Source organism: Lutibacter sp., assembly GCF_021647475.1.
In the GTDB taxonomy this organism is placed as follows: Bacteria; Bacteroidota; Bacteroidia; order Flavobacteriales; family Flavobacteriaceae; genus Lutibacter.
In genome coordinates, this window is record NZ_JAKIUR010000010.1 from 1 (window position 1) to 57,671 (window position 57,671).

Genomic DNA, 57,671 nt, shown 5'->3' on the forward strand with positions numbered 1-57,671 from the left:
ATCTTAGAAAGGAGAATAAACTCTTATTTGGAATTCAAGAAAAATCGATAGAATTTCTGACAAAACAGATCAAGAATATTGAGTTGGAAATGAAACAAATCATTAAGGAAAATCAAAAGTTAAATCAGCAATATAAATTAGTTGTTAGTGTAAAAGGTATTGGTGATCAGACTGCACTTTTTATGATTGTTACTACAAATGGTTTTACAAAATTTAAAACGTGGAGAAAATATGCTTCTTATTGTGGAATTGCTCCATTTCCAAATACTTCTGGAACCAGCATAAGGGGAAAAACTAAAGTAAGTAATTTAGCTAATAAAAAACTTAAATCTCTTTTTGATTTATGTGCCAAATCTGCGATCCAAAATAACCCAGAAATGAAAATCTATTATCACAAAAGAGTAGAACAAGGAAAAAATAAAATGAGTACTATTAACATTATTAGATGTAAATTAATGGCAAGAGCTTTTGCTACAGTTAATAGACAAACACCTTATGTTAACACTTTAAAATTTGTTGCTTAAATAAATGAAATTTTATTTGGTAGTGTCATAGAATACAGGCAGGCTCGACCTGACGTAACAGCAAGTTTAAAAAGTTAAAATGCACAACGAGTTTTTATAAGTACTTCTTTATCTCTAATAACGAGTTAATATTCTTTATGGTATTTGATACAGGTTCCTTTTTTACATTAAAATAAATGGCATCTATTCCATTATTTATAGCTCCCATAACGTCTGCTTCATAATTATCGCCTATCATTATAGATTCTTTTGAAGTTGCCGCTGCTTTTTTTAAAGCATAATTAAAAATAACGGGATTTGGTTTTTTTACGCCAGCATCTTCTGAAGTTATTATTTGTTCAAAATAAGGGCTTAATCCTGAATTTTTTAATTTTTTGTATTGTACTTCATTAAATCCGTTAGTGATTACATGTAACTTATATTTTGGTTTTAGATAGTTTAAAATTTCTATTGCACCTTCAAAAAGCTCGTTATAATTAGGTAACACCTCAATATAGTCAACCGATAAATCATCAATTAATTTATCTGACACGGTAATATTAATTTTTGTGAAAGTATCTTTTAATCTACCAATACGAAGTGCAGATTTTGTGATTTTTTCTTCTCGATATAGTTTCCAATACTCCTGGTTGATATTTCGATAATAATTCAGAAATTTATCTAAATCAACAGGAACTTTATGTTTTTTAAATATGGTTTTAAAAGCAAAATCAGAGTTTGTTTCAAAATCCCAAAGTGTGTGATCTAAATCAAAAAAGATGTGTTTTATATTCATGCTCTAAAATTATAAATTTAATCAACATATAAAATAGTTTTATCTGTTTATATTTGTTTTTCAAAGAATGAATAAAAAATTACATATACTTTTTATAAGCAGTTGGTATCCTTCAAGGGTTTTTCCTACTAATGGCGATTTTGTGCAACGACATGCAGAAGCTGTTGCTACAAAACACAAAGTAACTGTAATTCATGTGGTAACGGATACTGACATTAAATCACCTGAAAATTTCGATACAATCACAAAAAATGTAGAAACAAAATTAGTTTACTTACCTAAATCAAAAAATCAGTTAATCAAATTATTTCATTTTTTTAAAGCCTATTTATCCAATATTAAAAAAATTGAACCTATTGATGTAGTTCATGTCAATATTACTTTTCCAATTGGATTGATAGCGTTGTATTTAAAATGGTTTTTGCACAAACCCTACATAATTTCTGAGCATTGGAGTGATTATCAATTCCCTTTAAATAATTCTATTGGTTTTTTGAGAAAAATGACAACTAAGTTAATTCTTAAAAATGCCACGTTTGTATGTCCTGTTACAAATCATTTACAAAAAGCTATGATAGATTTTGGCTTAAAAGGAAATTATTTATCTGTACCTAATGTTGTAAATACTTCCATTTTTAATATAGGAAAAATAAATTCAAATAAATTTGTTGTTTCACATATTTCAGATATGGATAATAGCATAAAAAACATCTCAGGAATTCTAAATATAATCTCAAAGTTAGAACAACAAATTCCAAATTTAGAATTTAATTTAATTGGGGGGAATTCTAAAAAATATTTACAATTGATTCATAAATTAAATATTAAAAACTTCAATGTTATTGATAATATACCTCATAATGAAGTTGCTAATTATTTAAAAAAATCAAATGTTTTTGTTTTATTTAGTAATTATGAAAACTTACCTTGCGTAATTCTTGAAGCATTTTCTTGTGGAATTCCTGTAATTTCAACAGATGTTGGAGGTATTAGTGAATATTTTCCACAAAATTTCGGTTATTTAATATCGCCTAAAGATGAAGCTACTTTGGAAAAATCAATTTTAAAAATATATGATAAAAAAATTAAACCTAATAAAAAAGTAATTCATAATTATGCTGAAAATAAATTCGGAATTAATACTATTAGTAGCACATTTTCTAAAATATATAAGCAAACTTTAAATATAAATTAACAATGTGTGGTATTGCTGGTATAATAAATAAAAATCAACCTCTTCAACAATCATCTTCGCTTAAATTAATGACAAAAAGTATGATTAATAGAGGCCCTGATGATGAAGGTTATATGCTATTTATGAAAAATTGCATTCCATTTTATGGAGATGATACTATTGCCAAAGAATATAAACATATTGATACTGCTGCTACAAAACCCTTTAAGTTAGGTTTTGGGTTTAGACAATTAAAAATTATTGACTTATCCAATAAAAGTCATCAACCTATGAGTGATTTGAGTCAAAATTATTGGATTATACTTAACGGAGAAATTTATAATTATAAAGAAATTAGAAGTGAACTAATCAATTTAGGGTATACTTTTTTCTCTAACTCAGACACTGAAGTCGTTTTAAATGCTTATAAAGAATGGAATACGAAAGCATTACATAAATTTAACGGAATGTTTGCATTATCTATTTTTGATAAAGTAAAAAACGAAGTGTTTCTTGCTAGAGATAGACTTGGCATAAAACCTCTATATTTTCATGAAAATAATAAACAATTTATTTTCGCAAGCACTATTAAAGCCATTATAGATTCCAAATTATACAAACCTGAAATAAATTGGGAAGGATTATCTCAAAATTTCAGATTTTCAATTGCTCAAAGACCAAACACCAGTTTCAAAAACATTAAAGCTCTTGAGCCTGCTCACTATTTAATAATTAACTTAGATACTAATAAAATACAAAAAAAACAATTTTGGGAAATACCTATTAACAATCAAGATTTTAGTTTAACTGAAAAACAATCCATCAATTTACTTGATGAAAGTTTATACAACGCTATAAAGTATCGATTAAATGCTGATGTTGAAGTTGGCTCTTTTATGAGTGGCGGTATTGATTCAACAACACTCTCAGTAATAGCTTCAAAAATAAACCCTAATATTAAAGTATTAACTTTAGGGTTTAAAGAATTTGAAGCGTATAACGAAATTAAAGAAGCAAAAGATACAGCTGAATTAAATCATTTAAATCACATTATAGCCTATACTAATCCAAATGAAATAGTCAAAAATCTAGAAAATATTATAACGGCTTATGAAGAGCCTTATCATCACCTATCAGCTAATTTTATATTAGCAAATATGGCTTCAGAAAATAATTTAAAAGTTGTACTTAACGGTTTAGGTGGTGATGAGTTATTTGGTGGTTACGATGTTTTTTATAAATTACAATTTTGGAACAGTTTAAAAAGAAACAAAAATATTATAAATTTAATTCCAAATCTACATCCGAAAATTTCAAAAGCCAAAACTATTTCAAAATATACAAATTTGGGTGAATTCTATTCTCATTATTTTACCAATTATAGTGATATTGAAATTAAAAAATTATTTAAGAATAAAAATAGTAGTACCAAAAACACCATTTCAAATTTATACAATAAAAGTAATTTAAATTTTACAGATGATTTTGAAGGTGTCAGTTTTTATAATTTAAAATCATACATCAGTAATCATCAAACTAGAGCTGTAGATCACAGTACTATGCAATTTTCAATTGAAGGTAGATTTCCACTACTTGATCATAATTTTATAGAGACTGCTTTTAAAATTCCTACTAAATATAAATTGAAAAACAATACTCAAAAATACATTTTAAAACAGTTGGCAAAAAAATATATTGCTCCAAGTTGCTTTGCTATGCAAAAAAAAGGATTAGGATTACCTTTAGAACACTGGATTAAGAATGAGTTTAAAAGTTTAATAAATGATACTATTTCAACTTTAAAAAATAGAAATATATTTAATAATAATGAAATTGATCTTATTTTAAAATCTAATAATGAACGCAAAATATGGCAATTAGTTTCTACGGAATTATGGATTAATAAATTTATAAAATGAAAAATTTTATCCAATTTATTAATGACTTTTTAAACCGATCTGGCAGTTATGTATTTACAACAACTATTGCTTCTCGCCTACTTTCATTTTTTGCATCTTGGATTGCACTTCAATTAATACCAAATAAAGAATTAGGGATTGTAATATATGCATTTCAAGCAATTCTTTTTATAATTCCAATGGGGAGTTTAGGATTAAATCAAGGATTACTACGATATGGTTCTCAATTAAAATCCAATAAGGAAAAAGATACTCTTTTTAATTATATCTTAAAAAAAGGAATACTAATTAGCCTGATTATAACAGTAATAATCATAATTACTGTCTATTTATTAAATTTTGAATTAAATGAAACTCATTTTTATTTAATCCTTTTATCTTTAATGATAACATCAAGCTTTATATTTGAAATTATAAAAATTCAATTTAGACTTCAAAAAAACAATAAACTTTTTTCTATAGCTGAGCTTTTTTATAATATTTTATTGGTGTTTTTTGTCTTTACTTTAAGTTATAATTTTAAAGAATTGGGCTATGCCATTGCCTTAATTATAACTCCTTTTATTTCCTCATTAATATTTATCCCAAAACTTAATATTTCTTGGGGGAAACCTAAAAAATTAACATTTATAAATTATAAATTCTTTAGATATGGTTTTTTTGCAAGTTTATCTAATGTAACTACTCAATTACTAATTTCCATTGACATTATTTTATTAGGATTTATCTTAAAAGATATGGAGCTAGTTACTGCTTTTAAATATGTTTCTTTGGTACCTTACAGTTTGCTTTTTTTATCTAATGTGGTTATTACCACAGATTTTGTAAATTTTACTGAAAAAATTGAAGATTCAATTTATATTAAAAGTTATATAATAAACTATATAAAATTATTTAGCTCAATTAGTTTTGCCTGCATTATTGTAATTTATTTTTTTGGTGAATTTATCCTGTCATTTTTTGAAAAAAGTTATATTTCTTATTTTTCTTCCTTAATGGTTTTAACCATTGGTGTGTCAGGAATTTTAATATTACGAGGACTTTTTGGTAATTTATTATCTTCAATAGGAAAAGCACATATCAATTTTTCAATCACTACATTGGCTTTAGCTTTAAATATTGTTTTAAATTATTATTTTATTCCTAAATATGGCATTTTAGGTGCTGCAACTACTTCAGCAATAATCATGTGGTTTACAGGTTTTTTATCTTTTTTATTATTCTTTTATTTTTATAAGAAATTATACTTCAAAAAATTATAATAAACCTCTTTTTTAGCACTAAAACTTTTATAGAAATCAGCTACTCCTTTTATCATAGAACCTTCTAAATCTAAAATCATTTCGCTATTTGAAAACTCATTTATCAGTTCTGAAATTAATAATGTAGGTAACCCTTTTTGTTTTGCTTCTAAAGTTGCAATTGGTAATAAATACGTAATTCTATTCGCACTTTTAAGCCAAACAAATCCTGTAACTAATTGATTATCAATTTTAACTCCCCAAACATGAATGCTTTTATGATTGCTTTTTAAAAGATTATTTAAAGTTTCAATCTGATTTAAAGTTAATTCATAATCTTTATCTTCGCCTAAATAAAAATTTAAAAAAGTAGTTAAATTAATGTTCTTTTCAATTTGAAAGGAAGTAGCTTTAGCTCTCTTTAAAGCTCTTTTCCGATTTTTATTAAAGCCTTTAATAAGCTCACTTTTAGGAGTATTTAAAGGTAAAATAAAATTAGTTTTTTCTTCTAATTCTAATAAACTACAACTATTTTCTGAATTCAATTGTACAGTAATTTTTATAAATTTTTTAGGAATAGAATCCAAAAAGTCTAAAACTAATTTCTCTGAAATATTTTCTTTAGAAAAAATACCCAGTTGCTGCGTCCAAGCAGGTGGATATAAATATTTTAATCTAATTTTTCTTCTCCAAGGCAAAGGCATTACCGCTTCGTAATTATTTAAAACCAGTACATCCCAATTATCTGCAACGCAATCTAAGTACCAGCTAAAAGCGTAAACTCTGCTATTCATTGATTTTTGAATACAAGCATCATATAGCTCAATATCAATTTTATTTCTTTTTAAATATTGAATCATAAAAAGAAATATTAAATAACGGTAAGTTTATAAATAGTGCTCCAACCTTTCCAGTAATTATTTTCACTTAAAGTGTCATTATGAAAAAGAGAAATAAAAGTTCCATTTACATTTTTAACTTCATTTTTTAATAGCATTATCTTTTGAATACTTTCTTCATTAGTTAATTTCATATGATCTTTTAAAGTGCCATCCATAAAGGCAAATGAGTAAATTTTTAACGGAGTTTGAATTTCAAAATCTAAATCGTAAAAATAAAATGGAGTACATGTACTTGCTCTAAAACCTGCAATTTTTGCATATCCCATAGTAAAATCGGCTTTAATTTCTAAATCAATTAAATTTTGATAAGTTTCAGGAATACTTAAACGTAAAAAATGTTGACGAGAAAAGGTAACAGGTGTATTTATTATATTTTCTAGTCGTAATTTTTCTTTTTTCAACTTTTCAAAACTTTTATATGAAAAATACGATGGATGCATTCCTATTTTTGCATAATCGGCAACCGATTTTATTAATGATTGAAATTTTAAATTGGATGCCGAAATGTTTTTATCGTAAGTGGTATAATCTCCTACCAAAAAGAAAAATAGGGTTTTCACATTGTATTCTTTTTTAATTTTTAAAATTTCTTTAAAAGTATAAAATGGATCTTTTCTAAAATTAAAAACGGTTAAAAACCGATGCCAAAAATTAAGGATTCGCAAGTGAAAAATATCATTTAAAAAACCGCCTAGTGTTCTAACAAAACCTTTATGTTTGTAGGCAAAAGCAGCATCTACATCAATGGTAGAAATTATTTCAAATTTTTTAGTTTTATAGGTGTAATTTGGAAATTTTAGTTTTAAAAGTTCTAAAAATTTATAAGCCCAAATATCAATTACAGGTTTTTCAATAAAGTTATTTTTAACTGCTAAACTTTCTTCAGCAGGAAATCTATCATGTTCATCTTGTACATGTGGTAAATATTCTTCATACCTACTAATTAAATAAAACCCGGCTGCAAAAATATCAAAAGGAATACTAGATTTTTCTCCTGTTGGAAAAAAACAAGGTGTTTCATCCCAATTAAGTATAGTAATATCAATATCATTTATACCTTGTTCAAAAAGCAAGTCATGGCTTCTTATAAAAAATTCAGAACCTAATGGTGATTTAGAATAGGTGATTTTTGGTCCGTTATGAGCTACAAATTCATCTACTTTGGTTGTAAAAGTAATTGGTATTTGTAAAATTCGAACAAAAAAATGCTTAAAAATATAATTAAGCCTTGGGGTAATTTTATGTGTATAAACCAATAACATAGGGTTATAAATATATTATAATTAACCCGTTGTGCATTTTAACTTTTTAAACCTACTGTTACGTCTGTTCGAGCCTGCCTGACGACAAGGCAGGTAATTTTTGATAAAAAATTGTATCGAGAACGATGGTCTCTAACTAAAAAACCTATTCTCGATACTAATTTTAAGCCTAAAAAGGCTAAAATTCACTCGAATTGACGAAATTTTATCATAATGCACAATGGGTTATAATTAATAATTATGACTTTTTTTACAATAAATTTTCATCAGCAAAGCTAAAGTAATCATTTTCGGTGATTATTAAATGGTCTAGCACTTTTATATCCATGGTTTCTCCTGCTGTTTTTAATTTATTGGTAAGTAATTTATCTGCATTACTTGGTTTTAATTTTCCTGAAGGATGATTATGACATAAAATAATTGCTGTTACATTAAGCTCTAATGCTTTTTTTAACACTAACCTAACATCTACTAAAGTACCCGTTAAACCACCTTTACTTTGTTGATTTTTTTCTATTATTTTATTTGAATTGTTTAAATATAGTATCCAAAACTCTTCGTGTTGCAACTCTCCTATTAAAGGTTGCATTTGCTCAAATACTGCTTTACTGCTTGTAATTTTTGGAAGTTTTAAGGCTTCTTCTAATCTTCTTCGCCTTCCTAATTCTAATGCTGTAATTATTGTAATTGCCTTTGCTTCTCCAATTCCTTTAAATTTTGTTAAATCGGTAATAGATAATTTTCCTAATTTATTTAAATTGTTATTTATAGATGCTAAAATACGTTTTGCCAAACCAACGGCACTCTCATCTATATTTCCTGAACCAATTAATATAGCAACTAATTCTGCATCAGATAAAGATTCTTTTCCTTTTAAAATAAGTTTTTCACGTGGTCTATCATCTTTTGCCCAAGATTTGATAGTTAAATTTGAAGTTTTTTTCATCAGCAGTTTTTACCAAATATAAGTGTAAAAAATAAATGGTTACTATTAATGCTATAAAAAATTAAGATATCTATTTATAAATCTATCAAATATGCCACAGAAAAATTAAAATAACTGGTGTTTTTCAAATTAGTTTCATCACCTATTTCTGAAGGGAAATTAATATTATAACCTAATTCAAAATCAAATGAATTTACATTTAATTGTAATGGCAAATTAACTTGTGTATTATACAAATTAAACACATCACTTGAATAACTTTGTGAGGTTGGCATTCCATTTTCAACAACAAATCTTGATAGTTCTATGGTTTGCTTTCCTGTAATAATATTTAGTTGCGGTGTAAAATTCAGGGTGGCTTTTTTTGTCTTTACCAAATTTAATTTGATATAGCTTCTTGATAATATTTGGTATGATTGATCATTTCCAAATAAATAATCTCCAGATATTACTGTGCCAATAGTTCTATTTTTATTATGTACGCCAAAACTGAAATTTATAGCATTTGAAAATATATTATCTTCACTATTTGCGTAAAAATATCTAGAATAGGATGTACTATATCTAAATAATTTCTTTTTTCCAATACTTTTTCCAAATCCTAAAGATGCTACTGTTACATCCCACTTTGGTTGAAACTCACTATAATATGTACCTGATAAACTTGCAAATAAGCCATTTGAATTTACATAGGTGATTTGAGGTCTAATATTATATTGATTGATACCTATATCACGTCCTGAGAAATAGGTGTCACTTGTATAATTGGCTGATATATATAGTAATTGATAGTTAGAAAGTGAAGCTACTAGCTCATCAAGTGTTGTATCTTCATCAAACAATTCGTCAATAATTTCGTCAATGTCACTTTTTTTAGTTGTTATTTCTTGAGAAAATCCGTAAAATAATCCAGAAAACCATAAAATTAAAGGGAGGTATTTTTTCATTCTATAAATTTAAAAAAATATAAGCGGCTAAAAAAGTTAACCACTTATATAAAATGTATTAATTAAATAATTTTCATTCTAATTATGTTGTCTATGCCTTCTATCTCTAACTTTACCCATAAGTTCTTTTCCGTCTTGAATATTTTTATACCCACGTAGCCTCATACGTATTTGTTGAAGTTGGTCATCTGTTAATGTGCTTTTAAATTGTTGCCTAACCATTTGCATATTCATTTTTTGTTGTTGTAGCAATTGTTGTTGTGCTTTTGTAAATGAAGCTATTAATGCTGTACGCCTTTGTTGTTTTGTGAGTGCTGCATTTTCTAAAATGGCTAACTGCTCTGCTGATAAACTTGCTTTAAAAGTTTCTCTATTATGTTTAATTAACTCACGTTGTTGCTGTAACATTAATTTTTGAGCTTCTGTTAAGTTTTCCATTGCGACCTTATTTGCTTGACTTCTATTTTGAATCTGTTGGGCTTCAACATTTGAAAGACCAACTAATAACCCAAATATAACTAACGTAATTATTTTTATTGTTTTCATTTTTATTATTTTTAACTCGTTGTGCATTTTAACTTTTTAAACCTACTGTTACGTCAGTTCGAGTAATTTTTGATAAAAAATTGTATCGAGAACAATTGTCTCTAACTAAAAACCCTATTCTCGATACTAATTTTAAGCCTAAAAAGGCTAAAATTCACTCGAATTGACGAAATTTTATCATAATGCACAATGGGTTGTTTTTATTATTTTTTTAATTTTATTGAACGTTCTATTAAATAGACCTACTCTTTTTAAAAAAGTTTACTTCACTATTTAAAAATTAATTTGATACTGATGCATCTTTTATTACATCTTCTAAAACGTAGTCATTTACAAAATCATCAATTTTATCATCATCTACAAAAAGAGCTGCTATTGAAACATCTTCAACTTCAAAATAAGTATTATTATTTACTAATCCTTTAGTATTAATCTGGTTTAATGTATCTGAAACTATTAATGGTACATTGTTTAATGGTAAAGCGTTTGGTTTAAAAACTACAAGTGCCAAAATTAATGCAACGGCGGCTGCCATTGGAATTAAAAAAATTCTTCTGCTAAATAATGGTCGCACTTTGGTATCAGATATTTTATCTAATATAACTTGTTTTGAGTTTGAGAAATAATCTTTTGGGATTTCTAAACCTAAATCTTTTTGATGTGTTAATCTCAAACTTTTATCAAATTTTAATTGATTTTCACTATTGTTATTTGTTCTTGGCTTTTTCATAATTGTTTAGACCTCATTTTTTATTAATAGTTCAATATTTTCAATATTTTTTTCGATATATCTTACCGTATTGTAATATGAAGATTTTAAAGTACCTACTTTTATCTCTAAAATTTCGGACATTTCTGTAAACTTTAAATCATCATAATATTTCATTTGAAAAATATACCGTTGCTTTTCAGGAAGTTTGCTTAAAATGGATTGTAATTTACGCTGAATTTTATCTCCATCAAAATAGACATCTTGTTCTAAAGTATTTAAATATGAGTTGTTTAAATCATCTAAAGAATAATTTTGATTCTTTTTATTTTTATCCAAAAAACGTATAGATTCGTTATAAGCAATTCGGTACATCCAAGTGTGCAATGTACTTTTTTGTTGAAATTTTGATAAATTTTTATAAACTCTTAAAAAAGTATTTTGTAAAACATCGTTTGTATTTTCATGTGTTATCACTAATTTTCTAATATGCCAATACAAACGTTCTTGATAAAGATTAAGCAATTCAACAAATGCTTTTTCTCTATGCTTATTGTTTTTTAATCTTTCTAAAAATTCAGATTCGTTCGTCAAATTTTAATAGTTTTGATAACTTGTTTCTTTGAGCTTTTTTGATATAATTTATTTAGACCTTTTAAATTTAAAAAAGTTTAATAAACTATCAAAAAAATTAAAGTCCTAATATTCTTTTTCCTTCTTCACTTACCATAGATGTGTTCCATTGTGGATGAAAAACTACATCAATAGTTACCGTAAAATCAGGATATTTTTGTTTGATAGTTTCTTTGATATTAGTTTTAATTGTTTCACCTAATGGACAAGATGGTGTTGAAAAAGTCATTACAATATTAATTTTTTTATCGCCATCATAATACAACTCGTATATTAACCCTAAATCAACCACATTAATTTCAATTTCAGGATCCATTACATTTTTAAGTAATTCTAAAGCATTTATCTCAAATTGAGCTATTTCTTGTTTATCCATTTTCAATATTTTTAACTTTATGAAAAATTATTTTTAATACATTAATGTTGTAAAGAATTGATACTGCCAAAAGCGAAAAACTTCCTACTTTAATTATGCTATTATTCTTCAGCAAAAAACCTATTGGTACTACTACCAAAAATAATAGATATAAATAAAATTGAATGGTGGCTATTTGTTTTGAATACAATTCTCTAGGCAAAGGAGTTTTAACTTTTCCTACCAAACTTTTATATTTTTTTAACCAAATAATAAAAGGTAAGGTTTTATAAGTTTGTCCTAAAATTAAGGTTGTTATAAATCCAAAAACAATTGAAAATCCGTACAATATAACAACTCTTGATAATAATTCGAATTTAAAATTAAAACCAATTAATAATACTAAACTAATTAGTATTGGCAACAAAATATTTAAAATTGCTAACATAGAATATTGCATACCTATGTCTAATTTTTTACGAATTCTCTTTTTATACGATTCATAAATAAATGAAACAAAAAATAATATTCCTGCAACAATTATAGTCCAAAATACAATAGTAAATAGTGAGTTTTTAAAAAATAACCAGTTTATAACTAAACCTAAAAGACCAGCATTTATCATATAAAATGAATAGTCTAGTTTTTTGTATTTTAAATTATGAGAAATTAAAAACATAGGTAACAATGTAGAACCAACTCCAATAATTAACATTAAAAACCAACCTATAAGTCCTAATGTTGCATGAATTTTTAAATAGTGTAAATGAATTACTGTTAGAAAATTAAATTTAAAGTTTAAAGCAATTATTGTTCCCACTAATTCTGTGGTTGCAAGCCATAAAATAGCTACAATTATAAATTTAGAAGAAGTATTTTTTAGTTCCGATTTTTTATAGGAAAGCACTACATTTATAACAAATAAAAGCAACGAAAAGAACATCAACAACGCTGCATAAACCAATAAAGTTGAAAATGCACCAACCCAAAAAGAATATGTTAAAAAAAGTACGCTAATTGCAGATATCCAAAAAGTAAACTTGGCAAGTTTTTCACTATATAATGAAGTTTCAAAAACTACAGGAATTAATTGATATAAGGATCCAAAAACAATCATAGTTGCCCAGCCCAAAACAGCCATGTGAGTTATTGCAATTAATTTATTGTTAAAATAGGCTTCAAATAAATTGGTATTAGCCAGTATAATCATAATAGCTAGCACAAAAAAGTTTATTGCTCCAAATACAAAATGAGGAATTACAACACTACTATCTGGGGCATTATTTGTTTGCAATCCATTCAAAATCTAATTTTTATAAATTATCAATTGTAAATGGTTTTCTGAAAGTTTTTTGTACAATATTTCAAAGTTTCTAGCTTTTAATTCGGGTAACAAAAAATGTGGCACTTTTTTATGCTCTACAAACAATGCATTGCCTTTTGGAAGTAATTCTAATTCTTGTAAAATAGTGGTCATTGGCTCAGGCATTTCTAATTGCCTAACATCAATAATTTTTAATTTCCCTTCAAAAAATTGTAATTTTTCATCAAAATCTTCACTTAAAGTTACCTCTTCAAAATCTTCACTTTTTTTATCTACTACTTCATTTTCTTTTTTGAAAAAGGTATGTACAACTCCTATTTCTGGTCTTTCTGTCCAAATTGTAAAACCTTGTTTCTTTAATTTATTTATCAAAGGAATTGGTTCAAAGGAATTTATAATTTTAAGAGTTTCATTTGAGTTTAATTTTTTAATTGCTACCATTATTTCTTTAAATGGATCATTCCCTCCTTCTATTGTTGAACGAACATCTAAACTTATTACGTTTAAACCAATATTTGAATCTTTTGTCATTTTTGTAGAATTAGATTGCAAATTTAACTATAAATAATTTATTTAAACCTATATAAAAAATTAAATTAAGATAATTTTATCCTTTATTATTTTGTGTTATTACTTGTTCTAATTTATTAAAATTTAATCCTCCATAATCACCTGAACTCATTAAAAGTAACGCTGTATTTCTAAAATTTTGAGAGAACAAAAAATCTCTAAATTCAGTTGGATTGGTATAAACTATTAAATCATCTCTTTCAAACGCTTTTTTTATTTGTGCTGATGAAATTTTTTCTAGTTTTTTAATTTCAAGTGCATGAGGTGAATAAAATACAACTGCTGTATCTGCATTATCTAAAGCTCCTTTATATTCTGATAAAAATTCAGTATTTAAACTACTATAGGTATGCAATTCTAAACAAGCTAATAGGTTCCTGTTTTTATATTGATTTTTAACGGCATTGGTTGTCGCTTTTACTTTGCTAGGTGAATGGGCAAAATCTTTAAAAACAACTGTAAATTCATTTTTAATGATTTTTTCAAGTCGTTTGCTAGCTCCTTTAAAAGTACTAATTGCTTCATAAAATTTATCTTCATCAACTCCCATATGCTGGCAAATCCATTTAGCTCCCGCCATATTCTGCAAGTTGTGTTTGCCGAAAATTTCTAACGGCATTTCACCTAAAGCAGTTTCTAAATAAGTTATTCCATTTTTTATAGTATAATTTGGCGTATTATATGGGTATTTTTTAATTGAATTTTCAGCTTGTGCTACAATTTTTTTAACTTCAGCATCTTCTTCGTTATATACTAAAATTCCACCATTAGTAATTGTTTTAATGAATTCAGAAAATTGCTCAACATAATTTTCAAAAGTTGGAAAAACATTAATATGATCCCAGGCAATTCCACTTATTAAAGCGATATTAGGTTTGTATAAATGAAATTTTGGTCTTAAATCTATTGGACTAGTCAAATATTCATCTCCTTCCAACACTATAAATTCATTTTCTTTTGTTAAATGAACCATAGTGTTAAAACCCTCTAACTGAGCTCCTACCATATAATCAACTTGAATATTATGATAATTTAGTACATGTAAAATCATAGCTGTAATGGTTGTTTTTCCGTGAGAACCACCTATAACAACACGTGTTTTATTTTTTGATTGCTCATAAAGAAACTCTGGATAAGAATAAATTTTAATGCCTAATTCTTTTGCTTTTAGTAATTCTAGGTTATCAGCTTTTGCATGCATCCCCAAAATAATTACGTCTAAATCTTTAGTTATTTTATTCGGATACCAACCTAATTCTTTTGGAAGTAATCCTTTTGCGTTTAATCTAGATTTTGAAGGCTCAAAAATGGCATCATCACTTCCTGTAATATGATATCCCTTTTCCACTAAGGCAAGTGCTAAATTATGCATGGCACTTCCTCCAATTGCAATAAAATGTATGTTCATTAATCAAATTTATTAAGATTATCAAATGTAATTAAACCTTTTAAAATGAATAAAAAATAGCTGTTATTTTTTTAATAACTTTGTTTATAACTTTACCTAAATACTTAAATTTAAACTTTAAAAATCACTTCTAACTTCTTAAATTTAAGAATATTATTAAATTCATCTATAAAATTTAACACAAATTTTCTTTTTATGAAAAAAGATTACTTTTCAATTACAATAAAAATATTTTTATTATTTGTAATTCCCTTATTTTCAAATATTCAATTAGGATATTCACAATGCACAAATGCTACACCAACTGGAGCTTCACCACAAACTTTTTGTAAAACAGACAATAGTACGGTAAATGATCTATCGGCTTCTGGTGGAATAATTGTTTGGTATGATGCACTCACAGGAGGAACTCAATACAATCCTTCTACTCCACTTTTTGATGGAACAACCTATTACGCTGATGATATAAGCAGTAGTGGTTGCAGCGTAAATAGATTAGCTGTTTTGGTATCTATTGTTGGTACTGTACCAACTAATGTTGATGTTTTTGTAGGTAAATGTGCCAGCGAAAATCCAACTATTGCTAGTTTAAATGCAACAGGATCCAATATTAAATGGTACGATGCACAAACAGGAGGAAATTTTCTTCCATCAACAACTCTTTTGGTTGATGGACAAACCTATTGGGTTCAACAAACCGAAAGTGGTTGTACAAGTAATCGTTTACCAACAACAGTTAGTTTAATAAATCCAGTAACACCAACTGTAAATCCTATTCAGTCATTTTGTTATCCTCCAAATCCAACGGTGGCAGATTTACAAGTAACAAGCGGAACAAATATTGTTTGGTATGATACTGAAACTTCCACAACTCCATTAAATGTTTCAGAACCTTTAATTGATGGAGAAGATTATTGGGTAGTTGAAAATTCTTTTCCATGTGAAAGTACAACACGAGTGCAAACTACCGTCCAATTAGATGCAGCACCGAATGCAGGAACAAATGGTTCATTAACAATTTGCGAAATTGATTTAACTACAACCAATTTATTTAGCTTATTAGGCGGAACACCTGATAATACAGGTACTTGGACTGGACCAAGTGCATTAACAAATGGCTATTTAGGAACTTTTGAACCAGGTGTTAATGTAGAAGGAACTTACACTTATACGGTTTCAAGCCTTAATGGGATTTGCCCAGATGATGCTACAACAATTTCTGTAGTTATTAATAAAACACCTCCGCCATCTACTTCAACAAGTTCTCAAGTTTTTTGTGATATTGACAACCCAACAGTTGGTGATTTAGCAATTACAGGTAATGGAATACTTTGGTATGATACAGATACTTCTACAACTCCTTTAAATAATACAGATGCTTTAATTGACGGAGAAGATTATTGGGCTACCCAAACAGATGCTACTTCTGGCTGTGAAAGTGCTACCAGAATTCAAGTTATTGTTACTGTAAACACAACTCCACCACCAACTACAACGCAAACCAATCAAAGTTTTTGTGAAGTTGATAACGCTACTGTTGCAGATTTAGCAGTTTCAGGAAACAATGTTCAGTGGTATGATACTGAAACTTCTACAACACCATTAAATTCAACGGATGCTTTAGTAGATGGAGAAGATTATTGGGCTTCGGATACTGATACTACAACAGGTTGTGAAAGTGCTAATAGAATTGTGGTAAATGTTACTATAAACATAACTCCACCTCCAACAACTATTCAAACAAACCAGACTTTCTGTGAAATCGATAATGCAACTATCAATAATTTAACAATAACTGGAACTAATATTCAATGGTATGATACTGAAACTTCTACAACTCCTTTAAATAGTACAGATGCTTTAGTAAATGGAGAAGATTATTGGGCTTCACAAACTAACACTACTTCTGGCTGTGAAAGTGCTACCAGAATTGTAGTGAATGTTATTATTAATACAACTCCACCACCTACAACTACTGAAACAAATCAATCTTTTTGTTTAAAAGATTTTAATCCAAATTTACCAACTGTTGCAGATTTAAATGTTTCTGGAAATTCAATAATATGGTACGCTTCTGAAACAGATACTACTCCGTTAAATAGTACTGATAATTTAATAGATGGAGAAGATTATTGGGCTACACAAACCGATGCTACTTCTAGCTGTGAAAGTGCTACTAGATTAGTGGTAACCATTACATTTATTAATCCTGCTACTCCAACTACTTCTGAAACAAATCAAACATTTTGTATAGTTGACAATCCAACAATTGCAGATTTACAAGCCAACGGAACTAATATTAATTGGTATGACAATGAAACGGATACAACACCATTAAACTCAACAGATGCTTTAATTGATGGAGAAGATTATTGGGCTGCAGAAAGCGATGCAACTTCTGGATGTGAAAGTATTTCAAGACTTAAAGTCACCATTGCCATAACTGATAATACACCTGTAACAATAAATAATTCTACACAAACTTTTTGTGCAACCGATGTGCCAACTGTTGAAAATTTACAAGCTAGTGGAAATTCTATTAACTGGTATGAGTCAGAAACCTCGACTACGCCATTAGATATAAATGAATTATTAGTAAATGGAGAAGATTATTGGGCTACCCAAACTAATACAACTGGATGCGAAAGCTCAACGAGAATGGTGGTTAATGTAATTTTAACAGATCCTGGAACACCAACAATTGTAGCTACTGGAAGTGAATTTTGCGTTATTGATAATCCTACAATTTCAGATTTAAATAGCAGAGTTACAAGTACAAATTCTAATCCGATTACTTGGTATGATACATATCCAAATGGTTCATCTTTAAGTTTATCTGAACCATTGGTTGAAGGTAAAACCTATTATGCCATTGAAACCGATACCGATGCTTGTTCAAGTATAAATCCGTTACAAGTAACCGTAACTTTAGATGCTTGTGATATGTACGATATAGAACTATTTGATGGTTTTTCTCCAAATGGTGATAATATCAACGATACCTTTAAAGTTGGAAATTTAAAAACTTTATATCCTAATTTTAGGATAGAATTTTACAATAGATGGGGTAAATTAATTTATTCACAAGATGCTACTAAACCCAATTGGAATGGGAGATTAAATGGTAATGGTAAGTTGGTTCCTTCTGGAGTTTATTTCTATATCATCAATTTTAATAAAAATAATAGAAAACCAATTCAAAAAAGATTATACCTAAGTCGTTAATCATTAATTAACGAAAAATTAAACAATATGAAAAAAATTATTCTATCCATACTATCACTTTTTATTACACTTGTAATTTGGTCTCAACAAGATGCTCAATACACGCAATATATGTATAATATGAGTGTAATAAACCCTGCATATACAACAAATACCATAGGAATTGTAAATATAGGTGCTTTACACCGAACACAATGGGTTGGTGTTGATGGAGCTCCAAAATCATCAAATTTATTTATGCATACACCTATTAATAATAAAATTGAAGTCGGTTTTACTTTAGTAAATGATAATATTGGTAATGTTGTAAAACAAAATAATTTGTATGCCGATGTTGCTTATAAATTAGATTTAGAAGAATATGGAAATTTATCTTTTGGATTAAAAGCAGGAGTTTCTTTTTTTGATGTAGATTTTAATGGATTTACACTTGAATCTGGCGATGTTTTTACAGATCCAAATTTTGCTAATAATATTCATAAATCTTATTTCAATATAGGTGCTGGAGTTTATTATAATACCGATAATTATTATGTTGGCTTATCCGTACCTACACTACTAAATAATAAATATTTAGATAGAGATAATGGAAGATATCAAGGCACTAAACAAGCTCATGTATTTTTAACAGGAGGCTACGTTTATAAATTAAATGACCTAATAAAATTAAAACCTGCCTTTATGGCTAAAGTTGTTAAAGGAGCTGATGCAGTTTTTGATTTCACCCTTAATGCTTTGTATAAAAACAGACTAGAAGTTGGAATTGGCTATCGAATTGATGATGCAATAAGTGGCTTAATTAATTTCAAAGCAACTCCTGAATTAAAAATTGGTTATGCTTACGACTATACCACGTCAAACTTAGGACCTTTTAGTTCTGGATCGCACGAAATATTTGTGCTTTATAATTTAGATATTTTCAACTTACATAAAGGATTTGATAAATCGCCAAGATTCTTCTAATAAAATGATTTTCACCATGAAAAAAATAATTTACACAATTTTTATTTTATCAATTTCAACCCAGCTTGTAAATTCACAAAATTTGACTAGAGCAAATCATCTATTCGAAAATAGAGCTTATATGGATGCAGCTGAACTTTATAATAACGAAAATCCGAAAACACAAGAAATTCAACAAAAATTAGGAGATTGTTATTATTTTAATAATAATATGAAAGTAGCTTCAAAATGGTATAAATTTTTGCTTTCTGAATATAAAAATACCGTTTCCCCACAGTATTATTTTAAATATGCACAAACGTTAAAAGGAATTAAAAAATATAATGAAGCTGATAAATGGTTTCAAAAATATCAAGAACAATTACATCAAAATGTTAATGATATTAAAACAATTCCTACTTTAGAAAAAGAAAAAGAACACTTAAAAAACAGTTATACTATTCATCCAATTAATGGAAACACTTCTTTATCCGATTTTGGCACTTCATTTTATGTTTCTAAAATTGTATTTGCTTCACCAAGTAAAAAAGGAAATTTATATGCTTGGAACAACGAACCTTATTTAGATTTGTATGTGGCAAATACAGATAATTCGGGAAACTTAATTAATATTGAACCTTTTTCAAAAAATATAAATACTAAAATGCATGAAGCCAATGCTGTTTTTACAAAAGATGGTAAAACCATGTATTTTACTCGTAATAATTATTTAAATGGAAAAAAAGGAAAAGATGCTAACAAAGTAACTCATTTAAAAATTTATAAAGCAGAATTGATAGATAATCAATGGACAAACGTTACTGAATTACCTTTTAATAATGTAAATTATTCAGTAGAACATCCAGCATTAAATAGTAATGAAAACAAACTCTATTTTGCTTCCGATATGCCGGGAAGTATTGGTTCTTTTGATTTATTTGAAGTTGATATTAATAAAGATGGCTCCTTTGGATCTCCTAAAAATTTAGGACCCAAAATTAATACTATTTACAAAGAACAATTTCCATTTATTAGTCAAAATAATGTATTGTACTTTTCGTCCGATAGACCAATTGGATATGGCGGTTTAGATATTTTTGAAAGCAGTTTAGTTAATCATCAATTTTCAACTCCAATTAATTTGGGAACTCCTATAAATAGTAATTTCGATGATTTTTCATTTATTATAAATGATGAAAATAAAGGATATTTTTCGTCTAATAGAGATGATGGTGTTGGAGATGATGATATTTATGCATTTACTCAAAATCAAAAGTATTTTGTTAATGGAGTGGTACAAGATAAAACTTCTAAACATTTATTACCTGAAGCAGAAGTAAGCTTATTAAACACTAACAATAAAGTAATTAAGAAAGTAGTAGTTGATAACCAAGGTTCTTATAATTTTGAAGTTGAAAAAGGTAAAAAATATATCCTTAAAGCAACTAAAAATTTATACATTCCATTTCAAACAGAATTCCAAGTGAATGAAAATAACACCAACATCAAACTACCTATTTTAATGGAATCTTTTGAACAGGCTGAAAAAAATATTATTACTGAAAACAATAAAATACAAATTAAAATTAAACCCATTTATTTTGATTTTGACAAATGGAATATTAAAAAAGATGCTGCTTTAGAATTAGAAAATGTAATTAGCATATTAAATAAATATCCTACTATGAAAATCGAAATAGGTGCACATACAGATTTTAGGGGAAGTGACAAATACAATTTAATGTTATCTGAAAAAAGAGCTAAATCTGTAAAAAAATATTTTATCAGCCAAGGAATAAACTCAGATAGAATTACAGCAGTTGGTTATGGTGAAACACAACCTGTAAATAATTGCAATAAACCAGGTGCATGTGATGAAGAAGGTTATGATAAAAATAGGCGATGTGAATTTGTAATTTTAAGATAATATTTGGGCTTTAGTGTTAAAATCATCGTGTTAATCCTATAAAAAAAGATGTACATTTGCACTAAAATCATCACTCAATGAATTTAAATCTAATTCCAAACATAAAACATACTAACAGTAATAATTTTTTTTTGTTAGCTGGTCCTTGTGCCATTGAAGGTGAAGAAATGGCATTAAAAATTGCAGAACATATTTTAAAAGTTACCGATAAACTAAAAATTCCTTTTATTTTTAAAGGAAGTTTTAAAAAAGCAAATCGATCAAGAATTGATAGTTTTACTGGAATTGGTGATGAAAAAGCCTTAAAAATTCTAAAAAAAGTAGGAGAAACTTTTAATATTCCTACGGTTACCGATATTCATGAAGTTAATGATGCTACTAAAGCAGCAGCATATGTAGATGTATTACAAATTCCTGCATTTTTAGTTCGTCAAACTGATTTGGTGGTGGCTGCTGCTAAAACTGGAAAAGTGGTGAATTTAAAAAAAGGACAATTTATGAGTCCTGCTGCTATGAAACACGCCGTTCAAAAAGTAAAAGATAGCGGTAACAATAAAGTTTGGATTACCGATAGAGGAACAATGTTTGGCTACCAAGATATGATTGTTGATTTTAGGGGAATTCCCGAAATGCAACAATTTGCACCAACTATTCTAGATATTACACATTCACTACAACAACCAAATCAAAGTAGTGGCGTTACTGGTGGTAAACCTGAATTAATTGAAACTATTGCTAAAGCTGGAGTTGCAGTTGGTGTTGATGGATTATTTTTAGAAACTCACTTTAATCCTTCTATTGCAAAAAGCGATGGAGCAAATATGTTGAATCTGAAATATTTGGATGATTTATTAAGTAAATTAGTTGCTATTAGAAAAACAATTAATGGGTTCGGACTTTTATAAGGTTAAGCAATATTTTTATTTTTAAACTGTTTTATTTCCTTTAGTTCAAACTCTTTTGTTTCCTTTCCTCGTTCAATATCAAAATCATCTTGAATCCCAAGCCAAAATTTTGCAGAATTTCCAAAATATTTACTTAATCTTAAAGCTGTATCAGCGGTTATTCTACGATTACCTTTTATAATTTCAGAAATTCGAGTTTGAGGAATTTTCAAATCTTTAGAAAGTCTATAAGCAGTTATTTCTAAAGGTTCAAGAAATTCGTAGAACAATATTTCTCCAGGATGTACATTTGCTAATTTTTCCATTTTCTTTACTTTTTAATGATAATCAACTATTTTCACTTCACTTGCATTACCGTTTTCCCAAATGAATATAATTCTCCATTGTTTGTTAATTCTTATACTGTAAAATCTACTCAGATTTCCAGTTAGTTTTTCAAGTCTATTGGAAGGAGGAATTCTTAAATCTGTAATGTCTTGAGAATTATTCAGCATTCTCAATTTCCGACGTCCAACATTTTGAATTTCTAAAGGCATTTTTTTAACTCTAAACCCAATCCAAATTTTTTCTGTTTCTTTTGACCCAAACGATATAATCATACCTTTTACGTTACTAACGACAAAAGTAAGTAATTTATTTAAGTTTTTGAAATTTTCTCCGAAATGTTACCTAATACTAAATAACCCAAGCCTTTCTACTATTATCTAAAAATATAGCAGCATCTTTTAATAATTGTACAAATAGCATCTCATCTAAATCTTCCAACTTTTTTACTTGAAGTGAGCGAACTTGTTTTCTATGATTATTATCTTTTAATTGAGGATATTTTTCTTCTAATAAAATTCCTTGAACAAAAGCTACATCTACATAATATGTTCCTCTTAAAACATTTAAATACAACATTGGTTTTTTGTTATAAACATAATATGGAACTTTATATTTATACTTTTCTTCAACATTAGGAAGCGTTTTAAATACTATACTACGTACATATAGCATAATAGACTGATATGGTTCTTTCTGACTTAAAATATGTTGCTCAACTGGATTCATAAAAAAAACACCAACAAGATATGTATTTTTGTTGATGTTTTTTTGTTTAACCAAAAATTATATTATCCACATTTAGAATGTCCACAATTTTTACATTTTAAGCAACCTTCTTCGTAAATTAATCCTTCAGGATCACCACATTCTGGACATTTTTTATCTACCGCTTGCGTACCATCTTGTACAAATTGTTTCAAAGTACGTGCAATACCATTTTTCCAAGTATTGATATTATCATCGTACATATTTAAGTTGTTAATTAAATCAACCACATATTGTATCGGCATCCCGTGTCGTAAAACTCCGGATATTAATTTGGCATAATTCCAATATTCTTTATCAAAAGTTCTAGATAATCCCTCAAGTGTTACTTTGTAACCTTGTTTATCTAAAAATTGAAAATCATAACGAGAATGTCCTTTTTCATCTCTATTTTTTATTACCCATCCTTTTTCTAACCAAACAGGTAAAATAAATGCATCTTCAATTTTACCCGTAAAAACTTCATAAGGTCTGTTATTAATTAAGCCAACAACCGCTACCCATTTATCATAATCATTTTGAAAACGAACTACTTTTGCTTCAATTTTTTTTGGTCGTTTAGGGAAAATTGTATCCGCATAACATCCTTCTTTCTTCTCCTCCTTTTTGTCATCATTAGCAACTAAAATTCCACTTCTTGAACCATCTCTGTAAACAGTAATTCCTTTTAAGCCTTTTTTCCATGATTCAATATAAATATTACCAACCGTTTCTACATCAACATCCGCAGGTAAATTTATAGTTGAACTAATAGAATGCGTAGTATATTTTTGAACTAAACTTTGCATTTCTATCCGTTTCATCCAATCTATTTCAGGAGCCGTAGATCCTTTATAAGGACTTTCATCCATTGAGGTATTACCTGAAACTTCCATCCATTTTTTTAATTTTGGATGATAAACTTCGAATTCTTCATAAGCATCCCCTAAATCATCAACATAGGCAACTTTTGCGTTTTCATCATCTTGATTTACTTTTCGTCTTCTTTTATATGATAACAGAAAAACTGGTTCAATACCAGAAGACGTTTGTGCTAACATGCTCAAACTTCCTGTTGGTGCAACAGTACTTACTGAAATATTTCTTCTTCCATATTTCATCATTCGTTTGTAAATGGCAGGGAAATCTTTTTCTATCATTTGAACAAATTCAGAATATTTTTCAATTTCAGGATTAAATATTTCAAATTTTCCACGGGTAATTGCCATATCAATTGAACTATCAAATTCTCCTTTGAATTTGGTTTTCATTATTTCATCAACAACAGCTAAAGCTTCATCAGTATCAAATTTAATTCCTAATGCTGCAATTGCATCTGCTAATGCAGTAAAACCTAAACCAGTTCTTCTACCTTTTTTACCAGTTTTATACAATAGTTTCCAAGTATCTATTTCAACTTGTTTAATATTTGTTGGTTCTTCATCATGCATTATTTTATTAAAGATTCTATCAACAGCTTCTAATTCTAAATCTACCAAATCATCCATTAATCGTTGTGATTCATAGGCTATTTTATAGAACTTTTTATAATCAAATTTTGCTTTATCAGTAAACGGATTTTTAACGAAACTATATAAATTTAACGCTATTAAACGACAACTATCTCCTCCTTGCATAGCTATTTCAGAACAAGGATTAGTTGAGCTATTTTTAAATCCTGGATATATAGATGAAGTTGAATAATAATGTTGTCGATCCCAGAAAATTAAACCCGGTTCAGCAGTATTATGAGCACTTTTAATGATAGAATTCCAAAGATCTTTTGCTTTAACTATTTTGGTATATTTCGGAGTTTTACTTTCAATTGGCCAACGTAAGGTAAAATCATCATCATTCATTACCGCTACCATAAATTCATCTGATAATCGAAGTGAAATATTTGCCCCAGTAACTTTACTTAAATCTTGTTTTACGGTTATAAAACTTTCAATATCAGGATGTGCAATATCCATAGTTAACATTAAAGCTCCTCGCCTACCATTTTGTGCAACTTCACGAGTGGTATTTGAAAATCGATGCATAAATGAAACTGCACCTGTTGTACTTCCTGCAGAATTAGAAACTGAAGCTCCATTTGGTCTTAAATTAGATAAATCTACTCCTACTCCACATCTTCTTTTAAACAGTTGTGCTAATTGCTGATCGGTATAAAAAATGCCACCATAAGAATCATAAACTGGTGGAACCACAACACAATTAGACAAAGATGAAATTACATTTTTGTTTCCTAAAGAAGACATTACACTTCCTTGAGGAATTGTATATTTAAAATCTTTAAATAGTTCAAATATTTTTTCTTCGGATAAAAATTCACGTGTTTTACCATATTCTGATAATCCACTTGCTCCTTTTTCCTGATCTTTATATGTGCTTTCAATACGAGCAAACTCCAATGCCATTCTATGGTGCATATCATTAGGCGTAGCCTCTAAATATTCACCTTTCTTGGTTTTCATTGCGTATTTATTCAGCCAAGTTGTAGCAGCTAATTCATCGCCATTAAAATAAGATAAAGCACTCTCTAACACTTCGTTATAAGTTATAGTTTTTGGAAACACTAATTGTTGCATTTTAAAAAGTTGGTTTTTGGTGTTAATTTTGAGTTAATAAAATTAGATAATAAATAAACCTGTTTTATCCTTTAATGGAATTAGTTAATAACATTTTATTGTTGAAAAGTTCTCGAAAAAATTTAACTTTTTCTCATAGATTTTAGTTTGCTCTTTGAAACCTAAGCTATATTTGAAAAATTAAGGATAATCAATTTGAAATTATAAAAAATAAGTGCTAAAATTTTAAAATTAATTTTAAAATAAAGATTCTATTTTACTTAAAATGAAAAGAAAATTAAATTGATTGTCCATAATTAATCATGAAATGTTCGTCACCCTGAACTTGTTTCAGAGTCTCATCAATATAAATCGGTGATTAGTAAAAACTATGAGATGCTGAAACAAGCCTGCCTTGCCGACAGGCAGGTTCAGCATGACGTAGAAATATGATACAAAATGGATATACATTAAAATTAATTTTAATATTTTAATTTTCGTACCAAATCTTCCAAACCATTTAACTGAATTTCATAAACTAAATGCAGTAATTCACCAAATTTCCCTGCAGGGAAACCTTTATTTTTATACCATACAATATAATGTTCTGGTAAATCAAGTAAAAATTTACCTTTATATTTTCCATAAGGCATTTTAGTATTTGCTAATTTTACTAATAAATGTTGTTGATTATTTTCCATCTACAAAATCTTGCAAATAGCTAAAACGAGGAGTTAATTTTCCATTTTCAGTCATTTTTGCTCTGTGTAAAACACCATCTTTATCATTATTAAAAAATGATGGAATAACATATTTTGCAAAACTTTCTCCAAAACCTTCAGAAGCATCCTTTGGTAGTTCACAAGGTAAATTATCTACTGCCATTACTGCAATAGCATCTTTACTTTTATAATCTACTTCTTGCTCAGTTTTAGGATTATAACCATAAATTGGATTTGCAATAGTTGAAGATCTAATAGTTGAAGCTACAGGACCATCAATATCACAACTTATATCGGCAACTACTTTTATATTAAAATCTTTTGATTTTGCATCTTCTCTTGTAAAAATATATGGTGAACCTGTTCCAAAAAAATGACAAGCAATATATAAATCGGACACTTTGGCAAATCTCATAAAATTACTAACATATTCTTGTGGATGGTTAAAAAAATCATTTCGATTTATTACTTTTCCATCTTTTCTTTTATTATAATCTAGCACATTAATTTGTACGTAAACTGGTTCTTTAAAAGTTTGGTTCAAAAATTCATCAACAGAAACCTCTTTTAGTCCCATTCCATCCAACATTTCTTTAGCTCCATTACTAACTCTTCCTTTTCCTGTTAATACAATTTTAATAGCAGGAAGCTTAATTTTTTGAAGTTTATGTATTAACATTAATTGGTCATGAAGTCTTTCTGCTTTAGGTAAATTATACAAGTCAAATTTTAATCCATAGGTTCTAAATCCGTTGTAAGCTCCTACAATTCCAGCATACCTACCAAAAGCTACTAATCTTACATTTTGGTTATTAGTAATGGTTTCATGATCAAATAACTCAATATTTTTTGATAAAATTTCTTGTAATAATGTTCTATTATAAGATTGTTTTTTGATAGTATGCGAAAAGAAAAAATATTTTTTATTAGGAATTAAATTTGCTTTAGGAACTTCCTTAACGCCAAGTAAAACATCACAATCAGAAACATCATGTACCACTTCAATTCCTTCATTTAGGTAATCTTCATCTGTAAAAAAACGATCTTTTGAGCTTTCTACTTTAATTAAAAGCTGTGGATTTGCTAACATTAATTCTTTACATTTTTTTGGAACTAAAACTACTCTTCTATCAGGTGGATTTTTACGTTCTTTAATAATTCCTATCTTCATAAAATAAATGGTATAAAATTTGCTACGAAGGTATTAGGATTTAAAAGATTTTGCAAGTGATAATTGTAACATATTTTTACTAAATTTGTGCACTTTTATTTAAAGTTCTTTAATTTTTGGGGACGATTGGTTTTGACTGCGAGATCAATTGATATAGAAGCATGCCGAGTAATGAAATAGCACTCGTAAATCTCAATTTCAAAAACTTAAACGGCGAAAATAATTTTGCTTTAGCTGCTTAATCTGAATTACAGTAAGATAAAGCCTCGTTGCACTAGGTGCAAATGCTAAATGTCTCCTGAAAGCCTTGGTTAATGGCGTTCAATTTTGAGGCATCGTAAAAATTAACATAGATTTACTATGGTTTCGGTAGTATTTCGAAATTTAAGAAACTAAGCTTAAAGTGGATTGTTTTTAATCAGCTTTTTGACTAAAATTAAGTAAAAACTAAGCATGTAGAAACTATTTTAGTTGCTTGTTTGGACCCGGGTTCGATTCCCGGCGTCTCCACTATTACTAAAATTATTTTTTAATTTTTATTACATATTTACTTTAGTATCAATACGTTATAATGAAAATAATAAATTGAAAATAGTAAAATATTAATTAAGAAAAATGAGAAAGGAATCATAATTTTACAACAAAAAACCAAAAAAACATAAAAATTGATTTAATAGGATAACTTACCTTTGTATCATAAAATACAATATATTATGAATTATTATTTTAGTACAACTCTCAAAAACGTAACATTTGAGACTGCAAAAGAAAAAGTTACAGCAGCATTAAAAAAAGAAGGATTTGGTATTTTAACAAACATCAATGTACAAGAAACTTTAAAGAAAAAGATAAATGTTGATTTTAGACCTTATGAAATATTAGGAGCCTGCAATCCTCATTTTGCCTATAAAGCTTTATCTGCTGAAGATAAAATAGGTATTATGCTACCTTGCAATGTAATTATTGAAGAAAATGAAAATGGCACTATTGTAATTTCTGCAGTTGATCCTATTGCTTCAATGGGAGCTGTTGAAAATAATAGTTTAGAAGAAATTGCAAAGGAAGTTCAACAAAAACTTAAACAAGTTATTAATAGTCTATAATCTTCATTTTAACATTCATTTAATATTAAATAAATAATAAATTATATCTTTGCGACAATTAATGAAACAATTTTTTACAAAAATAGCAGCAATTTTAATGACTTTTGTAGTCCTTTTTTCTACAATGTCGTTTACCGTTAACCAACACTATTGTGGAGGTGAAGTATATGACAGTGCATTATTTTCAAAAGCTGATTCTTGTAGTATGGATGAAAAAACACCTTCAAAAGAAGATTGTAATGTAGCCGATAAAAATTGTTGTGATACTATACTTAAAATATATACAGGACAAAATGAGCTAGAAACTTCTGATGTTTCAAGTTTAAACTTTAATACTCAAATGTTTCTAGCTCCTTTTATTTACACTTACATTAACTTATTTGAAGGATTAGATACTAACATCATTCCTTTTAAAAATTATACACCTCCTCTACTGGTCAGTAACATTCAGGTTACCCACCAAGTTTTTCTTATCTGATTTTTAATTATTTTTTAGACACAAAATAAGATAGTTAAATTTATTATACTATTTTTTATTTGTTAGCTTATAAAAGTTATGATACCTATCATGCTTTTATAACTTTAAAATTTAAATAATTAAAAATCAAATGCTATATGCTTAATAAAATAATACGCTATTTTCTTGAAAACAAGTTAATAACATTTATGTTACTCTTCACTTTCATTATTGGAGGAATTGTAACAGCCCCTTTTAATTGGAAAACATCCTTAATTGAACGAAACCCAATACCTGTTGATGCTATTCCTGACATTGGTGAAAACCAACAAATTGTTTTTACAGAATGGATGGGACAATCGCCGCAAGATATTGAAGATCAAATTACCTATCCTTTAACTACTGCCTTATTAGGTATTCCTGGTGTAAAAACCATTAGAAGTAATTCTATTTTCGGACTATCTAGTATTTACATCATTTTTAAAGATGATGTAGATTTTTACTGGAGTAGAACAAGGATTCTTGAGAAATTAAACTCTTTACCTCCAGGAACCGTACCTAATGAAGTAAAACCAGCTTTAGGTCCAGATGCCACCGCATTAGGACAAGTATATTGGTACACTTTAGAAGGTAGAGATCCAAAAACAGGAAAACCAACAGGAGGTTGGGATCCACAAGAACTTAGAACAATCCAAGATTTTTATGTTCGCTATTATTTAACAGCAACAAGTGGCGTATCAGAAGTAGCTTCAATTGGTGGTTATGTAAAAGAATATCAAATTGAAATTGACCCTGATGCTATGAAAGCTAATAATGTTGATGTAAAAATGATTATGAATGCTGTAAAAAACAGTAATTTAGATATTGGTGCACGTACTTTAGAGTTTAACAAAGTTGAATATTTAATTCGTGGACTGGGTTATATTAAAAACTTATCTGACTTAGAAGAAAGTGTAGTTACTGTCAATAATAATGTTCCAATTCGTTTAAAAGATGTTGCCAAAATACAATTTGGTCCTGCCCCCAGAAGAGGCGGGCTTGATAAAGGTGGTGTAGAAGCAGTTGGTGGTGTGGTAGTTGTACGTTATGGTGCTAATCCGTTAGAGGTAATTCAAAACCTTAAAAAGAAAATTGCAGAAGTTGCTCCAGGATTGCCTTCAAAAACATTAGCTGACGGAACGGTTTCTAAAGTAACCATTGTTCCATTCTATGACCGCTCTAGTTTAATCCATGAAACATTAGGAACGTTAGAATCGGCTTTATCTCACGAATTATTAATTAGTATTTTAGTAGTGATTGTATTAATTTTAAATCTGAGGGCTTCCATATTAATTTCAACTTTATTACCTGTAGGAGTCTTAATGACCTTTATTTTAATGAAATTTTTTCATGTAGATGCTAATATTGTAGCACTTTCAGGTATTGCAATTGCCATTGGAGTTATGGTGGATGTAGGAATTGTATTTACTGAAAATATTATTAGGCATTTAGAAATGCCCGAAAATAAAAATATTAGTGGTAAAAAATTAGTACAAGTAATTTATGCTGCCACAGTTGAAGTCGCCTCAGCAATTATGACTGCCCTAGCTACCACTATTGTTAGTTTTTTACCAGTATTTGCAATGCAAGCATCAGAAGGAAAACTATTTAGACCTTTAGCATTTACCAAAACATTTGCTTTAATTTCTTCTTTATTTATTGGAATACTATTTATACCTGCAATGGCACAAGTATTATTCTCTATAAAATTAGATAAAAAGAAGACCAGCCGCATATTCAATTCATTATTAATAGGGTTTGGTGTTGTATTTTTAATAGCCTACGGAAGTGTAATTGCCTTAGCTCTAGTTGCATTTGGTGTAAATAACTTATTAACTCAAGTATCAGAACGTACCTTCTTAAAAAACAAAATAAAATTACCTTATTCTGAAAAAATTGCCAATTATATAAATATTGCAATTACAGTTTTTGTTGTACTTTATTTTTTAACTATTGAATGGATGCCTTTAGGAGCTTCAAACTCAACATTAGTCAACTTTATATTCGTAATTCTAATTGTTGGTGTGGTATTAGGTTTGTTAATGACCATTGTACATTTCTATGATATCGTTTTAAAATGGTGTTTAGAAAATAAATGGAAATTTCTTTCAATCCCTATTATTGTAGTTTTATTTGGAGCTAACATTTGGCTTGGCTTTGGTAAAGTTTTTAGTTTTATGCCAAATTTTGCTAAAAACAATAGTGCTTGGAATAGTATGGAAAAAACTTTTCCAGGTGTTGGTAAAGAATTTATGCCTGCTCTAAATGAAGGTTCATTTTTACTAATGCCAACAACTATGCCTCACTCTAGCATTAGCGAAAATATAAAGGTAATGGCAAGTATTAATAAACGTATAAATAATATTCCAGAAATAGCAACATCGGTAGGTAAATGGGGACGTGTAAATTCTGCTCTAGATCCCGCTCCTACATCTATGTTTGAAAACACAATAAACTATATTCCTGAATATATTTTAGATGGCGATGGAAGAAGAATTCGATTTAAAGTAAACAAAAATAATGCTTTTGTTTTAAAAAATGGTTCAACCTATAAATATGGAAAAGATGCGTTTAAAAAAATTACAGAAAATCAATTAACTAAAGATGAAGATGGCGAGTATTTTAGACAATGGCGTCAAAAAATAAAAAATGAAGATGACATTTGGAAAGAAATTGTGAAACATTCTAAATTTCCAGGTTTAACATCTGCACCTAAATTACAACCTATTCAAACCAGATTAATTATGCTTTCAACAGGAATGAGAGCTCCTATGGGAATTAAAGTATTTGGTCCAACATTAGAATCTATAGAAAAAACAGGTTTTGAATTAGAACGTTTATTAAAAGAAGTGCCTAGCATTAATCCTTCTACTGTTTTTGCAGATAGAGTTGTTGGAAAGCCTTATTTGGAAATAAAGTTAAACCGACAAGCAATGTCTAGATATGGATTAACCATAAAAGATATGCAAATGCAATTATCAGTAGCTATAGGAGGAAAACAATTAAGCACCTCTGTTGAGGGAAGAGAACGTTTTCCTATAAGAGTTAGATATGCAAGAGAGTATAGGGATAACCCTGATGACATAAAGAAAATTTTAATCCCAACGCCTGCAGGTGTTCAAGTAGAACTAGGTGAACTAGCATCTATAGAATATGTTCGAGGGCCTCAAGTTATTAAAAGTGAAGATACCTTTTTAACAGGATATGTAATTTTTGATAAAAAAGAAGGTCAAGCTGAAACCAATGTGGTAGAAGCTGCTCAAAAATTGATAAAAGATAAAATTGATTCTGGTGAATTTAAATTGCCTGATGGTGTAACCTATCGTTTTACAGGTAATTACGAAAATCAAATAAGAGCTTCTAAACGATTGATGCTGGTAGTTCCTATTTCATTAATTCTAATTTTGTTGATTTTATATTTTCAATTTAAAAATATATTACCGTCATTAATGGTGTTCTCAGGAATTTTTGTAGCCTTTTCAGGTGGTTTTATTATGATTTGGCTATACAGTCAAACATGGTTTTTAAACTTTAGTTTTGCTGGGGTTCATATGCGAGATTTATTCCAGCTCCACACTATTAATTTGAGTGTCGCCGTTTGGGTAGGATTTATCGCCTTATTTGGTATTGCAACCGATGATGGTGTAATTATGGGAACCTATTTAACTCAGGTTTTTGATGAAGAAAAACCTAAAACCATTGAAGGAATTAGAGCTTCTATTTTACATGCAGGCTCAAAAAGAGTTCGACCAGCAATGATGACTGCTGCAGTTGCAATTATAGCTTTAATACCCGTTTTAACAGCAACTGGTAAAGGGGCTGATGTAGTAATACCTATGGCAATCCCTTCTTTTGGAGGCATGCTTTTACAGGTGATGACTATGTTTGTTGTACCAGTGCTTTACAGCATGTGGAAAGAACATAATTTAAAGAAAGAATTAAAAAAATCACAAGCTTAAATTTATAAAAATGAAAGTAAAAATTTATAACATCATTTTATTTAGTTTGTTGCTACTAATAAGTACTAATACTTTTAGTCAGGCAAGCTTAGAAAACTATCTGAAAATTGCAGCCGAAAACAATCCTGAACTAAAAGCAACATTCAGTGAATATATGGCTGCAATGGAAAAAGTACCTCAAGTAGGTGCTTTACCTGATCCACAAGTTGCTTTTGGTTATTTTATTGAACCCGTTGAAACACGTGTTGGACCTCAAAAATGGAAGTTTAACCTAACTCAAAGTTTTCCTTGGTTTGGTTTGCTAAATGCAAAAGAAAATGTAGCAACTGAAATGGCAAATGCCAACTTTGAAAAATTTGAAAATTCAAAATCAAATCTATTCTTTGAAGTAAAAACAGCTTTTTATAATTATTATTTTATTGAAAAAGCTATTAAAATTACGAAACAGAATATGGATATTTTGCAAGTTTTTAAACGGTTATCTTTAGTTAAAATTGAATCAGGAAAAGCATCTATTGTTGATGAACTACGTGTAGAATTAGAGTTAAATGATTTAGAAAATCAATTGGCTTTGTTTAAGGATACTAAAAATACTATCCAAACTAATTTTAATAATTTATTGGCACGAGAAGTTTCAAATAGTATTATAATTCCAGATACTTTATGGCAAGATAAATTGCCTTTTGATAAGTTAACTATGTTAGATGAAATTTATGCAAGCAACCATCAATTAAAAAGTATTGATCATAGGTTAAGTGCCTTTGTAAATCAAGAAGTTGTTGCTAAAAAAGAAGGATTACCAAAATTTAATATCGGTTTAAATTATACCGTAGTTGATAAAAATCCTTCTTCAACAGCAGTTGACAATGGTAAAGATGCTTTTTTGTTTCCTTCCGTAGGGATTAAAATACCTATTTTCAGAAAAAAATACAAAGCATTAATTAAAGAAGCTAAGTTATTACAAGAAGCTGAAACCTATAAAAAAGAAGATAAAAAAAATGTGTTAAGCACTATCTATTCGTCTTCCTATAAAAATTTTAGCGATGGTGACAGACGAATAACATTAAACCAAAAACAAGCACAAATAGCAAAAAAAATACTAGACGTATTAATTATTTCTTATTCAACGGATGCAAAAGATTTTGAAGAAGTTTTGCGTATTGAACGTCAGTTATTAAAATATGAATTGGCTTATCAACAAGCCCTAATCGATAAAAATGCTGCCATAGCATTTATGAACTATTTAATCGGAAAATAAAATGAATAATATGAAAAAATATAAAAATTATATTATAGGAATCGGTATTTTAATTATCGGAGTTATCTTAGGAAACGTGTTTTCTGGAGATGATAATACAAAAACCTCTCAAAACAAAGAGGAACACAACTACGTTCAAGATCCTGTTACAAAATTATGGACTTGTTCTATGCACCCAAATATTAGAATGAAAAAGCCTGGGAAATGCCCTATTTGTGGAATGACACTTATTCCTTTAGACAATAACAAAGGAACTGGAGAAAAAATAGCTTCCAATGAAATTGTAATGACACCTGAAGCTATACAATTGGCAAATATTCAAACTTCAATTGTTGAAAAATCAAAAGCTGTAAAACAAATTCGTTTGTTAGGAAGGGTTAAACCAGATGAAAGACGTTTATTTTCACAAGTTTCTCATATTCCAGGACGAATTGAACGTTTATATGTAAACTTTACAGGAGAAAAAGTATATAAAGGACAAAAAATTATACGGATTTATTCTCCTGAATTAATTTCAGCTCAAAAAGAGTTATTTGAAGCTATTAAATCAAGAAACATATATCCGCAATTATATACGGCTACACGCAATAAATTAAAATTATGGAAATTATCTGACCACCAAATAGATGCCATTGAAAAATCTGGAAAAGTTCAAGATCAAATAGATATTTTATCTGATTATTCTGGTTATGTTATGAAACGAAATGTGGAGCTTGGAGATCATATTATGGAAGGTACCAACCTCTTTGATATTGCCGATTTAAGTAGCGTTTGGGTTATGTTTGAAGCTTATGAAGCTGATATTCCTTGGATACAAGTTGGTAATATGGTTAATTTCACAATTAATGCATTACCAAGCAAAAGCTTTAAAGGTAAAATTTCCTATATGGATCCTTTTGTTTCTGCAAAAACTAGAGTTGCTAAAGTTAGAGTTGAGCTTAAAAATCCTAGCAATAAATTATTACCTGAAATGTTTGCCAATGGTATTCTACAAGCTACATTAACCAATGTAAAAAATGCCATTATCATTCCTAAATCTGCCGTACTTTGGACAGGAAAACGATCTGTAGTTTATGTTAAAATACCCCATGAAAAAACAATTTCATTTGTGTATAGAGAAGTTATTTTAGGACAAGATATGGGTAATTTCTATATCATAGAAAAAGGATTAAAAGAAGGTGAAATAGTTGCAACCAATGGCGTTTTCAGTATAGATGCATCTGCACAATTAATTGGTCAAAAAAGTATGATGAACCCAACTGGTGCAAAAGGAAATACCGGTGGTATGGCAGGAATGGATATGGGTGGAAGCAAAAAAAAGAAGTCTAAAATGAGCGATGCTGAAATGAAAAAGATGAAGAAACCTGTTAAAAACATGGTTATGATAGACAAATCTAAAATCGATCCTAAATTTAAAAGTCAGTTAGGAAATGTAATCAATACCTATATCAATTTAAAAGACGCACTTTTTAAAGGTGATTTTGCACAGGCAAAAATACAATCAGAAAATGTTAAAGAGTCTTTAAATAAAGTTGATATGCTATTGCTTTTAGGTGATGCTCATAATGAATGGATGAAAGATTTAAAAATATTAAATCTTCAAACAACCAACATTATAAACGCTAAAAATATTGAAAATCAGAGAATTAATTTCGCAAAATTAGGTCCTGAACTTGGAAAGGCTATTGATAAATTTGGTTTTCAAAATTCTAATAAACCACTTTATTTAGAGTATTGCTCTATGAAAAAAACATATTGGCTTAGTTACGATAAAGTCATTAAAAATCCTTTTTATGGAGATGCAATGCCAACCTGTGGAGAAATTACAAAAGAATATAAAAATTAAATTGATTGTTCCGTAATTAATCATAAAAAGTTCGTCACCCTGAACTTGTTTCAGGGTCTCATCAATATAAAAAATTATGAGATGCTGAAACAAGTTCAGCATGACGTATAAATATGATACAAAACGGATATACATTAAAATTAAACAATAACAACTTAAAATAGAATCATATGAAAAAAATAAATTTAAAATCCGTTTTTGCAATTGTTTTTGCAATAGGTATCTCAAGTTTAAACTATGCACAACAAAATCATGACCATAGTAAGATGAATATGAAAACTGATAGTGGCAAAATGATGAAGATGAAGCATGATAAAAGCAGCATGAATATGATGCAACAAAAAGGTGCTGAAGCCCAATTTAACGATGCTAATTTAAATAAAGCATATATGCATTATATAATGATTAATACTGCATTGACAAAATTGAATACTCAAAAAGTAAAAATGATGTCAAAAATGTTAGTAAACATTTTAAATAATTATGGAAAAGCAACAAAATCTGTTGCTATAGCTAATAAGCTATCCGAAAGTACTGATTTAAAAGGACAACGTAAATTATTTGCAGAATTAACCACTTCAATGGAGCCTCTTTTTAAAGATAACATTACAAAAGGAAAAGTTTACAAAAACTTTTGCCCAATGGCAAATGGAGCTGGAGCTTATTGGTTTTCAAATTCAAAAAACATTGTAAATCCTTATATGGGAACAAAAAGCTCAATGTCTAATTGTGGTAGTGTTAAAGAAACATTCAAGTCTATCTAAAATATCTGGGTTGTTTTGGATTTGTAAATAATTCAAAATAACCCTTTAAAAAGTAAAATTATGAAAGAAATTAAAGCATTTATACGTCCCGAAAGATTAAACGCAGTTGCTGAAAATCTCAAAAAAGAACAATACTGTTGTTTTACCGTTTTTCAAGGTGAAGGTGTTGGAGACTATACCGATCCTAAAACTGAATTTCCAAGTTTAGATTTTCCTTTTCTACATAATAAAGTTGTAAAAATGGAAATAGTATGTAATAAAGAAGATGTTGATAAAATTATAAACGTTATTAAAACACATGCCCGAACAGGTTATAGAGGAGATGGATTAATATATGTTAGTAACGTAGAAAGTAGAATCAGAGTAAGAGATGGAAAATAATTAAAACTTAAAACTTTGAAAACTTTAAATCTTATAGAATTACGTATTAAAGGTATGGTATGTGACCGTTGTATAAGTACTGTCAAAACCGAATTAGAAAATTTGGGAGCAACTGTTGTTGAATTAAAATTAGGAAAAGCAATTATTAAATATCCTAAACACAAAATTACGTTACAAAGTATTGAAAATACATTAATAAAACATAATTTTGAACTAATTGTTGATGATGACACTAAAATTATTGAAGCTATAAAAGCTGTTTTAGTCGAAATTATTAGTAACCTTCCTATTGAAATGACAACTAATTTATCAGCTACTTTAGCTAATAAATTACAAAAAGATTATACTTACTTAAGTAAATTATTTTCAAATACACTTGAAATTACCATTGAAAAATATTTTATTTTACTTAAAATTGAAAAAACCAAAGAGTTAATACAAACTGGGCAATTAAATTTCACTCAAATATCATACGATTTAGGATACAGTAGTGTTAATTATTTATCCAATCAATTTAAACAAATAACAGGCATGAGTATGAGTACCTACAAAAAGCTATCTAATTGGAATAGAAAGTCTTTAGATAAAATTTTATAGATATCACCCATAATACTATATAAATAAAAAAAGGTTTAAAAGTACCTTTACTAAGTAATAAAAAATAATAATAATTTAAAACAAAATAATCATGAAAAAAATAGCATTTATTTTAACAATTGTAGGACTAATAAGTTTAAACGGAAATAGTCAAAATATGGATACTATGAAAAAAGCGGATATGCAACAACAAAGCATGTCTCAAACAATGAAAGAAAATCCAGGTATGAAGGATAAAATGATGGGGGCAATGATGGAAAACGAAACAATGCGTAACAAAATGCATATGATGATGATGAAGGATAAAGGAATGATGAAAATGATGAAGAAAGGAGATGGTATGAAACATATGGGATCTAAAGAAGGAATGATGAAAATGATGAATGCTAATCCTGAAATGAAAACTAAAATGATGAAAATGATGATAAAAAACCCTGAAATGTTAGCAAAAATGAGTGCAATGATGAAGAATCCTGAAATGATGAAAAATATGAAAGAAAAGAAAATGGATCACAATATGAAACATAAACATTAAAACATTTTAAAGACCTGTTAAGAAAAGAGTGTATAACCTCATATTAAATAAATGGTTTTGAGTATTTCACTCTTTAAAAATACGCTCTTTTCTTTTGCAGGCACTAATTTATAAATTAATATTTATGAAATTTAAAAAATATTTATTAGGAACAACTGTACTTATTTTAAGCATTATTTTAAGTAGTTGCACAACCAATCAAACAAAAAAACAGAACAGCAATAAAGCAACAACTATTCAAAAAGAAAAAGCTATTACTGCTAACAAAAAAGGAGCAAAACTAAAATCTAGCGAAGTTTGTTATGTAAATAATGCATTTATGAGAACCGAACAAATTCCCGTTATAGTTGATGGAAAAACATATTATGGATGTTGTCAAGGTTGCGTATCAAAACTTAAAAATAATTTAAATGGCGTTCGGTTTGGTGTAGATCCTCTAACAGGTGAAAAGGTTGATAAAGCTACCGCTTATATTGTTTTAAAACCAAATAGCAAAAGTGATGTTCTTTATTTTGCTTCAGAAAAAAATTATAATGAGTTTATAAAACTCTAAAATATTGATTGTTGATTTTGATTTGAATTTTAATTTAGTGAAACTACCTAAAACATAACACAATGAGAAATGATTGTACATCTAATGTTTGTGAAAACATAGAATGTTGCTCCTCAGAAACCATCTGTTTGCCAAAGACAGCACTAAAAAGGTTAGTGGTTATTGGAGGTGGTTTTGCTGGATTAGAATTAGTAAAAAAATTAAAAAATAAACACATACAAGTAGTTTTAATTGATAAAAATAATTTCCATCAATTTCAACCGCTTTTATATCAAGTTGCAACAAGTGGATTAGAACCTGATAGCATTGCCTTTCCTTTAAGAAAACAAATAGCTGGTTATAAAAACGTTAGCTTTAGACTTACTGAAGTATTACAAATTAAACCAGAAGAAAATACCATTTACACTAGCAAAGGATTAATTACCTACGATTATTTAGTATTAGCAACGGGTACAGCTACTAATTTTTTTGGATTAAAATCTGTTCAAAAAAATAGTTTAGGACTAAAAGATATAAGAGATTCTTTGAATATACGCCACATGATGTTGCAAAATCTAGAACAAGCTACCATAACCTGTGACGAGGTTGAAAAAGAAGCACTAACTAATTTTGTAATTGTTGGTGGTGGACCTGCCGGAATTGAAATGGCTGGTGCATTGGCAGAGTTTTGTAAATATGTTATCCCAAAAGATTATCCAGAATTTTCAGTTTCAATAATGAAGATATATTTGATTGAAGCTTCTAATAAAATCTTGGGTGTTATGTCTAATAAAGCTTCCTCTCAATCATTAAAATATCTAAAAAAACTTGATGTAAATGTACTATTAAATGAAGCTGTTATAGATTATGATGGAAATATCGTTAAAACTAAAAGTGGAAAAGAAATACATGCTAAAAACTTAATTTGGGCTGCTGGTGTAAAAGGACAATTCCCCGATGGAATTGACAAAAAAAATATTGTTAGAGGGAACCGACTAAAAGTAAATCAGAATTTAAAAATTGAAGGTTTTAATAATATTTATGCTATAGGTGACGTATCTGCAATGATAACAGATAAAACTCCTAAAGGTCATCCTCAAGTAGCACAACCAGCTATTCAACAAGGAAAATATTTAGCTGAAAATTTTCTTAAAATAATTAATGAAAAACCCATAAAACCATTTAAATATATTGATAAAGGATCATTAGCAACTGTTGGTAAACGTAGAGCCGTTGCCGATTTAGGAAAATTAAAATTTACAGGATACTTTGCGTGGTTATTATGGTCTTTTGTTCATTTAATGTCTATTAGTGGTTTTAAAAACAAACTATTGGTTGGGTTAAATTGGACAATAAGTTATTTCTCATACGATAAAAGTAATCGCTTAATTATTAGAAAGTTTAAAAATAATTAATTATCAGCATATTTTAATAATGCTAAATTATACTTTATACAATAATTTAAATACTTACCTAAATTAAAAAAAAATGGATAAAATTAATGTTAAAAAAATGGGAATAGCCTGTGGTTTAACAGGGGCACTTTTATATATTGGCTGTGCAATATTAATGTTTAGTCTAGGACAAAAAAATACTATATTAATTTTTAATAATTTTTTACATGGTTTAGATACAACTTCAATAATTAGAATGAATATACCTCTAATTAATTCCATTATAGGTCTTTTGCAAACGTTTATCCTTTTTTGGTTAATTGGTGTTAGTATTGCTACCTTTTACAATGCACTATCTGGTAAAAAAACAGAAGAAAAATAACCAAAAAATTTGTTGGTTTTATACTATTAAAAAATGAAAACTGGTACCAGGGTATTAAGTAGATTAGCCGACAAAAGGGTTGTTATATTACATACCATATTTGGTGCTTTAATTTTTTACCTGCTTTTTCATCCACTTACTATGATTGTATATTGGTATGAATTTAATAAAGAACCTCTTACTTTTTCCTCATTTTTAAATGTTTTAAGCCATAGAACAGAGCATTCTTTTTCCTACAAAATGCTTGAAATGTCATTTATTTTTTCAATAATGGGAGGCGTTACAGGTTTAATTTTCGGATTATATAAGCAAAATAGTAAAAAGCTAAACAAACACATTCAACTATTAAATAAAGATCTACTAAAATTGATTAACCAAGGTGAAAACCAGTTTATTGAGTTAAAATCGTCTGTTAGATATGATTTTAGACAAAAAACAACTAATCTTGATTTAGAAGTAGTTATAGCTAAAACGCTAGCTGGTTTTATGAACGCAAAGGGTGGAAAATTAATTATTGGCGTAAATGACAATAAAGAAATACTTGGCTTAGAAAAAGATTTTAGGACTCTAAAACAACAAAATACGGATGGTTTTGAACAAAAAATTTATGAACTAATTTCAAAGTACATCGGTAAAGAATATTGTTTTTATTGTACTGTTTATTTTCACCAATTAGATAAAAAAACAATTTGTGTGATAGCTATAGATGAAGTTGATGAACCCGTTTACTTAACAAAAGGTAAAGACACCATATTTTATATAAGAACCGGAAACTCAACTAAGCCTTTAACCATAAAAGAAGCTTTTCACTATATTAAAATGGAAAAGAAATCATAAATTTATAAAATTATTGAATTAACATACTTATGAATTTAAAAAATAAAATAATTGTTACTCTACTACTTTTTGTGCTGTTATTTCAATTTGAAACGTACTCACAAAGCCCTAAAGGAATGTTAATGTATCAAATAGAGAATAAACAATTTAAAAAAACAAATTTTGATAAAAATCATAAAATACTAGATTATCAATATATTAAAGTAGGAAACATCATTGAAAATAATAATGTATTCTCTTTAGAAATAAATATGAAAAAATTTGATAGCAAAGGAAAACTAAAAAAAGAAGAAACCTCTAAATATAGTTGTAACAGAAAAGAAGGAAGTATTTTTATGGGTATCATCCCTTTTCTAAACAAACCCTCTAAAAAAATTAATATTAATGTGTTGAGTAAAAAACCTCTATATCCTAATAATTTTCAAAAAATAAATTCTCTTGATGATTATAAAATTACAGCCACTTATAAAACAGGTTTTTTAGGGGTTACCGCTATTACTAATATGGACTATAGAAATAGAACAATAAAAAAAACAAACAATAATACATATACCATATCTGGTGAAATTAATATAAAAATAAACGTGGCTGGGGTTAATATTTCAAATATTAGCTATAAATCAGAAGAAATATTAAATACTTCAAAAGGTATTATATTTCAAAAATTTGTTGAAAATTCTGGCTCATATTTTACAATACAACTTATAAATGAGTAATTATCAAAATATTATAATTAATTACCAATAAACCATAACTTAATTATATAGGTATTTTATAAGTTTGATACCTATTAAATGATTAAAAAATTCTTATTATGAAACATACATACAAAATTACTGGAATGACTTGCGTAGGTTGCGAAACCGACGTTAAAAGTGCTTTAAGTAATTTAAAAGAAATCACCGCAGTACAAGTAAATTTAGATAAAGAAGAAGCTACAGTAGAAATGACATCACATGTTTCTATTGAAAAACTTCAACAAACGCTATTATTGGCAGGTTTACATTACACCATTAAAGTCAAAGACTCTTCAGAAGATAAAAAAGAAAAAATTGAAGAAACTAATAAAGCCGTTTATGAATGCCCTATGCATTGTGAAGGCGATAAAACTTATGACGAACCAGGCGATTGCCCAGTTTGTGGTATGCACTTAAAAGAACAAACTGTTGAATATATCTGCCCAATGCACTGCGAAGGAGATAAAACCTATGACAACCCAGGAACTTGCCCAAAATGCAAAATGAAATTAGTTGTTAAAAGTGCAAAAGATTCAGAAAATAAAGTAGCAAAACATAGCCATAATCATGAACACGCTCATAATCATGAGCATAATCATGCACACAAAGGAAAAGGCGTTTTTTATTGTTCTATGGGCTGCGAAGGCGATAAAACTTACGATGAACCAGGCAGTTGCCCAGTTTGTGGTATGGATTTAATTGAACAACCTACACTTGCTACAGGAACTAAATTTACCTGCTCTATGCACCCGGAGATAATTAAAGATGCCCCCGGAGCTTGCCCAATTTGCGGTATGGATTTAATACCTATGGAACCTGATGAAAGTGAAGAACAAAAAACATATAAGGATTTGGCTAAAAAAATGAAATTATCGACCATACTTTCTGTACCTGTTTTACTCATTTCTTTAGCAATGTATTTACCTAAAAACCCTTTATTATTAATTATGCCACAATATTATTGGGATTGGGTTCAATTTCTATTAACAATTCCTGTGGTATTTGTAACTTGTTGGGTGTTCTTTGAACGTGCTTGGAAATCAATTATTACTTGGAATTTAAATATGTTTACTCTTGTAGGAATTGGTACAGGAGCAGCTTTTTTATTCAGTATTGTTGGGCTGTTTTTTCCAGATGTTTTTCCACAAGAATTTAGAGGTAAATCTGGTGATGTAAGTTTATATTTTGAAGCAACCGCTGTTATTTTAACCTTAGTTTTGCTAGGTCAGTTGTTAGAAGCACGTGCCCATAGCCAAACAAGTGGAGCCATTAAAGAATTATTAAAATTAGCCCCTTCAGAAGCTACTTTGGTTATTGATGGAGAAGATAAAGTAGTTTCAATTCACGATATTAAAGCAGGTGATTTATTGCGTGTTAAACCAGGAGAAAAAATACCTGTTGATGGTGTTATTGCAGAAGGTAAAAGTAGTATTGATGAATCTATGATTACAGGTGAACCTATTCCTGTTGATAAAACTGTAGATGATAAAGTGAGCTCAGGAACTATAAATGGCACACAATCTTTTGTTATGAAGGCCGAACGTGTAGGTTCAGAAACACTATTAGCACAAATTATTCAAATGGTAAGCGATGCTAGTCGCTCAAGAGCTCCAATCCAAAAATTAGCCGATACTATTTCAAAATATTTTGTACCAATTGTAGTAGGTGTCTCAATAATTACCTTTATCGTTTGGGCAAATTTTGGACCAAATCCAGCATTAGTTTATGCCTTTGTTAATGCAGTTGCAGTATTAATAATTGCTTGTCCTTGTGCTTTAGGTTTAGCAACACCAATGTCCGTAATGGTAGGTGTTGGTAAAGGAGCTCAAAGTGGTGTTCTTATTAAAAATGCAGAAGCTTTAGAAACCATGAATAAAGTAAATGTTTTAATTACAGATAAAACAGGAACCCTAACAGAAGGAAAACCTTCAGTTGAAAGTGTAGTTGCTTTAGAAGGTGATTCAAAAAAGTTATTACAACAAATTGCCTCTTTAAATCAGTATAGTGAACATCCATTAGCACAAGCTATTGTAACTTATGCAAAACAAAATAAAACCAAACTCAGTAAAGCTGATGATTTTGAAGCTGTTGCAGGAATGGGAGTTGTAGGTACTGTTGATAAAAATAAAGTAGCTTTAGGTAATAAAAAATTGATGTTACAAATAAAGGCTACTATCCCAAGTGAATTAGAAACCAAAATTATTGCTGAACAAAAATTAGGTAAAACAGTATCATTTATTGCTGTAAATAAAAAAGCTGTAGGTTATGTTAGCATCTCCGATGCTATAAAACAAAGCAGTAAACAAGCAATTAAGACCCTTATGGATAAAGGTGTTGAAGTAATTATGCTAACAGGCGATAATGAAAATACTGCAAAAGCCGTAGCTGATGAATTGCATTTAACTAATTTTAAAGCCGGTTGTTTACCTGAAGATAAATTAGAAGTTATTAAGCAATTACAAGCCGAAGGTAAAATAGTAGCCATGGCAGGTGATGGTATTAACGATGCACCTGCACTTGCCCAATCAAACGTTGGCATTGCTATGGGTACTGGAACTGATGTAGCCATTGAAAGTTCAGAAATAACCTTAGTTAAAGGAGATTTACAGGGTATTGTAAAAGCTAAGAATCTAAGCCATGAGGTGATGAAAAATATAAAACAAAACCTATTCTTCTCATTTGCATATAATATTTTAGGTGTACCAATTGCTGCAGGAGTTTTATTCCCTGTGTTTGGAATTTTATTATCACCTATTATTGCTGCTTTAGCTATGAGCTTTAGTTCAGTATCAGTTATAACAAATTCGCTTAGACTAAGAAGTGTAAAAATTTAAATAATCAAAAACAATAACTATTAAAAATCAAAACAAATGAAAAAAACAATTTATGTATTAGTACTATCAGCTCTATTTTTAACTGCTTGTAAAAATGATAAAAAACAAACAGAACCTAGTAGTGGTAACAAGCAATCAAAGGAAATGAATATAAAAGAAGCTGATGGTCATGACCATGGTGACCATGACCATGATGCTACAATGGGAGAAAACTCTTCAAAAGAAAAACGAAATATTGATGCTACTACTCAAAAAAATAATGCAACATCCACAATAATTGATAGCTATTTACAAATTAAAAATGCGTTAGTTAATGATAATAAAGATGAAGCCGCTAAAGGAGGAAACATGATGCTTACCGCTTTTTCAAATTTTGACATGTCAAAATTAAGCGAAACTCAACACAAAGAGTATATGGAAATTATTGAAGATGCAAAAGAACAAGCAGAACATATTATTAAAAGCCCTATTGATCATCAAAGAGAACACTTTGAAAATTTAAGTGTAGATATAAATGATTTAATTTCTTTATTAGGAACTAGCAAAACTCTTTATCAAAATAAATGTCCTATGGCAGGAGAAGGAAAAGGAGCTATTTGGCTTAGCGAATATAAAGAAATTAAAAATCCATTTTTTGGCAGTAAAATGATAAAATGTGGTAGTGTACAAAAACAAATAAACTAAATGCGTCTTATTAAAAAATTACTACTAATTTTATTGGTTGTTTTAGTAGGTATTCAATTTATACCTACTAAACGCAATCAAAATCAGCAGATTTCAGAATCGGATATTTCTAAAACCTTTACGCTCCCTGCTGAAATTCAAACAATATTTAAAAATTCTTGTTATGATTGCCATAGTAACAACACTAATTATCCTTGGTATAATAAAATAAAGCCTGTTAGTTGGTTACTTGAAAATCATATAAAGAAAGGGAAAAAAGAATTAAATTTTAGTGAATTTGGCTCTTATTCTAAACGTAAACAAAAAAATAAATTAAAGAGTATTAAAAATCAAGTTATTGATGATGAAATGCCAATGTTTACTTATACTTTAATTCACAAAAAAGCTAAGTTAACAGAAAGTGATAAAAAATTAATTAAAAATTGGGCAGTTCGATTAATGGATAGCATAAAATAATAACTAAACATATTGTATGAAGAGCTCAAAATATTACGTTCGAAAAACGCATCGATATCTTAGCGTATTTATAGGAATTCAGTTCTTTTTTTGGACTATTGGTGGTTTATATTTTAGCTGGACTAATATTAATCATATTCATGGAGATCATTTAATAAATTTTCCTGAGGCTAAAGTTAACGTAAGCAATAATTTAATAACACCAAATACTGCTGTTTTAAATGCGGGTTTAACATCAAAAAAAATATCAAAAATAAACCTTGCAAATGTTTTAGGGAAAACGGTATATCGTATATATTCTGATACCAATTTGGTAATGGTTAACGCAAAAACAGGTCAAATTAGACCTCCCTTAAACAAAAATGAAGCAATAAATTTTGCAAAACAGCTATTTAAACCTAATACTAATGTTACAACTACTGAATATGTTACAAAACAGAATATAAACAGGCATTACCAATATAGAGGAGGTCCTTTGCCTGCTTGGGCTGTTAGTTTTAAACATCCATCTAACAGTGTAATTTATATCAGTGCAAAAAAAGGAAGTTTTGAAACCATACGCAATAAACAATGGCGATTATTTGATTTTTTATGAATGCTTCATATTATGGATTTCAATACTAGAGATAACATAAATAATTGGGTATTAAGAGGATTTTCCGTTTTAGGACTTTTAACCATTTTAAGCGGTTTTACCTTATTCTACCAAAGTTCTAAAACTATTAGAAAAATCAATAAACCTAAATAAACTGATGCGTTTATTTTAGATAATTATATTTATGAAAAAAATAGTAAACATACGCATTCTTAAAATGACTATTTTCCAAAAGTTATTAATTGGAATTATTGCTATGTTAATACTAAATATAGTTATTGCATACATTGGAATTGTAAGTACTGATAAGCTTGATAAAAATTCTACAATTATATTAAAGGAATCTCAAAAAAACAAAAACCTACAAGAGCTAAAGCTGAGTTTTACAGAACTATTAATGCCTGCAAATGATTATCTAATTCATGGTAATAAAGTAGAAATATTAAATTTTAAAAAACTAGATTCTATAACTAATCTACGTTTAAAAAATTGTTTAACGTTAGAAAATAACCATTTTAACGAACACTTTTTAGAAGAGATAGAAACCATACTTTATAAAGTAAAAGAGTTAAGTTATAAAATATTTTACTTAAAAAATCCTATTGGAAACAAACAAGGTGCTATAATGATGGAAGTTATGGATAATAATATAGCAACTGTAGGAAAAAAAATAGACATATTATCAGAATCTTCATCTTTATTAATTAGTAAATACAGAAAATTAAATGAGGAGCTTAGAAGTTCAAGCTCTAAAAGTATCATAATTTTAGTGTTAATTATAATGACTTCTTTAATTGTTGGAGGATTTTATTATGTTAAAGAAATAACTATTCCTATAGATATTTTAGCGTCTGCCGCAAAAAAAATAGCCTCAGGAAACTTAACTTCTAAAGTAAAAATAACCACACGAACACAAGACGAATTAAATAGTTTTGCTAAATTATTCAACAATATGATTGAATCTTTATCTCAAAACATGGTTTCTAAAGATTTTTTTAACAGTATTATACAAAAAATTGATGAAATATTGATTATTACAGATGTCAATAGAAAAATTTTAATTGTAAATAAAGCCGCTTTAAACTTACTAGAATACCAAGAAAAAGAATTAATAGGTAAATCCATTGATAAAATATTACTCGGTGAAAATAAAAAAGAAACAATAACATCAAAAGAAGAATCTGTGCAAAATATTTATAACACTTATTATTCTAAATCAAATATAGCAATACCTGTTTCATTTTCTAAAACAAATATTTTCGACAAAGAAAAAAATAAAACAGGTGTTTTATATATAGCATACCATAAAACAAATAGCTTAAATAAAAAAGATAGTAGAAGTAAGTATAATTCAGCGAATAAAATTAAATTAACCAGTGAAACTCCCCTAACTAATAGAGAACTAGAAATAGTAAAGTTAATAATAAAGGAATATAGCAATCAAAAAATAGCTGATAAACTTTTTATAAGTATAAGAACCGTAGAAACACATAGAAAGCACATCATGGAAAAACTTCATGCAAAAAGTGTTGTTGGCTTAGTACATTATGCTATTCAAAACGGCTTATTATAAAAAAGCTATCCATAATTTTCAAAAACAGTATAATTCTAAAAAGTTAAGTACCCCTTTGCTTTGCACATACTATTAGTGGGTGTATCAGGGTTAGTTGGTATCTTTTTTACTTGTAAATATATACGGGTTGTACGGTATATACCTGTCCTCTATTTTCAAGAAATTTGTAATTAAATATTGAATAACAATAAAACATGAATAATTATAAAAATTAAAATTTATGAAAACAACATTAACATTATTATTACTGATATCTGCTACGTTTGCAGTTAATGCCCAAACTTGGGTAGCTCCTAAAAGTGCAGATGCAATCGAAAACCCTTTAAAAGGAAATACCGATGCTATAAAAAAAGGTAAAAAGTTATTTACTAGTATGTGTGTAATTTGCCATGGAGCAAAAGGTAAAGGCGATGGTATTGCTGGTGCAGCATTAAATCCAAAACCTGCTAATTTTACATCAAAAACAGTACAAGCACAATCAGATGGTGTCCTATTTTGGAAATTAACAAATGGAAACGCTCCAATGGCTTCCTATAAAGAATTACTTACTGAAGAACAACGCTGGCAATTAGTGAATTATTTAAGAACCTTTAAAAAATAATTTATGATAACTAAAATGAAAAAATTAGTTTTATTAGGTTCTTTATCTCTATTTGTCTTCGGCTTAAATGCTCAACAAAACGATTTCAAGTCAAGTAAAACTCAATTTATGATTCGTGGTTATGGCCATATGGGATACGAAAGTATTAAAACAAATGGAAAAACAGAATCAACGTTTAATGGAGGAACTTTTGCTCCTATATTTCTTTTTAAACATTCAGATCGTTTAATGTTTGAAACAGAATTAGAATTTACAATTAATGAGGGTTCGTTAGATATTGGTTTTGAATATGCTGATATTATGTATGTTTTAAATGACTATATGACCATAAGAGGAGGTAAATTTTTGCTCCCCTTCGGTACTTTTATGGAGCGTTTACATCCAAGCTGGGTAAACAGAATGCCTACAAAACCTTTAGGATTTGGGCATGATGGCATTGCTCCTGGATCAGGAGTTGGTGTTGAATTGAGAGGTGCTTTCAGATTAGGAACCTCAACTGTTAATTATTCCGTTTATAACACAAATGGCCCTGGACTTAAAACTCCCGATGGTATAGATCCTAGCGAAGCAGGAATGCTTGCTTTTAATAATTTAAGAGACAACAATAATAGTAGAGCCTTTGGTGGTCGTATTGGAATATTACCTTTCTCTAATAATTCTACTGAATTTGGTCTCTCTTTTTATTCTACTGATAAAGTTGGAAACACAGATAGTGCCTATGAAAATTTAGGCGCTAATTTATATGCTATTGATTTTTCATTTGTAAAACAAATTCCAGGTTTAGGAGGAATAGTAGATATTAAATCTCAATATAATAAATCTAAAGTTGATAATATGATTTATACTATTGAGGAAACTCCAGGGGTATTTGAAAACTTAAATTTTAATAATGAAAGCCATTCATTTTATGCCCAATTATCATACAGACCAACTATGTCAAGTAATAATTTTATTAGTAAACTTGAATTGGTAAATAGATACTCTGAACTTAAAACGCCTGAAGGCTCAGGTTGGGGAACTAACAAAAAAGAATATTCTGTTGGATTAAATTATTGGATTAGCTGGAGATCACTTATCAAATTAAATTATCAAAATATTACAGGAAAAGGAGGGCATGACGTTATTGGAGATTTTAATGAAAGTGGTGTTTATTTACATTGGGCAATAGGGTTTTAATTAAAAAATTAACAAGAATGAAAACATTTAAAATATTTGGAATTGCAGTAGTGCTAATAGGAACTATATTGGCTGTAACCACTGTTTCTTGTTCTGCAGAACAAGTTGCTACTTATAAAAATAAATCAGGTGCTCAACTTTGGGGTGAAAACTGCATAAGATGTCATAATACACCTTCACCTGCAGCTTATAATGACACAGATTGGAGTACAATTAGTTTACACATGAGAGTAAGAGCCAATCTAACAAAAGATCAAGCTAAAAAGATTTTTGACTTTATTAAATCGGCTAATTAGGTTGTTGATTTTTGTTGAATTTGAAAACCTCTTTCCGGAGGTTTTCTTTTTAAAATTGAATAAAAATTTTATTGATACTAAAGTTACAATAAATAATACTTCAATAACTATATTTTAAAACTTACATACTTTACCAAAATAGCTTGTTGTTACACAATAAAAAGACTTAAATACAAGCTTATTTAAACTAATTCTAAATGCACTCTATCATATCTATATGTAACTTTTATTACATTATTTTGATACAATAAAACCGATATTTGTAGCGTTAAAAACTATATAACCACACTTAAATTTAATGTACTAAAAATGGTAAAACCTCGTTCAAAAATAATAGCTGTTTTATTAACTGTTCTGGTACTATATTCCACCTCATCTTATTCGGTTGCTATACATAAATGTAATAATATCATTTTTGAAATTTCTTTCACTAATAACGCTTCGCATAGTTGTGAAATGCAAATGTCTTCTTGCAGAACAGAGATGATTTCTTGTAAGAATTTTTCCGATACTCACCCACAGTTATCTTATTTTAAAAAAGCATGTTGTTCTAATCAAAAGATAATTAAAGAAAGTACCTCTCTTGAGTTACACAAAAGAATAAAGTTAGAAAAAGATAGAGCCTATACTCCATCATTATTTTTTTATAGTATCCATTATTTTGAATCTTTTCTAAAAAAAACAACCAATTATTTTATACAATATTCACCTCCTCTCTTGATAAAAAATATTTCTAATTTATATGAAATATTTAGACTTTGATTTTAATAATTATTACCAAAAACTAAACAATGTATGTTGAATAATTAAATTAACATACTAATAAAAGAGTAACAATAATTAAAATTAAATACAATGAAATTTATAAAATATATTATCTCAGCATTACTACTTCTAGTGAGTTTAAGCTGTACAACAACAGATTCAACAGAACACGGAAATTTATCACTTAAATTAACCGATGCACCAATGCCTTACAATCAATTTATGGAAGCTAATGTTACCATAGATAAAATTGAAATTGGTAATTCATCAAACCCTAATTCTTTTGTTACAATTATGGATTCAAGCACAACTTATAATATGCTTGATATGATTAATGGAATAACAGAAACTTTAGCAAATGCAAGCATCCCTGTGGGTGATTATGATACCATTCGTTTATATATGTCTTCTTCTGAAATGGTAACAAATAATGGAGAATCTTATTCTTATGATATGTCACAAAATGGCATGTCAGGAGGAAGTATGATGGGAGCATCTAATATGGTGATAAATAATGAAAATGGAAGTATTGATATTACATTAGATCATATGTTGAATGTTCAATTAGGCTCTGACAATGAATACTTATTAGATATTGATGTAGAACATTCTTTTATGTTAGAAGGTGTTAGTTATCAAAATGCAGGAAATGGAATGATGTTAAGTATGACTGGTTTTACCTTCACTCCTACCATGCGTTTTGTAGCAATGAACAATGCCGGTACTATTTCTGGAAACATTCATGATGACCAAGGAAATTTAGCTGGAGTTAGCATTTCATTAATGCAAAATAATGAAACTTACACAACTACACATACTGATGAAAATGGCAATTATACATTTATAGGAATTCCTCAAGGAATGTACACTATAAATGCCGAATCGGATGATTTTGTAATGAGTACAACAGGAAACGAGAGTAGTATGGGAGATATTCAAATGATGTCAAATGCTATTTTAACTATTGATTTTAATATGATGGCTTCAAATTAAAATTTGTTTTAATTTTTTAAAAAAATATAATAGTTGAATAAAATCCATTTAAATTTTCAAAATATTTTTCTTAATAATACTCTCATTTCTGTAACTATTATTAAAAATATCTATTATTTATTTTCAAAACGCTGTATCTTTACATTATAATTAACCCGTTGTGCATTATGATAAAATTTCGTCAATTCGAGTGAATTTTAGCCTTTTTAGGCTTAAAATTAGTATCGAGAATAGGTTTTTTATTTAAAAACAGCCGTTCTCGATACCATTTTTTATCAAAAATTACCTGCCTTGCCGTCAGGCAGGCTCAAACTGACGTAACAGTAGGTTTAAAAACCTAAAATGCACAACGGGTTATAATTAATAATTCTATGGAGTTTTATAAAAATATACCTCAAGATTTTATCAATTTTATTTTAGTTACTGTTTTTGCACTACTTATTGGACTTGAACAAAAAACCTTACATAAAAAAAGAGACGAAGATAAGTTATTTGGTACCGACAGAACCTTTGCCCTTGTTGGTATTTTAGGTTTCATTTTATACCTTTTAAATCCAAAAAGTTTTATTCCTTTTTTGGTTGGTTTTGTAGTTATATCAATTTTAGTTGCACTTTTTTATTATTTTAAATTAAAAAACAAAAAATCAGCTGGTTTTACTTCAATTATAGCATTATTAATTACCTATACTATTGCTCCGTTAATGTACACCCAGCCTCCTTGGTTGTTAATCCTTATTATTATTGGTGTTTTAATATTACTTGAAATTAAGAAAGATTTACTAGAATTCTCAAAAAAAATTAATCCTCAAGATTTTATTACACTTGCTAAATTTTTAATTATAGCTGGTGTTATTTTACCTTTATTACCTAATAAACCTATTTTTTCGTTTATAGATATTTCACCTTATAAATTTTGGCTTGCCATAGTTGCCATTTCATCTATATCATATATTAGTTATTTATTACAAAAATATGTTTTTAAAGAAGCCGGATTATTATTAACTGGTATTTTAGGCGGCTTATACAGTAGTACAGCTACCACTATTGTATTAGCAAAAAAAAGTAAATATAATAATGCTACTGGCAAAATTGCTTCAGGTATTTTAATGGCAACTGCTATGATGTATCTTAGATTGTTGATTTTAGCATTAATTTTTAATAAAGCTGTTGCATTAGCCTTGCTAAAATATTTTATTCCACTAATTATAGTAAGTGTTTTGGTTGGATTCTATTTTAATTATAAGGATAAAACAATAATTAAACATCATTTTATTCAAAACAAAAACCCTTTGGAATTTAAAACTGCTTTTGTTTTTGGATTATTATTTATTGTTTTTGCAAAAGTTACAGAAGTAGTAATGCAATATTATGGCAATAATGGAATTCATATTTTATCTTTAGTAGTTGGGGTAACGGATATTGATCCTTTTATTTTAAATTTATTCCAAACTAAAGTTGCAATTATAAGTATTCCTTTAATTGTGTCATCAACCGTAATTGCAACTGCAAGTAACGCTTTTATTAAAATGATTTACGCTTTAATTTTAGGCTCAAAAAAATTACGTTTCAATGTTATTATTGGATTTACAGCCATTATTATAGTAAGTATCATACTTTTATTAAGTTTAAAATTAATCTACTAACGTTTTAAGTAACTTAAAAGTCTTTCTAAATCATCGTGAATAACAAACTCAACATCAACAAACGGACTTTTTATCATTACTAATAATTTAGATGCTTTTTTTAGGTGTTTGTGATTAGATTTTTTTAAAAGATTTCTTTTTAAAATTTTAGATAAATCTGATAAATTTTTATACGGAAGTTCTATGCTTTTTAAAATGGGATTTTTATCTAATGTTTCAAATTTTTCATAATTAGAGATCCATTTTGCAAGATATTTAATAATATCTTTTTTATTTTTCAAATTCGGTTTTAATAAAAATTGTTTAACTATTTTTTTAAATTCCATAGCATCTGAAGCATCAGCAGTACAAGCGTCTGCAAATAAAGTAAAAGGTGAAAAAGTATTATATTCTGTACCTCCATAATTCCTTTTGTATCCTTTTAATGGTTCACAGATATTAGACAAAATCATTAAAGAGCTAATATCCTGATTATTAGTAATATTCCTTAAAATAACCTCTTTATTTCTAATATGTGTTAAACCAAGTGCTTCAAGCCTAAAACTAATTACTTTAAGCCTTTTATACATATTATTAACATCATTAATATTTTTTGGTGACCAAAGCCTTTCAGCAATTGCAGCCGTTCTGGGCCAAATACGAGAATCAATCGTTAAAGGTGTCACCAATTCTCCCCACATAGTTGCTTCTCCACCAAGAATATTTTTTAATTGAACTTTTGTAAGACTATCAGGATTATCAATTGGATCATTTTTATAATGATATCCTGCGGATTTTAATAAATCAATATAATATCCTCTTGATAGCAAGGTTTTATATCCTAACGCTGCGGCTTTTAACATGTGTTTTTTTCCATGCCATGATTGAATTACTACATCTTTAGATAAAGTAGGTTGTAAAATTTCATCCCAGCCCATCATGATTTTTCCATTCTTTTTAAGAATTGCTAGTATTTTTGAGTTAAAATAGTTCTGTAAATCATGATTAGTTTTAAAATCATGATTTTTTTTAAAATTTTGAATATTTTGATTAGCATCCCATTGTTTTCCTTTATTTTCATCGCCTCCAATGTGGAAATATTTATCAGGAAAAAGAGAAGAAACTTCAGTAATTACATCACCTAAAATTTTATAGGTTATTGGTTTAGTTGGATCTATGGTAGGATCAAAAATTCCTGCATTTCTTTGTAGCTGATAAATAGTGTCTTTACTTGCCATTTCTGGATACGCAACTAGCCAAGAAGTAGCATGCCCTGGAATATCCAATTCTGGTATAACTCTTATACCTAATTTGTCCGCAAAGTTTACAACATTTCTAATTTCTTCATGGGTATAATATTGTCCGTCAGAAGCCATTTGATATAATTTAGGCCAAGAATTTATTTGAATTCTAAATCCTTGATCATCGCTTAAATGCCAATGAAACACATTAAGTTTTACGGCAGCCATACCTTTCAAATTCCGCTTTATAACGTTTACAGGTTCAAAATGTCTTGCTGCATCAATCATTAAACCTCTCCATGCAAAACGAGGAGAATCATGAATTTCAACTCCAGGAAAATAATAAAAATCTTTTTTAGAAGAGATTAACTGAAGCAATGTTTCTAAAGCTCGTATTGCTCCAATATCTGTATTGGCTTTTATATTTATTTTATTATCTAAAATTTTTAATTCATAGGATTCATCAACTCCTAATTTTAATTTCCCAATAATTTTGTAATTAATAATTAATGAAGTAATACTTTTATTATTGTTCTTTAAAGCAAAACCTTTATCTAAAAAAACACCAGTCCTATTTGATAATCTTCGCAAAAATCGAGTGGTTTGGCTATTTAATCTTTCACTTTTAGCATCATTTATGCTAATTGAAAATTTATTATTAATTATAAACTGCTGATGGTTTTCAACAATTGATTTTGGCCAAGGCATTAAATTTAACCTATTATTAAGCTTAATTTGAGCGTTTATAATAACGGAAGAAATTAAAAATAAAAAAATTAGATTTTTTTTTAGCATAATATTAAATATAATATCTTTTAAAAGCTTCAATAGCTGCATAATCTGCCAAACCTAATGCGTTATATTTTTTAGCAGTTAATTCATTTCTATCTTCTACTCTAACCCAAAACTCTCTATAATCATCTCCTTTAAACATTACACCATCTTTTTGGGATTGATGATAAAAAATAGCGTGTCTTTTTTTTATTACTTGATCAGGACTTAAAGGAACAGCCATATCTATTTCATAGGTTTCCCACTCAAGCCACGCACCTCTATACAACCATACCCGACAATCATTAATATACGATTTAGATTTTAAGGTTTCTAAAGCCAAAAATAAAACATTTAAACAAACTTCATGAGTTCCATGAGGATCTGCTAAATCTCCAGCAGCAAATATTTGGTGAGGTTTTATTTCATCAATAATATTACACATAATATCTAAATCATTTTTAGATAATTTATTCTTAATAATATTTCCTGTTTCGTAAAAAGGAAGATTTAAAAAGTGTACTTGATTATCTGGTAAACCCAAATAACGTGTCGCAGCTATTGATTCGTGTTTTCTAATATCTCCTTTTAATTTTCTAACTTCAATAGTATCAATATTATTTGGTTTTTTATTCTTAATTAGATTAATAATATTTTGAACGCTACTTGACGAATTTAAATTTTCACTTACTTCAGCAAATTTTAGTGCTTCTTCATCAGAAACTGCAATATTACCCGATGTTTGATATACAATATGAACTTCATGTCCTTGCTCAACTAACCTATCAAAAGTACCACCCATAGAAATTACATCATCATCTGGGTGAGGACTAAAAATAATAATTCTTTTTTTTGCAGGCTGAGCTCGTTCTGGTCTATTTGTATCATCTGCATTAGGTTTTCCTCCAGGCCACCCTGTAATAGTATGTTGTAAAATATTAAACATCTTAATATTTAAATCATATGCGGTACCTTCTTCCATCAACAAACCAGACATTCCATTATTATTATAATCCTTATCCGTTAATTTAAGTATAGATTTCCCTAATTTTTCACTTAACCAAACTACTGCTTTTCGTTTTAAATTATTTGTCCATGCACATGAGGTTACTAACCAAGGAGTTTTAATCCGAGTCAATTCTGAAGCTGCTTGTGCATCTAAAACAAAAGTTGTGTTAGTATGATTTTGTAGATATGTTGCAGGAACAATAGAAGAAATTTCCCCTTCTATTGTTTTTTTTATAATATTAGCTTTATTAATACCCCAAGCCAACAATACAATTCGTTTAGCTTTACGAATTGTGCCAATTCCCATGGTAATTGCCTTTTTAGGAACATTATCAATTCCTAAAAAATCAGGTGCAGCATCAACTCTAGTAATATAATCTAAGGTAATACTCCTAGTTCCCGAGTTTAAATGAGATCCTGGTTCATTAAATCCAACATGTCCTGTTCTTCCAATTCCAAGTAACTGA

At 28.4% G+C, this 57,671-nt stretch carries 53 protein-coding genes and 1 other RNA gene (1 of these 54 running past the window's edge); 34 read left to right on the forward strand and 20 right to left on the reverse strand.

Annotation, left to right across the window (positions count from 1 at the left end):
• A partial coding sequence (locus L3J60_RS03800; RefSeq protein WP_291974161.1) for an IS110 family transposase occupies window positions 1–524 on the forward strand: 524 nt, incomplete at its 5' end.
• A gap of 94 nt (window positions 525–618) precedes the next feature.
• On the opposite strand, the gene L3J60_RS03805 is transcribed toward L3J60_RS03800, so the two are convergent.
• Window positions 619–1,299: a YjjG family noncanonical pyrimidine nucleotidase gene (locus L3J60_RS03805; protein ID WP_291974162.1), complete on the reverse strand. Its 681-nt coding sequence runs from the start codon at window positions 1,297–1,299 to the stop codon at window positions 619–621.
• Window positions 1,300–1,366: 67 nt separating this feature from the next.
• Between L3J60_RS03805 and L3J60_RS03810 the strand changes: the two genes are divergently transcribed.
• The 3 genes from L3J60_RS03810 to L3J60_RS03820 are packed head-to-tail and all read left to right on the forward strand — an operon-like array spanning window position 1,367 to window position 5,654.
• On the forward strand, window positions 1,367–2,494 hold the full coding sequence (locus L3J60_RS03810) for a glycosyltransferase family 4 protein (protein ID WP_291974163.1): 1,128 nt from the start codon (window positions 1,367–1,369) through the stop codon (window positions 2,492–2,494).
• 2 nt (window positions 2,495–2,496) lie between these two features.
• Entirely contained in the window at window positions 2,497–4,392 is a 1,896-nt protein-coding gene (gene asnB / locus L3J60_RS03815) for an asparagine synthase (glutamine-hydrolyzing) (RefSeq protein WP_291974164.1), read from the forward strand.
• A complete protein-coding gene (locus tag L3J60_RS03820; RefSeq protein WP_291974165.1) occupies window positions 4,389–5,654 on the forward strand; it encodes a polysaccharide biosynthesis C-terminal domain-containing protein in 1,266 nt (421 codons plus the stop codon). The genes asnB and L3J60_RS03820 overlap by 4 nt, the downstream gene beginning before the upstream one ends.
• Here the strand turns inward: L3J60_RS03820 and L3J60_RS03825 are convergent.
• From L3J60_RS03825 to L3J60_RS03875, 11 genes are all read right to left on the reverse strand, one after another.
• The gene (locus L3J60_RS03825) at window positions 5,624–6,493 is read right to left on the reverse strand and encodes a hypothetical protein (protein ID WP_291974166.1); all 870 of its coding nucleotides are present in this window, start codon (window positions 6,491–6,493) and stop codon (window positions 5,624–5,626) included. The genes L3J60_RS03820 and L3J60_RS03825 overlap by 31 nt on opposite strands.
• A gap of 11 nt (window positions 6,494–6,504) precedes the next feature.
• Window positions 6,505–7,797: a polysaccharide deacetylase family protein gene (locus L3J60_RS03830; RefSeq protein WP_291974167.1), complete on the reverse strand. Its 1,293-nt coding sequence runs from the start codon at window positions 7,795–7,797 to the stop codon at window positions 6,505–6,507.
• A 250-nt stretch (window positions 7,798–8,047) separates the two neighbouring features.
• On the reverse strand, window positions 8,048–8,746 hold the full coding sequence (gene radC, locus L3J60_RS03835) for a DNA repair protein RadC (protein ID WP_291974222.1): 699 nt from the start codon (window positions 8,744–8,746) through the stop codon (window positions 8,048–8,050).
• Between the two features lie 71 nt (window positions 8,747–8,817).
• A complete protein-coding gene (locus tag L3J60_RS03840; protein WP_291974168.1) occupies window positions 8,818–9,690 on the reverse strand; it encodes a hypothetical protein in 873 nt (290 codons plus the stop codon).
• Window positions 9,691–9,768: 78 nt separating this feature from the next.
• A complete protein-coding gene (locus L3J60_RS03845) occupies window positions 9,769–10,236 on the reverse strand; it encodes a hypothetical protein (protein WP_291974169.1) in 468 nt (155 codons plus the stop codon).
• Window positions 10,237–10,516: 280 nt separating this feature from the next.
• Window positions 10,517–10,966, reverse strand: coding sequence for a hypothetical protein (locus tag L3J60_RS03850; protein ID WP_291974170.1), 450 nt, complete (start codon window positions 10,964–10,966; stop codon window positions 10,517–10,519).
• Between the two features lie 6 nt (window positions 10,967–10,972).
• Window positions 10,973–11,539 (reverse strand): RNA polymerase sigma factor, encoded by a 567-nt coding sequence (locus L3J60_RS03855; protein ID WP_291974171.1) that lies wholly within the window; start codon window positions 11,537–11,539, stop codon window positions 10,973–10,975.
• 97 nt (window positions 11,540–11,636) lie between these two features.
• Window positions 11,637–11,954: a metal-sulfur cluster assembly factor gene (locus L3J60_RS03860; protein WP_291974172.1), complete on the reverse strand. Its 318-nt coding sequence runs from the start codon at window positions 11,952–11,954 to the stop codon at window positions 11,637–11,639.
• A complete protein-coding gene (locus L3J60_RS03865; RefSeq protein ID WP_291974173.1) occupies window positions 11,947–13,236 on the reverse strand; it encodes a hypothetical protein in 1,290 nt (429 codons plus the stop codon). Before L3J60_RS03865 ends, L3J60_RS03860 begins: the two co-directional genes overlap by 8 nt.
• A 3-nt stretch (window positions 13,237–13,239) precedes the next feature.
• Window positions 13,240–13,788 carry a DUF2249 domain-containing protein gene (locus L3J60_RS03870; protein WP_291974174.1) on the reverse strand — a complete coding sequence of 183 codons (549 nt, stop codon included), beginning with the start codon at window positions 13,786–13,788 and terminating at the stop codon, window positions 13,240–13,242.
• A gap of 76 nt (window positions 13,789–13,864) precedes the next feature.
• The gene (locus tag L3J60_RS03875; protein WP_291974175.1) at window positions 13,865–15,235 is read right to left on the reverse strand and encodes a Mur ligase family protein; all 1,371 of its coding nucleotides are present in this window, start codon (window positions 15,233–15,235) and stop codon (window positions 13,865–13,867) included.
• A gap of 195 nt (window positions 15,236–15,430) precedes the next feature.
• On the opposite strand from L3J60_RS03875, the gene L3J60_RS03880 reads away from it, so the two are divergent.
• The 4 genes from L3J60_RS03880 (at window position 15,431) to kdsA (ending at window position 22,234) form a co-directional block, all read left to right on the forward strand.
• On the forward strand, window positions 15,431–18,460 hold the full coding sequence (locus L3J60_RS03880) for a gliding motility-associated C-terminal domain-containing protein (protein WP_291974176.1): 3,030 nt from the start codon (window positions 15,431–15,433) through the stop codon (window positions 18,458–18,460).
• Between the two features lie 27 nt (window positions 18,461–18,487).
• The gene (locus L3J60_RS03885) at window positions 18,488–19,423 is read left to right on the forward strand and encodes a type IX secretion system membrane protein PorP/SprF (protein WP_291974177.1); all 936 of its coding nucleotides are present in this window, start codon (window positions 18,488–18,490) and stop codon (window positions 19,421–19,423) included.
• A gap of 16 nt (window positions 19,424–19,439) precedes the next feature.
• Complete coding sequence (locus L3J60_RS03890) at window positions 19,440–21,329, forward strand: OmpA family protein (protein WP_291974178.1); 1,890 nt, start codon at window positions 19,440–19,442, stop codon at window positions 21,327–21,329.
• A 77-nt stretch (window positions 21,330–21,406) separates the two neighbouring features.
• Window positions 21,407–22,234 carry a 3-deoxy-8-phosphooctulonate synthase gene (gene kdsA, locus L3J60_RS03895; protein WP_291974179.1) on the forward strand — a complete coding sequence of 276 codons (828 nt, stop codon included), beginning with the start codon at window positions 21,407–21,409 and terminating at the stop codon, window positions 22,232–22,234.
• 2 nt (window positions 22,235–22,236) lie between these two features.
• Here kdsA and L3J60_RS03900 read toward each other — a convergent pair whose 3' ends face one another.
• The 6 genes from L3J60_RS03900 to L3J60_RS03925 all read right to left on the reverse strand — a co-directional run bounded on the left by L3J60_RS03900 (window position 22,237) and on the right by L3J60_RS03925 (window position 27,768).
• Entirely contained in the window at window positions 22,237–22,539 is a 303-nt protein-coding gene (locus L3J60_RS03900) for a HigA family addiction module antitoxin (protein ID WP_291974180.1), read from the reverse strand.
• Between the two features lie 12 nt (window positions 22,540–22,551).
• Window positions 22,552–22,833 carry a type II toxin-antitoxin system RelE/ParE family toxin gene (locus L3J60_RS03905; protein WP_291974181.1) on the reverse strand — a complete coding sequence of 94 codons (282 nt, stop codon included), beginning with the start codon at window positions 22,831–22,833 and terminating at the stop codon, window positions 22,552–22,554.
• 76 nt (window positions 22,834–22,909) lie between these two features.
• Entirely contained in the window at window positions 22,910–23,341 is a 432-nt protein-coding gene (locus tag L3J60_RS03910) for a DUF1801 domain-containing protein (protein ID WP_291974182.1), read from the reverse strand.
• 8 nt (window positions 23,342–23,349) lie between these two features.
• Window positions 23,350–25,896 (reverse strand): adenosylcobalamin-dependent ribonucleoside-diphosphate reductase, encoded by a 2,547-nt coding sequence (locus L3J60_RS03915; protein ID WP_291974183.1) that lies wholly within the window; start codon window positions 25,894–25,896, stop codon window positions 23,350–23,352.
• 461 nt (window positions 25,897–26,357) lie between these two features.
• Window positions 26,358–26,576: a DUF3820 family protein gene (locus L3J60_RS03920; protein WP_291974184.1), complete on the reverse strand. Its 219-nt coding sequence runs from the start codon at window positions 26,574–26,576 to the stop codon at window positions 26,358–26,360.
• The gene (locus L3J60_RS03925) at window positions 26,566–27,768 is read right to left on the reverse strand and encodes an NAD(P)-dependent oxidoreductase (protein WP_291974185.1); all 1,203 of its coding nucleotides are present in this window, start codon (window positions 27,766–27,768) and stop codon (window positions 26,566–26,568) included. Before L3J60_RS03925 ends, L3J60_RS03920 begins: the two co-directional genes overlap by 11 nt.
• Before the next feature lie 118 nt (window positions 27,769–27,886).
• On the opposite strand from L3J60_RS03925, the gene ssrA reads away from it, so the two are divergent.
• From ssrA to L3J60_RS04055, 26 genes are all read left to right on the forward strand, one after another.
• Window positions 27,887–28,281: a transfer-messenger RNA gene (ssrA, locus tag L3J60_RS03930) on the forward strand.
• 200 nt (window positions 28,282–28,481) lie between these two features.
• Complete coding sequence (locus tag L3J60_RS03935) at window positions 28,482–28,871, forward strand: DUF302 domain-containing protein (RefSeq protein WP_291974186.1); 390 nt, start codon at window positions 28,482–28,484, stop codon at window positions 28,869–28,871.
• Window positions 28,872–28,932: 61 nt separating this feature from the next.
• Window positions 28,933–29,349: a hypothetical protein gene (locus tag L3J60_RS03940; RefSeq protein WP_291974187.1), complete on the forward strand. Its 417-nt coding sequence runs from the start codon at window positions 28,933–28,935 to the stop codon at window positions 29,347–29,349.
• A 137-nt stretch (window positions 29,350–29,486) separates the two neighbouring features.
• Window positions 29,487–33,326 carry an efflux RND transporter permease subunit gene (locus tag L3J60_RS03945; protein WP_291974188.1) on the forward strand — a complete coding sequence of 1,280 codons (3,840 nt, stop codon included), beginning with the start codon at window positions 29,487–29,489 and terminating at the stop codon, window positions 33,324–33,326.
• A 10-nt stretch (window positions 33,327–33,336) separates the two neighbouring features.
• On the forward strand, window positions 33,337–34,584 hold the full coding sequence (locus L3J60_RS03950) for a TolC family protein (RefSeq protein ID WP_291974189.1): 1,248 nt from the start codon (window positions 33,337–33,339) through the stop codon (window positions 34,582–34,584).
• Window positions 34,585–34,594: 10 nt separating this feature from the next.
• On the forward strand, window positions 34,595–36,430 hold the full coding sequence (locus tag L3J60_RS03955) for an efflux RND transporter periplasmic adaptor subunit (protein WP_291974190.1): 1,836 nt from the start codon (window positions 34,595–34,597) through the stop codon (window positions 36,428–36,430).
• Window positions 36,431–36,600: 170 nt separating this feature from the next.
• Window positions 36,601–37,194 carry a DUF3347 domain-containing protein gene (locus tag L3J60_RS03960; protein WP_291974191.1) on the forward strand — a complete coding sequence of 198 codons (594 nt, stop codon included), beginning with the start codon at window positions 36,601–36,603 and terminating at the stop codon, window positions 37,192–37,194.
• 60 nt (window positions 37,195–37,254) lie between these two features.
• On the forward strand, window positions 37,255–37,575 hold the full coding sequence (locus L3J60_RS03965) for a P-II family nitrogen regulator (RefSeq protein WP_291974192.1): 321 nt from the start codon (window positions 37,255–37,257) through the stop codon (window positions 37,573–37,575).
• Between the two features lie 15 nt (window positions 37,576–37,590).
• A complete protein-coding gene (locus L3J60_RS03970) occupies window positions 37,591–38,172 on the forward strand; it encodes a helix-turn-helix domain-containing protein (RefSeq protein WP_291974193.1) in 582 nt (193 codons plus the stop codon).
• A gap of 91 nt (window positions 38,173–38,263) precedes the next feature.
• The gene (locus L3J60_RS03975; RefSeq protein WP_291974194.1) at window positions 38,264–38,707 is read left to right on the forward strand and encodes a hypothetical protein; all 444 of its coding nucleotides are present in this window, start codon (window positions 38,264–38,266) and stop codon (window positions 38,705–38,707) included.
• Window positions 38,708–38,831: 124 nt separating this feature from the next.
• The gene (locus tag L3J60_RS03980; protein ID WP_291974195.1) at window positions 38,832–39,260 is read left to right on the forward strand and encodes a hypothetical protein; all 429 of its coding nucleotides are present in this window, start codon (window positions 38,832–38,834) and stop codon (window positions 39,258–39,260) included.
• Window positions 39,261–39,322: 62 nt separating this feature from the next.
• The gene (locus L3J60_RS03985; RefSeq protein ID WP_291974196.1) at window positions 39,323–40,654 is read left to right on the forward strand and encodes an NAD(P)/FAD-dependent oxidoreductase; all 1,332 of its coding nucleotides are present in this window, start codon (window positions 39,323–39,325) and stop codon (window positions 40,652–40,654) included.
• Between the two features lie 73 nt (window positions 40,655–40,727).
• Window positions 40,728–41,015, forward strand: a complete 288-nt coding sequence (locus L3J60_RS03990) for a DUF5676 family membrane protein (protein WP_291974197.1) — start codon at window positions 40,728–40,730, stop codon at window positions 41,013–41,015.
• Between the two features lie 33 nt (window positions 41,016–41,048).
• Entirely contained in the window at window positions 41,049–41,852 is an 804-nt protein-coding gene (locus L3J60_RS03995; protein WP_291974198.1) for an ATP-binding protein, read from the forward strand.
• A 29-nt stretch (window positions 41,853–41,881) separates the two neighbouring features.
• A complete protein-coding gene (locus L3J60_RS04000; protein ID WP_291974199.1) occupies window positions 41,882–42,568 on the forward strand; it encodes a hypothetical protein in 687 nt (228 codons plus the stop codon).
• Between the two features lie 98 nt (window positions 42,569–42,666).
• Window positions 42,667–45,423 carry a heavy metal translocating P-type ATPase gene (locus L3J60_RS04005; RefSeq protein WP_291974200.1) on the forward strand — a complete coding sequence of 919 codons (2,757 nt, stop codon included), beginning with the start codon at window positions 42,667–42,669 and terminating at the stop codon, window positions 45,421–45,423.
• Window positions 45,424–45,459: 36 nt separating this feature from the next.
• Window positions 45,460–46,107, forward strand: a complete 648-nt coding sequence (locus tag L3J60_RS04010) for a DUF3347 domain-containing protein (protein WP_291974201.1) — start codon at window positions 45,460–45,462, stop codon at window positions 46,105–46,107.
• Window positions 46,108–46,563: a heme-binding domain-containing protein gene (locus L3J60_RS04015; protein WP_291974202.1), complete on the forward strand. Its 456-nt coding sequence runs from the start codon at window positions 46,108–46,110 to the stop codon at window positions 46,561–46,563.
• A 16-nt stretch (window positions 46,564–46,579) separates the two neighbouring features.
• Window positions 46,580–47,158, forward strand: a complete 579-nt coding sequence (locus tag L3J60_RS04020) for a hypothetical protein (protein ID WP_291974203.1) — start codon at window positions 46,580–46,582, stop codon at window positions 47,156–47,158.
• A gap of 12 nt (window positions 47,159–47,170) precedes the next feature.
• Entirely contained in the window at window positions 47,171–47,311 is a 141-nt protein-coding gene (locus L3J60_RS04025) for a hypothetical protein (protein ID WP_291974204.1), read from the forward strand.
• A gap of 31 nt (window positions 47,312–47,342) precedes the next feature.
• Entirely contained in the window at window positions 47,343–48,731 is a 1,389-nt protein-coding gene (locus tag L3J60_RS04030; RefSeq protein WP_291974205.1) for a LuxR C-terminal-related transcriptional regulator, read from the forward strand.
• Window positions 48,732–48,951: 220 nt separating this feature from the next.
• Window positions 48,952–49,332: a cytochrome c gene (locus L3J60_RS04035; RefSeq protein WP_291974206.1), complete on the forward strand. Its 381-nt coding sequence runs from the start codon at window positions 48,952–48,954 to the stop codon at window positions 49,330–49,332.
• A 3-nt stretch (window positions 49,333–49,335) separates the two neighbouring features.
• The gene (locus tag L3J60_RS04040; protein ID WP_291974207.1) at window positions 49,336–50,508 is read left to right on the forward strand and encodes a porin; all 1,173 of its coding nucleotides are present in this window, start codon (window positions 49,336–49,338) and stop codon (window positions 50,506–50,508) included.
• Between the two features lie 17 nt (window positions 50,509–50,525).
• Window positions 50,526–50,804: a cytochrome c gene (locus L3J60_RS04045; protein ID WP_291974208.1), complete on the forward strand. Its 279-nt coding sequence runs from the start codon at window positions 50,526–50,528 to the stop codon at window positions 50,802–50,804.
• An 855-nt stretch (window positions 50,805–51,659) separates the two neighbouring features.
• Window positions 51,660–52,562, forward strand: a complete 903-nt coding sequence (locus tag L3J60_RS04050) for a DUF4382 domain-containing protein (protein WP_291974209.1) — start codon at window positions 51,660–51,662, stop codon at window positions 52,560–52,562.
• Between the two features lie 371 nt (window positions 52,563–52,933).
• Window positions 52,934–54,205: a DUF4010 domain-containing protein gene (locus L3J60_RS04055; protein ID WP_291974210.1), complete on the forward strand. Its 1,272-nt coding sequence runs from the start codon at window positions 52,934–52,936 to the stop codon at window positions 54,203–54,205.
• On the opposite strand, the gene L3J60_RS04060 is transcribed toward L3J60_RS04055, so the two are convergent.
• Both L3J60_RS04060 and nagB read right to left on the reverse strand, forming a co-directional pair.
• Entirely contained in the window at window positions 54,202–56,220 is a 2,019-nt protein-coding gene (locus L3J60_RS04060; RefSeq protein ID WP_291974211.1) for a beta-N-acetylhexosaminidase, read from the reverse strand. The two genes, L3J60_RS04055 and L3J60_RS04060, sit on opposite strands and share 4 nt — an antisense overlap.
• 4 nt (window positions 56,221–56,224) lie before the next feature.
• Window positions 56,225–57,671 carry the 3' portion of a glucosamine-6-phosphate deaminase gene (nagB, locus tag L3J60_RS04065; RefSeq protein WP_291974212.1) on the reverse strand. Its footprint extends 482 nt past the window's final position, so 1,447 of the gene's 1,929 nt are visible here — the last part of the coding sequence; its start codon lies off the right edge, out of view; the stop codon is at window positions 56,225–56,227.

Bases quoted from the DNA above. Each gene is read 5' to 3' on its own strand.
- L3J60_RS03900 (WP_291974180.1), bottom strand. From the start codon at position 22,539: ATGGAAAAATTAGCAAATGTACATCCTGGAGAAATATTGTTCTACGAA.
- L3J60_RS03945 (WP_291974188.1), top strand. From the start codon at position 29,487: ATGCTTAATAAAATAATACGCTATTTTCTTGAAAACAAGTTAATAACA.
- L3J60_RS04005 (WP_291974200.1), top strand. From the start codon at position 42,667: ATGAAACATACATACAAAATTACTGGAATGACTTGCGTAGGTTGCGAA.
- L3J60_RS03875 (WP_291974175.1), bottom strand. From the start codon at position 15,235: ATGAACATACATTTTATTGCAATTGGAGGAAGTGCCATGCATAATTTA.
- L3J60_RS03965 (WP_291974192.1), top strand. From the start codon at position 37,255: ATGAAAGAAATTAAAGCATTTATACGTCCCGAAAGATTAAACGCAGTT.
- L3J60_RS03840 (WP_291974168.1), bottom strand. From the start codon at position 9,690: ATGAAAAAATACCTCCCTTTAATTTTATGGTTTTCTGGATTATTTTAC.
- L3J60_RS03810 (WP_291974163.1), top strand. From the start codon at position 1,367: ATGAATAAAAAATTACATATACTTTTTATAAGCAGTTGGTATCCTTCA.
- L3J60_RS03850 (WP_291974170.1), bottom strand. From the start codon at position 10,966: ATGAAAAAGCCAAGAACAAATAACAATAGTGAAAATCAATTAAAATTT.
- L3J60_RS04035 (WP_291974206.1), top strand. From the start codon at position 48,952: ATGAAAACAACATTAACATTATTATTACTGATATCTGCTACGTTTGCA.
- L3J60_RS04045 (WP_291974208.1), top strand. From the start codon at position 50,526: ATGAAAACATTTAAAATATTTGGAATTGCAGTAGTGCTAATAGGAACT.
- L3J60_RS03920 (WP_291974184.1), bottom strand. From the start codon at position 26,576: ATGGAAAATAATCAACAACATTTATTAGTAAAATTAGCAAATACTAAA.
- L3J60_RS04055 (WP_291974210.1), top strand. From the start codon at position 52,934: ATGGAGTTTTATAAAAATATACCTCAAGATTTTATCAATTTTATTTTA.
- kdsA (WP_291974179.1), top strand. From the start codon at position 21,407: ATGAATTTAAATCTAATTCCAAACATAAAACATACTAACAGTAATAAT.
- L3J60_RS03925 (WP_291974185.1), bottom strand. From the start codon at position 27,768: ATGAAGATAGGAATTATTAAAGAACGTAAAAATCCACCTGATAGAAGA.
- L3J60_RS03845 (WP_291974169.1), bottom strand. From the start codon at position 10,236: ATGAAAACAATAAAAATAATTACGTTAGTTATATTTGGGTTATTAGTT.
- L3J60_RS03830 (WP_291974167.1), bottom strand. From the start codon at position 7,797: ATGTTATTGGTTTATACACATAAAATTACCCCAAGGCTTAATTATATT.
- L3J60_RS03870 (WP_291974174.1), bottom strand. From the start codon at position 13,788: ATGACAAAAGATTCAAATATTGGTTTAAACGTAATAAGTTTAGATGTT.
- L3J60_RS03905 (WP_291974181.1), bottom strand. From the start codon at position 22,833: ATGATTATATCGTTTGGGTCAAAAGAAACAGAAAAAATTTGGATTGGG.
- L3J60_RS03940 (WP_291974187.1), top strand. From the start codon at position 28,933: ATGAAACAATTTTTTACAAAAATAGCAGCAATTTTAATGACTTTTGTA.
- L3J60_RS03935 (WP_291974186.1), top strand. From the start codon at position 28,482: ATGAATTATTATTTTAGTACAACTCTCAAAAACGTAACATTTGAGACT.
- L3J60_RS04000 (WP_291974199.1), top strand. From the start codon at position 41,882: ATGAATTTAAAAAATAAAATAATTGTTACTCTACTACTTTTTGTGCTG.
- L3J60_RS03805 (WP_291974162.1), bottom strand. From the start codon at position 1,299: ATGAATATAAAACACATCTTTTTTGATTTAGATCACACACTTTGGGAT.
- L3J60_RS04015 (WP_291974202.1), top strand. From the start codon at position 46,108: ATGCGTCTTATTAAAAAATTACTACTAATTTTATTGGTTGTTTTAGTA.
- L3J60_RS04010 (WP_291974201.1), top strand. From the start codon at position 45,460: ATGAAAAAAACAATTTATGTATTAGTACTATCAGCTCTATTTTTAACT.
- L3J60_RS04030 (WP_291974205.1), top strand. From the start codon at position 47,343: ATGAAAAAAATAGTAAACATACGCATTCTTAAAATGACTATTTTCCAA.
- L3J60_RS03990 (WP_291974197.1), top strand. From the start codon at position 40,728: ATGGATAAAATTAATGTTAAAAAAATGGGAATAGCCTGTGGTTTAACA.
- asnB (WP_291974164.1), top strand. From the start codon at position 2,497: ATGTGTGGTATTGCTGGTATAATAAATAAAAATCAACCTCTTCAACAA.
- L3J60_RS03955 (WP_291974190.1), top strand. From the start codon at position 34,595: ATGAAAAAATATAAAAATTATATTATAGGAATCGGTATTTTAATTATC.
- L3J60_RS03820 (WP_291974165.1), top strand. From the start codon at position 4,389: ATGAAAAATTTTATCCAATTTATTAATGACTTTTTAAACCGATCTGGC.
- L3J60_RS03915 (WP_291974183.1), bottom strand. From the start codon at position 25,896: ATGCAACAATTAGTGTTTCCAAAAACTATAACTTATAACGAAGTGTTA.
- L3J60_RS03985 (WP_291974196.1), top strand. From the start codon at position 39,323: ATGAGAAATGATTGTACATCTAATGTTTGTGAAAACATAGAATGTTGC.
- L3J60_RS03960 (WP_291974191.1), top strand. From the start codon at position 36,601: ATGAAAAAAATAAATTTAAAATCCGTTTTTGCAATTGTTTTTGCAATA.
- L3J60_RS03980 (WP_291974195.1), top strand. From the start codon at position 38,832: ATGAAATTTAAAAAATATTTATTAGGAACAACTGTACTTATTTTAAGC.
- L3J60_RS03995 (WP_291974198.1), top strand. From the start codon at position 41,049: ATGAAAACTGGTACCAGGGTATTAAGTAGATTAGCCGACAAAAGGGTT.
- L3J60_RS03885 (WP_291974177.1), top strand. From the start codon at position 18,488: ATGAAAAAAATTATTCTATCCATACTATCACTTTTTATTACACTTGTA.
- L3J60_RS04060 (WP_291974211.1), bottom strand. From the start codon at position 56,220: ATGCTAAAAAAAAATCTAATTTTTTTATTTTTAATTTCTTCCGTTATT.
- L3J60_RS03890 (WP_291974178.1), top strand. From the start codon at position 19,440: ATGAAAAAAATAATTTACACAATTTTTATTTTATCAATTTCAACCCAG.
- L3J60_RS03975 (WP_291974194.1), top strand. From the start codon at position 38,264: ATGAAAAAAATAGCATTTATTTTAACAATTGTAGGACTAATAAGTTTA.
- L3J60_RS03950 (WP_291974189.1), top strand. From the start codon at position 33,337: ATGAAAGTAAAAATTTATAACATCATTTTATTTAGTTTGTTGCTACTA.
- L3J60_RS03860 (WP_291974172.1), bottom strand. From the start codon at position 11,954: ATGGATAAACAAGAAATAGCTCAATTTGAGATAAATGCTTTAGAATTA.
- L3J60_RS03825 (WP_291974166.1), bottom strand. From the start codon at position 6,493: ATGATTCAATATTTAAAAAGAAATAAAATTGATATTGAGCTATATGAT.
- L3J60_RS04040 (WP_291974207.1), top strand. From the start codon at position 49,336: ATGATAACTAAAATGAAAAAATTAGTTTTATTAGGTTCTTTATCTCTA.
- L3J60_RS04025 (WP_291974204.1), top strand. From the start codon at position 47,171: ATGGATTTCAATACTAGAGATAACATAAATAATTGGGTATTAAGAGGA.
- L3J60_RS04020 (WP_291974203.1), top strand. From the start codon at position 46,580: ATGAAGAGCTCAAAATATTACGTTCGAAAAACGCATCGATATCTTAGC.
- L3J60_RS04050 (WP_291974209.1), top strand. From the start codon at position 51,660: ATGAAATTTATAAAATATATTATCTCAGCATTACTACTTCTAGTGAGT.
- L3J60_RS03880 (WP_291974176.1), top strand. From the start codon at position 15,431: ATGAAAAAAGATTACTTTTCAATTACAATAAAAATATTTTTATTATTT.